Origin of the sequence: Streptosporangium minutum, from assembly GCF_002149035.1 — a bacterium.
Lineage (GTDB): Bacteria > Actinomycetota > Actinomycetes > Streptosporangiales > Streptosporangiaceae > Streptosporangium > Streptosporangium minutum.
This window is the reverse complement of the sequence record NZ_NGFP01000039.1, coordinates 1-47105: the sequence shown is the minus strand read 5'-3', so window position 1 is coordinate 47105 and position 47105 is coordinate 1. Positions and strand designations below refer to the sequence as shown.

Sequence of the window (47105 nt, the reverse complement as noted above, 5' to 3'; positions counted from 1 at the left end):
CACCCGTACGGCCCGCCGCCCCCTCGCCGGGAAGGACACCGCCGCTCAGGAAGGACACGGCGACGGCTCCGACGAGGGAGAGCGCCGCCCCCGCGGCCCACCGCCACATCGCCGGCAGGTCACGGGTGGTCACCACCGGGTCGGGGGGCAGGCCGTAGACCTCGGGCTCGGCCAGCAGCAGGAAGAACGCCGCGGCCCCGCCCACGCCGTCGTCGGGGCTGTCGCCGTACAGCCGGGCCTCCGGCCTGCCCTCCCCGTGCAGCCGCTCCACCCGTTCCTCCGCGCGGGCCCGCAGCTCCTCCAGCGGCCCGAACTGGATGGAGTCGGTCGGGCAGGCCTTGGCGCAGGCCGGCTCCAGCCCGCCGAGCTGCCGGTCGTAGCACATCGTGCACTTGAACGCCCGGCCGTCGCGCTCCCTGCGGTCGATCACGCCGTAGGGGCAGGCCGGCACGCAGTAGCCGCAGCCGTTGCACACGTCCGCCTGCACCACCACCGTGCCGAACTCGGTGCGGAACAGCGCTCCGGTCGGGCAGACGTCCAGGCAGGCGGCGTGCGTGCAGTGCTTGCACACGTCCGACGACATCAGCCAGCCTTCGATGCCCCCGGACCCGTCGTCGCCGTCCCGGTCCTGATCGGCCGGGACCCGGCTCCGCTCCTCGATGAAGGCCACGTGGCGCCAGGTGCTCGCCCCCAGGCTCCCGGTGTTGTCGTAGGAGGTGGCCCGGAAGACGAAGCCGTCGTCGGGGATGTCGTTCCACTCCTTGCAGGCGACCTCGCACGCCTTGCAGCCGATGCAGACGCTCGTGTCGGTGAAGAAGCCGTACCTATGTGGTGCCACGTCCGTCACGGGAAGTCCTCGAATGATGAGTGTCCAAGTTTCTGCCCTGACCTGCGAAAACACTGAGGCTCTCTGAGCGGCTTGCCCGGGTCAGAGCCGGACAAACATCTCAACGACCGTCGTGACGGACTCGGCCACAAATCCCCCTGACAAATGCGAACGGCCCCAAGCCGGTGCTGGAACACCTGCTCAGGGCCTTGATCCCCCACCTGCAACACCAGGAGAGGACCCATGACCATTAGTAGCATCCCCGAGCCGGAGGATGTCTCCGCGCTCATCAGCGAGACTGAGGCATTCCTGGTCGCCCAGCAGCCTGTGACTTCGCCCACCGCCACCGCCCCGTCAGCGGCCGTGACCGGCGAGACCCGGCGCGTGCGCCAGCTCCGGGCCGAGGTGGCCGAGGCCAGGCTGCTAGCCGAGCTGCAGGACGACGACACCCCGCTGCAGTTGGACACCGTCCGCGTGCGCAAGCGCCGCCGGGCCGCCCACGAGGCCGCACGGCTTCACGAACTGGCCCAGGACCCGATGATGCGCGCCTGGCAGGCCTCCCGGATGCGCAAGCTCCTGGTGGCCGTGTCCCTGGTGTCGCTGACGCTCGCGCTGGCCTGGTCGACGGCCGGTGTCCAGGTGTTCGCCTCCGAGGGTGCTCCGGCCTGGTCGCCCTCGTGGGTGTTCGCCTGGCTGGTCGAGCCGTTCATGAGCATGGCCCTGCTGGTCGTCGTCGGCGCCCGTGCCTACATGGCCACCCACGGCCAGCCCATCGCGAGCAAGACGCTCACGCGGATCGAGTACCTGTTCCTGGGGCTCACGCTCGGTATGAACGCCTGGCGCCACCTCCCCGGCGTGGCCGCCGATTTCTCCCTGTCCGCTCTGGTCTTGCACACCCTCGGGCCCATCGTGGCCGTGGCCATCGTGACCGCTCTCCCGATCATCCTGGCCGCGTTCACGGCGCTGGATCACGGCCGGAGCACTGGCGCGGAGGCCTCCGACTACACTCCTCCGACGACTCGGCGGCCGTCGCCCTCCGCCCCTGCTGAGCAGCAGTGGGATAGGGGTTCGGACACCCGGACGTCTACCCCTCCGCGTGGCCGCTCCCTGGCCGATCACCGGACGGACCTGACGCTCCTGATCGCGAACGGCGATCTCCCGGCGAAGCCGTCAGCAGAGACCATCCGGAAGGCACTCGGCTGCAGCCGTGATACCGCCAAGGCCCTCCGCGACGAACGCTGAGCCTCCCCGAGATGACCCCGGCCCGCACGAGGGCCTGACGAAGCCACAGAGACAGTACGACCCCGGTCGGTGCGCCAACACCGGCCCGGGGTCTAGGGCCACCCCTGCACTACCAGGAGCGAACCTTGCCCAACCGTACCCCGGGATTCCGCCGGGCCGAGCTCCCAACCGATCACTTCACGACGGTCAGTAACAGGTGGGTCCGTGACAAGCGGCTGACCTGGAAGGCTCGCGGTGTCCTCGCCTGGCTGGCTTCCCACAAGGTGGGTTTCCGGATCTCGGAGAACACCCTCATCGCCGCTGCGCCGGACGGCCGTGACGCCGTACGCGGGGCCATCAGGGAGCTGGAGACGCACGGCTACCTCGTCCGGGAGCGTCAGCGCGCCAGCAGCGGGAAGCTCGGCCACGTCGACTACATCCTGTGCGACCCCTGGACGGCCGGAAATCAGCAGGTCAGCACCAACGACGGATTTTCCGTCACTGGTGGTACCGCCACCACCGCACCTCCGCCGGAAAACCCGTCACAGGTCACGACCAGCGGAAACGAGGTCAACGCCCAGGCCGCACCTACGACGGGAAACCCGTCAATGGCCGTGACCAGCGGAAACGACGCATCGTCGCAGGTCAGCACCAACGACGGATTTTCCACCCCTATAAGAAGAACAAACACCCAGAAGACCAAGAAGAAAATCAAGGACGAAAACCCGGCTGTTGATCTCGCCGTAGGCGCCGTTGCGGACCGTAACGCGCGCGACGCCGTCACGACGCCTCCGGCGAACCTGGAAGACCTTCCTCGGCTGGCTGGGGAAGTGCTCGGCAAGCTGCCGGACCACTACCGGACGGCTCCGGCCTGGCTGCGCTCCCGGCTGCTGACCAAGATCGAGGAAGCCCTTCACGCGGACAACGGCCCCGAGGCCGTGATCGTCTACACCGCCAAGTTCCTGGGCGACCCGAATTTCGGGGCCTACGAACGCCTGCGCCGGTTCGACGACGTGGTCCGCAAGCTCACCGCAGACGTCGCCGAGGGAGTCTCCTGTCCCTCCTGCGGCCTTGACGCTCATCACCCGTTCTGCACGGCCGGAGGTGCCTGATGACCGCAACCGAGATCGAGCGCCCGGCCCCGCATGTCCCGGATGTCGACGAGAGCCCCATGATCGACGCGGAGAGCGCGACAGGGCAGACCCTGGTCGGGAGGCCCGTTGATCTTCCCGAGGGCGCTGACGGCGATTCTGAGGCCGTCTACGCAACGATCACCGGCCGAGGGGATGTCCAGCGTCAGCCGATTCTCCCGGCGTGGGCTCGGTCGCGTCATGATCTGGCCGCTACGGCTCGCTGGTGGGCTGGCAACGTGGCCTACCGGATCGGGTACCACGCCTGGCACTCCCCGCTCTACGGCCTGCGGGTCATCCGCTGGACGCCGGTCGGCGGCGGGCGCCTGGTCGGCCGTACCTGGCGGTGGATGACCGACGCCGAGTCTCGGCCGCTGCGGCGGTCGATGGTCGTCGCCAAGGACTCGGACGCCTACCTCCGGCTGGTCAAGCAGCGAGACCGCACGGTCCGCCGTCGCATGATCGTTACGGCGTCTGGCCTGGCGGGTCTGAGTGGCGCCGGGGCCGCGTCGTGGACCCTGCTCCCCTGGTGGGCTCAGGCCATGCTCTACGGCGGCCTGACGGTCGGCCTGGCCCGCGCCGGCCGCCCTGCAGACAAGCCGCTCACCAACGTTGCCGTGACCGTGACCCGGTTCCACAGGCTGACGGCCGAGCGGGTTCGGGAGGCGCTGTGTGTCCTGGGCGTGACCGGCCTGAAGGACCCGAAGGCGATCACGTTCCCGACCGAGATCCACCGCGACGGCCCCGGCCAGCTCGCGCGGGTGAACCTGCCGCTCGGTGTGGAAGCCGTGTCGGTGGTCGAGAAGCGCGGCAAGCTCTCCAGCGCCCTGCGGCTCCCCGTTGACCAGGTGTGGCCGAGTGCCGGCCCGGACCACGCTGGCCAGCTTGACCTCTGGGTCGGCTACCAGCCCGCGAGCAAGATGCGCCCGCCGAAGTGGACCGTCCTCGCCGACGGCGCGCGTACGTCGGTGTTCGAGCCGGTTGCCTTCGGCGCCGACCAGCGCCAGCGCCCGGTGTCCTCGCCCCTGTTCTCGCGGAACTGGCTGATAGGAGGCATGCCGGGGTCGGGCAAGTCGTACGCCGCCCGCGCCCTGGCCCTGGTCGCGTCCCTGGACCCGACAGTGGAATTCAAGATCGCCGAGCACAAGGGCACGGCCGATTTCGCGGACTTCGAGCCGATCGCGTCGGAGTACTACTGCGGTGTCGACGACGAGGCGATTGCCGGAAGCGCCGGGATCATTGCGTGGGGCCTGGCCGAGGCCGAGCGGCGCGGCAAGCGGATCAAGAAGTACCGGGCCGAGGGACGTGCGCCCGAGGGCAAGGTGACGCCGGAACTGGCCACCGCTGGCGTCGGCCTTCACCCGGTCGTCATCCTGATCGACGAGGCGCACGAGCTGTTCCTGGCCGACAAGGACGCCGCCGTCGGCGCCGAGCGGCTGATCAAGCGTGGCCGGGCGCTGGGCCTGATCGTCATCCTGGCCACCCAGATCCCCGACAAGGACTCGCTGCCCCCGAACATCACCCGGTGCGTCAACATGCGCTGGTGCCTCGCGGTCCAGGAGCAGGTCGCCAACGACATGATCCTCGGCACCGGCTCCTACAAGCGCGGGATCACCGGTACCGCGTTCCGGCCGGAAATCGACGCCGGTTGGGGCATGGTCACCGGCCTGAAGGACCCCTCGGCCATCCGGTCCTACTACCCGTCCGAGTCCGAGACCAAGAAGATCCTGGCCCGCGCCGTAGAGCTCCGTGGCGGACACGTGCCGACTAGCGAGCAGGACCAGCCCCGGCTGGACATCCTGATCGACGTGGTCAGGGTGTGGCCGACCGGCCGGGCCGGCGTCCAGTGGCAGACGCTGGCCGAGATGCTCGCCGACCACCGGCCGGAGGCGTATGGGGACCTGTCGGCCGAGTCGGTCTCCGCGCTGGTGCGTGGTCTGGGAGTCCCGAGCGAGGACGTCAAGGCCGACGGGCGCGTCTTGAAGGGCTGCAAGCGGGCGGAGATCGACGCCGCCGTAGAACGCCGTGAGCTGACTGCCAGGTAGCGGCTGGCTCGGTGTCTCAGACCCCCCTCTGGGGCCGATTTCTGGGGCACCGAGCCCACCCAGCTACCCGCTACCTCGTGATGTTTTCGCAGGTTAGGGCGGTAGCGGGGCCTGGTAGCGGATCCGCTACCTCGATCAAGCCCGCTACCCCGAAAATCACCCCCGAAGGGAACCCTCATGAATGATCAACTGCTCGTCGCTGCGGTGGCCATCGGCGCTGTCTGGTTCGTCGGCCGGAGCGTCTTCCGGCACAACCTGACCCGGTGCCCGCGATGCAAGGGGACCAGGAAGATCCGCAGCTCGATCCTGTCCAGCCGGTACCGAACCTGTACGCGCTGCGGCGGCGCGGGTGAAATTCGGGCGTGGTTCGGCTCGAAGTAGGCCCGTACGTGCGAGAGCCCCTGTGCCAGCATCACGGCACAGGGGCTCTTGTCGTCTCGCCAGTCGAACGGCATCCGGATCACGACCCTGCCGGGGCGCCGATTTCGGGGTCGTGCTCGGGATGCCGGACGTGGAGGTTCTTCACGCAGCCAGGACAAGCCAGGCCGGACGCAGGATCGAAGGGGATTCTCCCGATAGCCGCGCTGACAGGCTTGACGTCCAGCCCGCAAATCGCCTCCGTCACCTCACGGTTGTCTCTGTTGCCTGGCACGGCGTGCCGGATCGCTCTGTTGGCCTTGAGGACCACGGGGAAGGCCTCGAAGCCAACCGTGTAGACAACGCGCTCGCCGCGCGCCCTCGAAGGGGTCGAGACCACCGTGAGGTCGGCCACGTGGATCGGCCAGCGTCGTTGCCCTGGAAACTCCTGTACGGGGTCGTCCATCTCGACCAGAGCGAAGGTAGACGCGCCTCGCTCGATGAGCCGGATCACGTACCCGAGGTTCCCGACGAGCCTTCGGGCCGACTGTGTGAAGGAGTGGCTGAAGAACAAGGAGTCGACGACCACTCGGCACCCAGGGGAGATGTCAGCGCTCACGCCGGTACGTCGTCTTCGGGCGGCTCGTACTCCCACGACCACGCTTTAATCCGGTTTTTCACAGCACGGATTCGTAGACGTGCTAGGTCATCGTCGACCAGGACCTGTTCACAGCCCTCGGCAATGGCCTTCTCGGTCAACAGGCCGGTGTAGCGCGCTTGCCACCCGACGTCGGTGTGCGCGACCTCGTAGCCCAGGATTTTCGGCTCATCGCCAGTTCCAACTCCCATACCCAGCAGGCTATGACGCGGTATAGAGCGGTGTACAGCGGTAGACCGCTCCCCATACGTTTATGCAGCTCAAGACCGTTCTAGATTGATTCGCATGGCAGATGTGCAGGGGATCCCCGACTTCGACCCATCAGATATGGCGTACGTCTACGCCCAGATGGCCGACCACATCGCTCTGCGCATCGCCGCCGGTGACCTCCGCCCCGGCTCCCGCCTGCCCGGGGAACGCGCCCTGGCCGAGGAGTACGGTGTAGCGCTCGGCACCGTACGGCGTGCCGTCGAGGAACTGCGGGACCGGGGGCTCGTTGTGACCCTGCCAGCCAAGGGGACGTTCGTCGCGGTCGAGGACGAAAACGAGTCGGAACCGTCCGGACCGGTCTGAAAATACTTACTACTCACCCCTATGGCGGGGGGCTGGCTGGCAAACCATCTCTACGCGGATTTGCCTAGGTCAGAGCCCTGTGCAGTGATCCGAGGTGGCCGTTGTGCAAGGCTGACCCGAGTTAGGATCTCGGTCCGCGTTTGCAGTAGTTCCGCCCCAACTGTGGGGAGGTCGTTTTCCGCATTTGCATGGTTGACGGATTCGGCAACATAGTAAGTATCTTTTCGTATGAGCCGATAAGGGGCCTCCTGCCTCGGCTGCACGTCAGCGATATGGCGGCCAGGCGTGTGGTGCGCTCGCCCTCGTCCAATCGGGTGTCGAGGAACGTGATCAACCAGGCGATGCCAGTCACTGTCCACCCTTAATTGGGCCCTCGGCGGCCTGCCCGCAGGTCTCACCAGAGCACTCCCGCTCGGCGGCCTGGTACAGGCGGTGCTGCAGGTGTTTGGTAAAAGCGGCCATGACGGAGGCGTGTAGCCACAGCGGCGGTTCTTCGGGAAGACCATGGCGATGCCGACGGGGCCAGGAGACCAGTGGCCCCAGATGGGCCATTGCGTAGGAGCAATCCTTCACCCGGGTTGAACTATTCCTCACTGGGTGTGTCGTTTCTTTAGCGGTACGTCGCGAAATGTCGGCGGCCTGCCGTACGGTCAGCCTTTGTTCACCCTCGTCAGGGACAAGGGTGACCGCGAAAACGCATCAGAAGGTGGGGCGCTTCGGCACTCAGCCTTCTTCCAAAACAAGCGGAAGGGCGAGTACGTGGTCGAACACATCGTTAAGCGGCTGGTAGAGGCCGTTAGCGAGGACCGGCCGGACGCCGGGGTCGGCGTGGAAACGGTCTATCGCCCGGCGGCCGGGGACAAGGTCATGCCTCCCTCGTTTCCGGGGAACAACGGGCCCTACCTGATGGAGACACGGTGGGTGGACGGTGAGGCGAAGAAGGTTGTGGTCCTGGATCAGGTGCCCTCGCAGGCCAACCGGGTCGAGGAGGCGTTACTCGCGGCCCGGGACGCCGGCCGCATCCAGCTTCCGCTGTTCGAGCTGATGGCTGAGACGAGCCGTGGAACGCTCCGTCTCACCTCGTTGGAGTTCCCACACCGCTACGCGGATGCCTACTTGCGCGACAGCATGGTGGACGGGGTGCGCTTCGACCGCAGCGAGGTCGGACAGCACCTGCGGCAGGTCAGCGCATTGGACGTTTGCCCTCTGTATGAGCGCGACCCGGGCTCGCTGCTGTTCGGTGCCTGGGACTCGCACCGGAAAGGCCGCTGGCCGAAGTTCGCCCGGATCTACTCCTCCTCGATCGTGGGCATCGACCCGCAGGAGGGGCAGCGCAAGGCAACGCGGGTAGACCCGCTCAACCTCACCGGAGCGATCGACGACAAGGCCAAGGCGGAAGCTGACTGGCAGTACGTGCAGGTCGGGGAGAAGAAGGAGAAGAAACAGGGCCAGCGACTGAGCGAAATCGGGCACGGCAACATCGCGCCTGGAGAAGCCCACGGCGGGGTTTCGATCATCGAGGCTCGCCGGTCGGGCTGGATCTCCCTGGCGGCGATCGAGCGGCTGCGGTTCGGTGATGCCTCAGCGGAAGCCGCCCAGCTGGCGAGGGCCACGCTGGTCGCTCTGGCACTGGCCGGGGATCGCCTGACCTTCGGCCGCCCGTCGGTCTGGCTGCGCTCAGGCTGCGACCTCGTTCGATCGGGCGAGATCTTGGCGTTCGAACAGGACGGGGGCGTCCGGGAGGAGTTCGCCCTGTCCGCGAGCGAGGCCATCGAGGTCTTCCACGAGCTGCGGGACCGCGCAGCAGCGGCCGGGGTGGTGATGGCCACGGATGCCATTCGGCTGGAGCCGATGCCGTCCCTGGCCAAGGCGATCGATGTCTCCACGACACAGGCCGCAGCGGAGGAGTAACCCCTAATGCCGTTGGCAATCACGGTCCGCCTGCGGGCGGGCCGCTACGAGGCGGCAGGGACGCGGCCGTCGCAGGCGGAATGGCCCCCTCATCCCGCGCGGCTGTTCTGCGCCCTGGTGGCGTCCGCCATGGATGACAACGATTGGGCGACGCTGCGCTGGCTGGAGGCGGCGGGCGTCCCCGAGGTGTGGGCCTGCGAAGCAGCCGACCAGGAGGCCGTCGAAGGCTATGTGGTGACCAACACGATCGAGCAGAAGGGCGGCAGCCAGTCCTGGCCCGGACGGACTAACGGGTCACGATCTCGGGTCTCGGCCATTCCCCAGGTTCCGGCGTTCACGATCGTGTGGGCGCACGCCACCCCCGACGGCGACACCCTGGTGTGCCTGCGCAGGCTCGCCCGGCGCGTGCCGTACGTGGGTCGCGCGACCTCGACGGCGTCCCTCAGCGTGGAAGCCGAGATCGACGAGCCGGGGCCGGAGTGGGCGCGCTACGTGCCCTCCCGTATCGGAGAGCATGCGCTCGCCGAGCTGCGGATCCCCTACCCGGGCTACACCGACCAGCTCCAGCATTCCTATGCCGACGGTCAGCGCGCATGGGCCGTGGCCCGCAGTGTCCCCTACACCGTCGCCGGCCGTACGGCGGAGCCCGCGGTGGTGGAAGGACCCTTCTCCGACCTGCTCGTTTTCCGCTTCGCGCCCCGCGTGGTACAGCCGGCCGGAGACTCGCTCCTGACGATGACCGCGAGGCTGCGCCAGGCGGTCATCCAGCGGATCGGCGACGACGTCCCGGCGGAGGTGTCCGGCCACGGGGCCGAGGATCGGCCGCACCTGGGCTATCTCGCTCTGCTCAACACCGGGCACGACAACGCGGACGGCAATGTGCTCGGTGTGGCGCTCGCCGTGCCTCGCCAGATGGATCCCGGCAGCCTTGACCGGCTTTTGGAACGGACCGTCGATGACCCGATCCGCCGGTTGACGATCCGCCGGGACCAGGCGATCCCCGTGGAGCACGACCCGTATCTGACCACTCCGCTACGGCTGACCCCCGAGTGGTGGATGGCGGCTCCCCAAGGGAGTCGCGGCTGGGTGACCGCCGCGCCGCTGATGCTCGACCGCTACCCCTCCCGGAAGCAGGACGCTCGTGATCTGGTCTTTCGGAGCCTGGCCACCGCCGGATACCCCGAACCGGATGAAGTTGAGATCTCCCCGGCGGCATTGACCCGGGGGGCCGTGCACCGGCCGCGCAAAGGCACGATCCCCGAAGGCCGGCCGGTCCGTCCGATGGTGCATGTGCGAGTGAGGTTCGCTCAGCCGGTTGTTGGCCCCGTGCTGGCGGGGTCGATGCGCTATCTCGGGCTGGGATTGTTCGTACCGGACAGGAGCAGCCGATGAGCCAGTTGACCGCAGCGGACTTCTCCGAATTCCTACAAGAAACTCACGGCCGAAAGCCGTTCCCCTGGCAGCAGCACCTGGTTGAGCGCGTGCTGACCGAGGGGCGTTGGCCGGATGTCCTGGACGTCCCGACCGGTCTGGGCAAGACCACGATGATCGATATCGCGGTCTTCGTGGCCGCGGCAGGCGTTGAGTGCGCGCGCCGTCGGCTGTTCTTCGTGGTGGATCGCCGCCTGGTCGTCGACGAGGCGTACGAGCACGCCATTGCGTTGGCCGGGGCGCTCGCCGAGCCGAAGGGGCCGATCAGCGCCCATGTCGCGCAGGTACTGCGTCAGAAGAACGATGACGGGCCGGCGCTGCAGGTCACCCGGATGCGCGGTGGCGTCACGTGGTCGTGGCGGTGGCTGGAGCGTCCCGACCGGTACGCGGTGGTGGTCGGCACCGTCGATCAGATCGGCAGCCGCCTGCTGTTTCGCGGCTACCAGGTCGGCCAGCATCTGCGTCCCATCGACGCCGCACTGACCGGCACCGACAGCCTGATCGTGATCGACGAGGCGCACCTGGCTGAGCCGCTGGTCAAAACGCTCCGAGCTGCCTTCATCGCGGACGACCCGCAGATCGTGGTGGGGCCACAGCCGACGCTTATCACCATGTCGGCGACCACGCCTGCGGCCGAGGGGCAGCAGGTGCACCGAGCCGACACCGACGACCAACACGAGATCGCCCGCCAGCGGCTGGCCGCTCCCCGCCGCCTCCATCTCCTCCAGCCGGAGGTGACCAAGAAGAACGCCGGCGCCGTGATGGCCATGACGATGGCCGCCTGGGCGAAGGCTCTGGTTGGTGACGCCCAGTCGGGGCACGTCGTCGCCGTCATCTGCAACACGGTCGGCCGGGCGCGTGCCGTACACACCCTCCTGCAGGGCGGCGACGCTGATGTGGAGCTGCTGATCGGCCGCAGCAGGCCGATCGACCGGGAATACCTGCTCAGGCGCTGCTACCCCCGGATGAAGGTGGGCCGCACCCGCGCCGCCGGGAAGCCGTTGATCGTATGTGCGACCCAGACGGTGGAGGTCGGCGCCAACATCGACGCTGATCATCTGGTGACCGAGTCGGCGTCGCTGGCGGCGCTGATCCAGCGGCTGGGGCGGCTCAACCGGCTCGGCAAGCTCACCCGAGCTGATGCGGTGGTGGTCCATGACGCGAGCGTCGGGCCAGACGATCCGGTGTACGGCCCGGCCCGTCAGGCTACCTGGCAGTGGCTCAGCACGCTGACCGCACCGCTTGAGTCGAACCAGTTGGGCGATGGAATCGACGTCTCGCCGCTGGCCCTCCGCAGGCTCTTGGAGCCCCTGGATTCGACTGTGCGGCAGGGCATGCGCGAGCCGCTGCCCTATATGCCCGTGCTGTTCGACCAGGTGCTGGACGCCTGGGTGCGGACATCGCCTATCCCGTACCCCGACCCGCCGGTCGCCCCCTACCTGCATGGGATCGATCGGGGGAGTCCCGACGTCGCGGTGGTCTGGCGATCGGGGCTGGTGGAAGGGGAGCCGCAGGCGTGGCCGTCGACGGTCATGGAGATGCCGCCGTCCACCGAAGAGGCCGTCGAGGTCTCCTTGCACGCGGTGCGGCAGTGGCTGGCCGAGGAGGAGAGCAGCGACCCGCTGGGCGATGTGGAAGGCGCGCCGCAGGATGAGGATCCGCCGCCGAGCCGGTTTTGGCGGCTGAACCAGGTGGTGTGCTACCGGGGCAAGGATGATGTCACGCTGATCAGCCCTGCCGAGATCCGGCCAGGTGATCTGATTGTGGTGCCCTGTGAGCAGGGCGGTTGCGACGAGTACGGCTGGAATCCCACGTCCACTTCCCCTGTGCTTGATGTGGCCGATCTCGCCTATCGCGGTGGCCGCCCCGCTGTACGGCTCGGCCCGGCAATCGTTGACGCCGCTCGCCGTGAGTCTCCCGCTATCGGGCAAGCGCTGCGGGACCTGATCGACCAGACGCGCGCCGACCTGGCCGACGACACCCCACCCGCCGCCGGCGTCTACCGAAAAGAGCTCCAGCGCATCATCGACCTGCTGCCTGCGGAGGACCTGGAGAATCCGTTACCGCTGGCCCGTAACCTACGTGCTCTGACCCGCTGCACGGTCACCTTCACGGACAAGGCGCCTTATGTGGCGCTGCTGACCACCAAGGGCGGGGCATGGGTCGGGGACGCTGATGCTTGGGGCTCGTCCGTAGCCGGTTCCGGCAAGAAGATGACCCTGCATGTCCATGAGCGCGCCGTCGCCGACCGGGCCGAGGAGTTCGCTCTCAATCTCGGCTTGGGGCCGGTGCTGGTCAACAGTGTGCGGGTCGCGGCGCTCTGGCATGACGAAGGCAAGCGGGATGCCCGCTTTCAGGCGATGCTGCATGGCCGTCCCCCTCGCGTCCTGCGCAGCGGAACCCGCCGGGAACTGCTGGCCAAGTCCGGGCTCGATCCCGCCGACCGAGCCGCCTACCGGCGGGCCAAGCTCATTTCGGGGTATCCCGACGGGATGCGGCACGAGGCTCTGTCGGCCCGCATCGCCCACCTCCACCTGGAGGCCGGATCCCACGATGTCGATCCCGACCTCGTGATCCACCTGGTCGCGGCCCACCACGGCCGCAGCCGCCCCCTGCTGCCGCCCATCACCGATCCCGCTCCAGAAACCGTCCACATCGACGAGTTGTCGGTCACCCTCGACACCGGCGAAACCCTCGACTGGGACGCGCCCCGCAGGTTCGCCGAACTCAACCAGCGATACGGCCGCTGGGGGCTTGCCCTGCTGGAGTCCGTCGTGCGACTGGCCGACATCTGGTGCTCCGAGCGTGAAGAGGAGGGCACACCGTGAACACCGTCGACCTGCCGGCCTTGGACGGCCGTGACCCGCTGGGATTCCTCGCCACCCTGGGCCTGCTACGGGTCCTGGGAGAACAGGTCCGGCTCAGCTTCTCCGACACCACCGGCTGCGCTCAGATTCACGGCGACTTCCACGACACCGACGAGATCGCAGGCGCGCTGCGAGACATCGTCGAGGCCACCGACGATGACGCGGCACTTCCCGCGCTGGGACCGAAGTTCCCGCTCCGCCCGGCTCCCCCGAGCCGAGCGCATGGGGCGGACAAGGCCGACGAGAGCGACCCCATGCGTGTGCTCCGTCCGGCGTACGGCGAGCATCTCTATGCCCGGGTGGAGCCGCTGGGAAGCGCGGCCGTCGAGTGGCTGTCCTTCCTGGTGACAGATCTGGCCGTGGATCGCGCCGGCCGTGCCGCGCTCACGCCGTACATGGCCCCAGCCGGCAAGCAGACTGTCTGGACCTTCTTCCGTAAGTCCCTGGAGGTGGTGCGAGCAGAACCATCCCGGCTGGCCGAAGCCTTGACCGGGTGGCGCCGGGTGGACGGCTTCACCGGCGAGTACCTCGACCACCGAGTCCTGCGTAGCGCCGCTGACCACCCATCGGGAAAGTCCATTCCCGCCGGGGTTCCCGGTGCCACCTGGCTGGCCACCCAGGCGCTGCCCCTGCTCCGTGTCACCGGAGACGGCCAGAACGCTTCCGCGACGCTGTGGCACCGCCACAACCGGCGCGCGGTCATGATCTGGCCTCTGTGGAGACCCGCCCTCGATGCCCATGCCGTTCAAACGTTGCTCGACCACCCACTCCTGCGGCCCACCCCCTCGCGGCAGGGGCGGCCCGTCACCGTCGAGCGCAAGCGTCTTCTCCCGCTCGGTGTCTTCGACGTCTACGGGGCAGAACGGCAGTCCATCGAAGGCGGCAAGAGTGCCGGTGTCCTTGTCCCGATCCGCATCGCTGATCAGCCAGACTGATCCTTGGTCCGGCTCTTTTGGTTCAAACGCTCCTTGACAACATCACAATGGCTGTCTCCCGTAGGTTTCTGATGCGCAGGTTCGGAACCTCAAGTGCACATGCTTTCCCAGGGGGGTTCCGAACCTCAACAAGGTCATTCGGTGGACAAATCAGTCGGCTCAAGCGTGTTTTACTTATCGCTCTAAGTAGTAATTGCAGGTTGCGGAGCGCTTCACTCCGGCTTCAAGGCCGGACCTCATTGCGGCCTCTCTCAAGCGGCAGTGACCGTCATCCCGGCGCGCTTCACTCCGGCTCCAAGGCCGGACCTCATTGCGGCTGAGTGGCCGTGATGGCCGGCGTGGGGATGTTCGCTGGCTTCACTTCGGCTTCAATGCCGGACCTCATTGCGGCAGCATGTCCCCGGACCACTGCGGCCCGGACGAAGGTGCTTCACTCCGGCTTCAAGGCCGGACCTCATTGTGGCCGCGAGGTCATGGAGCTGTGCCTGCACACGGCCGAGGCTTCACTCCGGCTCCAAGGCCGGACCTCATTGCGGCGCTAACAACGCGGCACTGACGGCGCTGCCGGAGGTGCTTCACTCCGGCTCCAAGGCCGGACCTCATTGCGGCCACCCGGCCTGCTCGAACTCGGCGCCGAACCGCAGGCTTCACTCCGGCTTCAAGGACGGACCTCATTGCGGCGGTGATCGCAAGACGTGGGTCACCCAACCGGCCCGGCCGGCTTCACTCCGGCTCCAAGGCCGGACCTCATTGCGGCTAAGGCTAATCGGTGTCATCTCCGCGGGCCCAGCGCTCCCAGGGCTTCACCTCGGTTCCACTGCCGAGCTTCATTGCGGCAGCGCGTCAGCCGCGCGCTCTCCCAGCTCGATGTAGCTTCACCTCGGCTCTACTGCCGAGCTTCATTGCGGCGATCAGATTGTCTGCTGGTCGGAGCAGGAACGAACCGCTTCACCTTGGCTCCAAGGCAGGACCTCATTGCGGGGTGGGTGCGACGGCGGTGATGCTGGCTCGGCCTACCGCTTCACTCCGGCTCCAAGGCCGGACCTTATTGCGGCCCGGCCCGGGGCGCCGAGTCGCCGCGAGCGCGAGCGCGCTCCATCCCGGCTCCACTGCCGAGCTTCATTGCGGCCAGTCCTGGCTAGCCGAAGCGGCTAGGTTGGGGTAGCTTCACCTCGGCTCCACTGCCGAGCTTCATTGCGGCTTGGCCAGCACCGAGATCAGGCCGCCGACCCGAACCGCTTCACTCCGGCTCCAAGGCCGGACCTCATTGCGGCGCCTTGCCGGTGCTGGTGTCTCCCCACAGCTCGAACGCTTCACTCCGGCTCCAAGGCCGGATCTCATTGCGGCCGGTGGCTGCACCTCGTCCCGGCCGTCGCGCTGGGCTTCACTCCGGCTCCAAGGCCGGACCTCATTGCGGCTACCTGGGAATGCACTGGGCCCACCGCCGAGAGCCCGGGCTTCACTCCGGTTCCAAGGCCGGACTTCATTGCGGCAATCTCCCGATAGAGGCACGCACCGCAGAACAGCGCGCTTCACCTCGGCTCCACTGCCGAGCTTCATTGCGGCGCGTTCATCGTCGGCGAGCAGGCGCTACGCATCCCGGCTTCACCTCGGCTCCACCGCCGAGCTTCATTGCGGTCAGTTCCGCCCCTACCCCGGCACTCCCGAGTGGGGGCGCTTCACCGCGGCTCCGCCGCCGAGCCTCATTGCGGCAACTACGTTCAAGCTTTCGCCGATTTCATCGCCGAGCTTCATCTCGGCTCCACCGCCGAGCCTCATTGCGGCCCGAAGCACTTCCCAGACCACCCAGCACGTCAGCCTTCACCTCGGCTCCAACGCCGAGCCTCATTGCGGCGGAGCACCAGACCCGGACATGATGGCCCTGGCCGACTTCACCTCGGCTCCAACGCCGAGCCTCATTGCGGCGCGTGGTACATGCGAAGTCGCAACGCCGCCGCCGCGCTTCACCTCGGCTCCAACGCCGAGCCTCATTGCGGCGGCTCGGACGACTACCCGACCGCGTGGGAGATCAGCTTCACCTCGGCTCCAACGCCGAGCCTCATTGCGGCCTGTCCAATGGGAGCCTGCTGCCGTTCGCCGTGCACGCTTCACCTCAGCTCCAACGCTGAGCCTCATTGCGGCGACGCTGACGAGCCGGTGACCGCGTCCCTGGGTGCGCTTCACCTCGGCTCCAACACCGAGCCTCATTGCGGCTGATTCGGCAGGGAGCCGAGGGCATCGCGGGCGCTGATGCTTCATCTCGGCTCCAGCGCCGAGCTTCGTTGCGGCGTGTCCCTGGCTCAGGGGGCGCCGAAGAACATTCAGGGGCTCCATCCTGGTTTCATCGCCGGGCTTCATTGCGGCTGCTCCTCCCACACCCGGTCCACGTACCCCTGCTCCGCTCCATCCCGGCTCCAGCGCCGGGCTTCATTGCGGCGTCGGGTGGGCGCTCGCCGGTGTCGGCCTGGCCGTGGCTTCACTCCGCCTCCAAGGCCGGACCTCATTGCGGCTACACCAACAACTACGTGCCGAAGGCGTGGGCGGTGGCTTCACTCTGGCTCCAGCACCGGACCTCATTGCGGCGCGCGCAGCCACTCCCCGTAAGTGAGGCCGCAGCCTGGCTCCATCCCGGTTCCAGCGCCGGGCTTCATTGCGGCCCGCACGCCGAACGACGAGCCCTGGCCGGCGCCTAGCTCCATCCCGGCTCCATCGCCGGACTTCATTGCGGCGACTCCGAGGGTTGGGGATCCGACGAGACGACCCAGCTCCATCTCGGCTCCATCGCCGGGCTTCATTGCGGCGCCCGAACGGCCGACCAGGTGATCCGCGCACTGGGTCGCTTCACTCCGGCTCCAGCGCCGGACCTCATTGCGGCCAGGAGACCGAAGCTCACCAGTTGGCCTACCCGGTGAGCTTTACTCCGGCTCTAACGCCGGACCTCATTGCGGCCTGCCGCTATACGACAAGACCCGCCAGTTCCGCGTGCTTCACTCCGGTTCCATCGCCGGGCTTCATTGCGGCGGTCTGGAGTGGGCGCAAAACGTCGCCACCGTCGGCGCTCCATCCCGGCTCCAGCGCCGGGCTTCATTGCGGCACCGCTGCCGGCGTCGTGATCGCCCTGATCCTCGGGCTCCATCCCGGCTCCATCGCCGAGCCTCATTGCGGCCCCACCTACAGCCAAGCCGTTCGGGTGGCCGGCACTGCCTTCATCTCGGCTCCACCGCCGAGCCTCATTGCGGTCACCACCAGCTCTTGCCGTACACCTCGGAAGCGAGCTTCATCTCGGCTCCACTGCCGAGCCTCATTGCGGCTTCGAGGAGGAGGCCAAGTCGCCGCAGTTGGGCGGGCTCCATCTCGGCTCCACCGCCGAGCCTCATTGCGGCGACATCACGGTGGCCCTGCTCGTCGATCACCTGCTCGCCTCACCTCGGCTCCACTGCCGAGCCTCATTGCGGCGTCGTTGAACGGCCTGGCGAGGAGCCTGAGCTGCTGCGCTTCACCTCGGCTCCAACGCCGAGCCTCATTGCGGCGACTGGGGCGGCTCCGCCTCGATCGCGTGGATCGAGCTTCACCTCGGCTCCAACGCCGAGCCTCATTGCGGCGCTGTCCTGCTGGAGATCCCCGCCCCGGAGCGGGTGCTTCACCTCGGCTCCAGCGCCGGACCTCATTGCAGCGCCGCCTGGGTAACGATCATCTCGGGTTGGCGTGAGCCGCTTCACTCCGGCTCCAGCACCGGACCTCATTGCGGCTCTTGGGACGAGGCCACCGCGATGATTCAGCAGCAGCTCCAGCCCGGTTTCATCGCCGGGCCTCATTGTGGGGCGTTGACGTTGGTCAGCTCCTGCTGCATAGCCGCAGCTTCATCCCGGTTTCATCGCCGGGCCTCATTGTGGGGCGTTGACGTTGGTCAGCTCCTGCTGCATAGCCGCAGCTTCATCCCGGTTTCACTGCCGGGCCTCATTACGGGGGCGGCACGTTGACGTTCGCCCGGGTCAAGATGCTGTTTCACTCCGGCTTTGCCGCCGGACCTCATTGCGGCAACCCCGGTGCCCCCGACTGGGACAGGTGCCTCAAGCCTTCTATCCCGGCCTCACGGCTGGGCCTCATTGTGGGTTGTAGGCGCACACGACCTCGACCACCAGGCGCTGCACGTAAGGGAACGGCTGGTACTTCAGGCCACTGTGTCGGTCTATGGGCCTCTACCTACCCGAATGACCGGGTGGGGGTCTCCCTGGCAGGGCCGTTTAACGGTGGGGGGGTCGATCATTGTCAAGAGGACTGGCCGGATCGGGCCGAGCCGCCACTAGGGCACGGGGCACGAGGCCGCCAAGCCGACGGGAGCATGCCGCAGGGCTGACCACAAGGCAGGGCCACCGCCGGACGACGTCGATACGGCATGTCCTGTGTTCCCTGTCGACCACGCCGACCGTTGGTAGGGGCGTGGTTCATCCGAAGTAGTTGGGCGCCGATTCCTCATTCTGTCTCCATAATCAGTATTATGGAGACATGATGGCCGCTGTTGATCTCCGTGCTGGCACCGTCGACCGTCCCCACTCCGGGGTCCGCCGGTGGCTCACCGACGCCGAGCGCGCCCACCTGTCCGAGCCGCAGGCCGCCCGGCTGTCGCTGGCCCGGTCTATCGGTGAGGACTCGCCAGCAGCCGGACCGGTCGAGACGTGGCTGAACACCATCGACTCCAACAACACCCGCGCCGCCTACGCCACCGACGTCCGCGCGTTCATCGAGTGGCTGAGGGAGCGCCACGGCATCACCGCCGACGACGCCCCGGTCAACCTGCTCGCCGTGACCATGGACGTGGTCGCCGCCTACGCCGACGCCATGCGCGAGATGACCGGCCGCTACGGCAAACCCCTGTCGGCCACGACCCGCGCCCGCCGCCTGTCGTCGCTGTCGGCGCTCTACAAGCACCTCGCCGCCCGCGCCGTGGTCCCGGCCAATCCTGTCCGCGAGCTGGAGCGCCCGAAGGTCAGCCACGACGGCAAGACCCCGGCACGGGACACGAGCGAGATGGGCCGCCTGATCCAGGCCGCCGAGAACAGCCCGCGAGACCTCGCCTTGGTGCTGCTGCTGTACGTCTCGGCCTTCCGGGTCACCGAGGTCTGCCGAGCCCGTGCCGAGCACCTGATCCGTGAGGGCGGCCGGACCCTGCTCGTCGTCCCGACCAAGGGCGGTAAGAGCCGGACCGAGCCGCTCGACCCCGCCGTGGTCGAAGTGCTGGAGTTGGCCATGGACGGGCGCACCACCGGCTCGCTGCTGCTGTCTGACAACGGCCAGACCCTCGCCCGGCACCATGTCCCGCCGATTCTCCGGCGCCTGGCCAAGGCCGCCGGGCTCGACAACCCCGACGCGGTCCGCCCGCACGTCATGCGCACCTCGGCAGCAACGGCTTGGCTGGAATCTGGGCAGCCCCTTCAGCGGGTCCAGCACAAGCTGAAGCACGCCTCATCCACGACCACCGAGCGCTACCACCGCCGTTCTCGCGGAGTCGCCGAAGACGCCGCGCTCTCGGCCGCCCTGGTCGCCGAACTTCCCCTTGGCGACGTCCTGGCCCACCTGCGTAGCGAGCACGCGAGCCCGGCCGCAGAGGGGACAACCCGGTGACTGGTCTGTAGGCCGGTTACCTGACTGACGGCCCCGAAGCCGAAGAGCGCTCGTTCCCTGCTGCTGGGGCGGGCGCTCTCGTCGCGACCGGGGCTAAGCGCGCTTCCAACGCCACTGACCGTTGGCGTACCGGGAGCACGTGTACCTGCGGTTGGTGGCCTTGGCGTAGCCGTACTTACCGCGTGCGGCTGCCGGGCAGTAGGCGCCCGGCGTGATGCACTTCCACGAGTTACCGGATCGCCGGTACTGGCACGCGGCGGACACTGAAACGGCAGGGGCCTGGACGACCGTCGCCGACGCGGGCAGGGCCTACGGCGGCCGGTGCGATCAGGGCGCTGCTGACTAGGGCGGCCGACACGAGCAAGTTCTTGAGCAAGGGGGATCTCCAGGGGGGATGCGTGCTCTCTGTAGGATTCGCCAGCAGCGCGGCCGGTCTGCCGGGGGGATGCCAGTAGGCCGGATCCGGCCACTGCCCCAGGCCGCCAGGCACACGACCGCACCCAGGCCCCGGTAAACGTATAGTTGCCGCCTACGGGTAGTCGGTAGGCCGCGGTAACCCTCCCTGCACGTGAACGGGCCGGTGTCGACGTGGTTCCGAGTACGAGGGATGGCATGATGCCGTCCTGCTGGAGCTCAGCCCAAGCGTGCGCCGATTTTCTGGCCAGGATCCGGTTGCGTCATGCGGATGGTCTGCGGTCAGGATCCGGTGCTGGCCATGGTCCCGGTCCTCATGGAGGTCTGGTAGACGGAGCGCATCAAGTATGCGCCGATTTTTCGGGCTAAAGACTCCTAACAAAAGTAGTGGGCTGGACCTGGTCAGCGGTCGGTGTCGTGTACGAGGCCGCCGGGCGGCGGGACGGGGTCAGCCGTGCCATCGCACGCGATAAACCCGGCGACAGTCGGTGGTCATCCCGCGATAATGGTCGATGTGGAGGAGGTCGAGGTCGTCGTCGCGCATCACGAGCGCGCAACCCTGCGCGTCGGAGACGTGTTCCTGAAGATCGACGCTGATCAGACGCGCGCCGACGTCGAGGTCGAGGCGATGGCCATGGCGCCGATCCCGACTCCGGAGGTCCTGTGGCGGAAGCCACCCGTGCTCGCGCTCGCCGCCCTCCCGGGGACGGCACTCGGCCGTCTCGGTGAGCGGTCGACCGCGTCGCCGGCGGCGTGGGCCGCGGCGGGTGCCGCCGCACGGAAGCTGCACGACGCGCCGCTGCCGCCATGGCCCGGTCGGAGCCTTGATGAGCTCGCATCGGATCTCGACGGCGAATGCGAGTGGCTCGTCACGAACGGCGTCCTCCCCGCCGACCTGGTCACGCGCAACCGCCGGGTCGCCGAGGCTGCGCTCCGGCCGTGGACACCGGTGTTCACCCACGGCGACCTGCAAATCAGCCACGTGTTCGTCGACGGTGACGAGATCACCGGCGTGGTCGACTGGTCCGAGGCGGGCCAGGGCGATGCCCTGTACGACCTCGCCGTCTTGACGCTCGGACACGAGGAGCACCTTGGCGACGTCGTCGCCGGCTACGGCACCGACGTTGATCTCGACGTGATCCGCGCGTGGTGGTCGCTGCGAAGCATGCTGGCGGTCCGCTGGCTTGTCGAGCACGGCTTCGACCCGTCCTCGTCAGGCTGCGAGGTCGACGTGCTGAGATCCCGGCTGTGAGGCTGCACGAGCCCGACGGCTACGAGTAGTCCTAAGGGCTCCTGACAAGGTGTGTCGCGGAGTCGTCGCCGGCAGATGATGGCGCAGCCCAGGGTGAGGAAGGCTTCGTGGATGTCGTCGCGGATCTCCCAGCGGATGCGCAGGCGGCGAGACCGGTGCAGCAACGCGAACGCGGCTTCGGCGACCCAGCGGTAGATGCCGAGGCTGGAGCCGTGCTCGGTGCCGCGGCGGGCGATGACCGGGGTGATTGCCAGCGCGCGGACCTGGCGGCGGTACTTGTCGTGGTCGTAGCCGCGGTCGGCATACACCCGTTCCGGACGCTGGCGCGGGCGCCCACGCTTGCCCCGGATCGGCGGCACGGCCTGCAGCAGCGGGATCAGGTGGGTCACGTCGTTGCGGTTGCCGCCGGTCACGGTGGCAGCCAGCGGGATACCGTGCGCTTCGACGATGACGTGGTGCTTGCTGCTGGTCCGGCCTCGGTCGACCGGCGACGGACCGGTCTTGGCCCCGCCCTTCATCGCCCGCACGTGCAAGCCGTCGGCCGCGGCCCGAGAGAAGTCCAGCAGGTCCGCGGCCCGCAGCTCGGCCAGCAGCACCTCGTGCAGCCGCTGCCGGACTCCGGCGTCGTTCCAGTCCCGCAGCCTGCGCCAGCACGTCATGCCCGAGCCGAATCCCAGCTTCTGGGGCAGGAACTCCCAACGGCTCCCGGTGTGTAGCACGAACAAGATGCCGCACAGCACCTTGCGGTTATCCGAACGCGGGCGCCCTGGGCGCTTCAAGTTGCGCTTGATTTGAGGCAACAGCGGCGCGATCCGCTCCCATAGCCCGTCCTCAACCTCCCGCGGTCGGCGCACGGTCGTCTTCTTCTCTGCTGTCTCACACCTCCGGCGGCCCATCAACGAAAGCTGATACACCCGCATTCCAGCAGGTCAGATACCCCACTTTTGTTAGGAGTCCTTACGACCTCGTGCATGATTGCGATGAAGGCGTGGTTCGCTGAGGCGACACTTTTTTGATCATGCTTTCTGTCCTCGGAGCCGGGTGGATGCAGTCTGCTGATCGGATAGAAGCGCAGCCACGGCGCGGATGGTTTCGGGCAGGTGGTCGCGGCGGCCGTGGTGGCGCGCCAAGGCCCTCCAGTTTTAGGTGGGCGATGCCGTGCTCGACGGGAATGCGCCGGGAGGAGTGCGCGTGCCGGGCTGCATCGTGATGGGCCATCAGCCATTGGACGTGTTCCAGGTTCCTGCCGCGCCGTTTGCGAGGTGAGGTGAGGATCTGACCTGCGGTCTGGCTGTTCAGACCCTGATAGCCGGCGTCAGCGAGGATCTGCAGGCCGTGGGTGTCGGCCAGCAGGTCAACCAGTCCGGACCGGCGAGCTTGGGTGATGTCGGCGACCGATCCGGGACGGGTTTCGCCGCAAAACAGCAGCTCCCCTTGGAGGTTGGTGAGGACCATCGTCTTCATCGTGTTCATCCGGCTTTTGCCGGAGACGAAGCGATCTCGTTCGGGGGTGCCGGCGGCTGGGCGGCGGACGCGGATCTCCGTGGCGTCCAAGATCGCTTCTTGACCGCTGTCTCCCAGGTAGGCGATCACATCGGCCGAAGTTCGTAAGCGTTGGCCCGTGGTGATGCTGCACCCTCGGTCAGCCGGTAAGGGGCGGATCTGGTGGATGGCGCGGGTGATGGTGGAGCGGGTGATGGTGGAGCGGTCGACGCCGAACCGGCAGCCCAGCACGTCATGGGTGACGCCGTGGCGCAGGTGCACCAGCGTGGCCAGCAGTCGATCGACGAACATCAGCTTGTGTTCAGCGCCGGCACCGAGGTTGCGTCGTCGTAGGCGACCGGCGAGCGCGGCTTGGTGCCGGGCCTGCCACAACGGTCCGATCTCGGCTACCAACTGCGCGATCACTTCGACCGACAGACCCGTAATCCGCCGGTTCTTCAAGATGATCGCGCGTGCGAGTGTTCTCACCACATCTGGCCCAACGAGCCGAGAGCCCAGAAGCCACGGCTAATCATGCACGAGGTCGTTAGACAGATCCATTTCTTCTTCCGCGTCCGCTCACCGGATCAACTGCTGGCCACCGTCGTCCCGTGGACCAGCCCCTGACTCCCGGTCGGTTACAAGCGGAACTTCTGGAATACCGCTTAGCACGATTGTCAGCCTCAGATGGTTCACCATAATGCGCATCTCCGCGCCTACATGCCACAGGGCCTGGGTGAGCGAGTTGCATTCGGCCAATTGGATGCCTGAGCCTCTCGATGCCCGCGGTTGTTCGCGGAACGTCCTTGTCCGGCGCGCGCCCCTTGGCCTTGTGCCGTGTCTCATGATGTAGGCGCATCTCGCGATCAAGGAATTCCGAGGCTTACAACATCACGAGCTCAACCTCAGGAGAAATTTTTGCCAGCTTAGATGTTGCTATCTGGCTTGGACGCGTAAAGGATAGAATGGCTTACGTTACGCTACCAGCTCGCGACGGTCTGCTATCGGAGCTCGATCGAGGGAGAAAATATGAGGACATTTTTGGAGACAGTGGCAGTTCACTTCATTGGAAGTGTTAACTGGACAGTTTTCCATATGACCAGGGGGCGTATCGTGCTGTATAGGTTCGGCAGCTTGCCCAGCCTTTCCCTTACGATGATCGAGCACCGGACAACAAAGTTACGCACCTTCTCAGTTCGCTATTTAAGCGATGGCGGCGATTACATTGCACTGGTAAGTGGCGTCGAAAAACGCCCAAAATGGGTAAATGAATTACTCAATATGAAATATGGCGGGATTGTAACTGTCGAAATTTGTGAGCAAACTTTTGATGTTGTCGCATCGGAAATAAATGAGGAATATCGTGACGGACTTCTAGGTCGCCTTTGTGAAAATCTCCCTCTAGGTGAACGCTACGAGATTAGAAGCAGGCGCTATGCGCCACTGGTTCGCCTGAAGAGGATTGCTTCTTATTGATTTAGGCAGAAATGTCCGCAGGTGCGGTATGATTCGACACCTGCGGACATATTTATTTCCTTATATAAGACGCCTTTCCTCTCCTCGGTTGATAGTTAGAGAAGGAAAGTTTTTCCGGATGAGCTAGCTGGTGTCTAGTTTTATTCGCACCACCAGCTATTTGCTCCACTTGTGGCGACTTCGGCATTAGGGGCCCAGACGCCATTAACTTGCGTTATTATATAAGTTCTGGTCCGGTAGTAGTGAGGACCGTTAAGATCCTGCCTGCAGTTGTAGGAGGTACTGGACTTCGAGCCGCTTCCTACGTTGCATCCCCACTTCACTGGACCGTTGGCGACAACGGTCCAAATCCCGTTTATCTTCAGTTCGAGGTCGGTTTCCGTGCGGCAGTCGTCCGGCTTTTTCGGTGTACACCAATTTATGTAGCCCTCAGCGCGGATCGGAGCTTTATTGTACACGAGCGTGAAAGGAGGTTCTGCTATGACAGTGCAGCCAATTATGTCGGCTGCTTTGGCCTGTCCTTTTTCGTCCGTGGTCGTTCCGGAGTACACCGAGCCAGGGCCTGCAGTGACCTCAGGCTGGCCAGGTAGAGGCGGTGAATCATCGGATTGATTACTGCTTACCGACGGGGAAGGAATGGGGGCGGCGATGGCCGGCGATGCTGCGCCGAGCAGCAACATCGCCAACGAAATAGTGATGGCGGATTTTTTTCCGATTTTCACTTTGATCTCCTTGTGTAGAAATTGAATTTAGCTAGGAGTTGTGCGTTGTTCGAATAACTCTCCTTTTCGGAGTGCGTCACCCTGGGGCCCTACATGAATCTCAACATGGGGGATCTTGAATGTCAATGCGGCCGTATTTGTTTACTGAGGGCGATGCTTTGAACCCAAAGTGTCGCGAAAGAAGCGTATGGAGTACATAATCGGACCCTTAGTAACGCTGAGTTCTAGACAGTTTGCGCGCGCGGCGGTCGACTAGCTGATAGTCCTCACCCCTGTTCGCTCGGTAGTAATTTGTGAATATGACTGCAAGTTATATTATGTTGTCCGCTAATGACTCTAGCCTTGAGCTTAAGGGCGCCCATACGGGTGGACCATCCCTAATTGCTGGGGCTGAAATGGTGATGGCGTAGACCCTGACGTGCTTTGATTACCGGATATATCGACGTCGTGAGATACGCACAAGGCGAAGGGCTATCCGCTGAGCGAAGAGCTTTTTGCGAGCGACTGTGGAGCGGCTCGTCCGCGCTAGGGCACGTATTTGGTTGCGATCAAAGGACGGCCCGGGTGAGGTTTTTGATTCAGATCATTGCGGCGCGAAGGTGGAGGTCGGCGAGGTAGTTCTCAGGGGTCTTGTCGTAGCGGGTGGCGATGCCTCGCCAGGTCTTCAACTTGTTGATCAGGCGCTCGACGGTATTCCGCTCGTTGTAGAAGTCGGTGTCGTGGCTGACAGGCTGGCCGCCTTTGCCGTCCTTGTTCTTGCGGTTGGCGGCCTGGTCCCTCTTCCGCAGGATGACCGCCTTGATGCGGCGTTTCCGTAGGTAGGTGTGGTTGCCGCGGGAGGAGTGGGCCTTGTCGGCGGCGCCCGCGTCAGGGGCGGGTGCGGGGACGGCCAACCGGCCCGCGGACCCGTATTTTCTTGAGCACGGGGATGAACCGCGGGCTGTCCGCGCTCTGCCCCGCGGTCACGACGAACGCCGGTGGACGGCATTTCCGGTCGGCGGCGAGGTGGATCTTGCTGGTCTGCCCGCTCCTCGATCGTCCGAGCAGGGCAGCTTTCAGCCGGAGCTTGCGGCGGCGCCGGATGCGTTGCCGTTCTTCCCTTCCCGTCTTTGCGGGCCGCCCCCTTTTGCCAAGTCTTCTCCTGCTCAGCAGTCTTCTCCAAGGCGGCGATGACGTCCTGGCCGAGATGTGTCCAGGCGGCGTTGTGGTGGTCCCGGGCGGTGGTGGAGTCCACACCGGCCGGGGGCAAGTCCACCTCGCCGCGTTGTGCGGCTTCCGCGATCAGGCCTCCGCAGGGCTTCGAAGACGCCGGCGTCCCTGCACTGCCGGAAGCAGTTGCGGACAGTCGACCAGGCGCCGAACTCCTTGGGCATCTTCCGCTACTGCCCGCCCGTCCTGAACCGCCAGATCACGCCCTCAAACTGCTGCCGTAGCCGCTCGGGGTACGGGCCGTACCTGCCGATCGGCAGGTACGGCTCAATGAACTCCCACTCCTCGTCTGTCGGTTGGACCCGCGTCATACAAGACGACCTACCGAATCAGGCCCCGCCCCAAGGGCAAATCCCGCAGATCGATCACAACTCGATACGCATCCTAGTAGAGAGGCTCATTGAGGGGATCTCTATGATTTTGGCCCGACAGGGGTTGGGGACTTGTAAGACGTAGGTGGAGATTCCCCGTTTGCGGCGGCATTAGCAGCCTGCAATATTTCGGGTTGTATTGAGTAGGAACGCCCATTAGATAATACTGCTGATATATCTTTAACTGGGAGTCGACTGACTGGAATGAAGAACCATTTATTTGGTTGGGATGGGTGGGCGTATGTGCGTTGCCGGTGAGATCCGGATGCGTCGGAAAGATAGAGCTCGCGTACTTCGCCCCTAACCCCACCGTAGAGGAAGACTTTCTTGTCATCCATAACTTCCATTGCCATATTAATAGGGTGAGCTTTTGGTAACTCAATGCCGCAGGCGGGAGTCCCTTGGCGACTAGATGAATCGACGGCGATGCAGAAATCCCCATTACCGTCATGGAAGGCAACTAACGACCAACGAGTACCGTCGACTGTGGTGGACCCAAGAGTCTTAGTCTCGGTAAGGCTGGCTGGCCGCTTGCCAACTTTCTCCCGGATATCTTTAGGTACAGGCTCAGATCTAGGCGTGACGGTTTCGGATGCTTTCTTGGAACTGTCTGCTGGAGCAACAGGCTCGGCCTGCGTACACCCTGAGAGAGCCATTACTGCAATCAATAATGAGCCAGCATGACGAAGCGATTTAATGTTTCCTCCGTAGTAAAATATGGAACCCCCGTAGTCTCCTGTTTGGGGTCTACGGGGGAGAAGAATTGCTAATTCCAGTACAGCCAAACATCGGACCAGACTAGGCGTGGAGAATCAAACTCCTGAATAAGTCCCGCGAATTGGCCGCTAAAATTCTTCCAGGGACTGCATGTTCCTGACTTGGGGCCATAGTAGACAGGGCTCGCCCAGGCAAATGTTCCTGGCCTGTTCAGATAGAGTCGATAACCATAGTCTTGATCGTTGTTTTGCGCATTGAAGCACATTTGTGCGTTCGAAGTTGCATTCTTCGAGGGAGTGTGGTCCCCATTGTCTGGACTGACTGTCTGAATGTAATGAGGGCCCGATGATCCGCCTAGCAGCCCCTTCTTCCCAGTGTCGTTGGGGTGAGGCTCTGAGTCCGGAACGGGCGGGTCGGTCGGAGTGTCGCCGATGTCAACCTTAGGGTCGACAGGCACCAACCCTCCTTCCTGGGACCAAGGGTGAGGAATCGGATCGTTGGAGGTGGTCGCAGATGCAGGAGTTTGGATTGCAGTACTCAGCAACGCTACAGCGAATGCCGATAGTGCGAGGGCTGATCTGCTGATACCCGTCACGTTTCTCCTTGGTTGGTCTAGTGATCAACAAGGGAGACAGTAACTCGACAAGTAGGATAATGCAAGATATCTAGAAAAGCGGGAATTTGGGTCAAGTCGGTTCCTACATTAGGGGATTTCGGGCTGTAAAATTCTCGCACCGTGTGCAACGCTAAAACTCCGCAGAGTGATACAACGTCTATCTGAATACTGCTAACTCTGCTAGATAGTTAAGTAAAAATTAATATTTAAAACATATGGTTGGTTATGGAAGGAGGCTGAGGCGGCTTGGACGGACAAGTGGGGGTGCGTAGGCGCAGTTTGGTGCCGACCTGCTGCTGGGATATGGGTGCCGGGCCTGCACCAAGCTCGGCGTCAAGCATCCTGACCGACTCCAGCTGGTCGTGGGCGAGCATGTGGGCCTCGTCGATGACTAAGCGGCATTCCAGAAGTTCCGCTTGTAACCGGCCGGGAGCCAGGGGCTGGTCCACGGGGCGGCGGTGGCCGGCAACTGCTCCGGTGAACGGGCGGGAAGAAGGAATGGATCTGTCTGAGACGGCCGGGCCAGGTGACGGCGGTGTTGGCGATGAACGCCTTGAGCGCGGCCCAGATCCGCTCGACCAGGTTGTCGTGCGGGCTGTAGCGCGCTCCGTACAGCACCTCCACCCGCGGGTGTGTCTCCAAGTAGCACGCGACGGTCCGAGCGTGGTGGATGCTGTCGTTGTCGCAGATCACCACGGTCTTCGGCGCGGCCGGAAAGGCGGCGGCCACCTCATCCAGCAGGCGCAGGAAGGGCCGCGCACCGGCGGCCCAGCCGATACACCCATCGCCCCATGGTCAGCTCCACGGCGCCGAACACGGTGACCTGCCGGTTCTTGCCCGGCGTGACGACGGCCGGACGATCGGCGCGCACCGTTCACCCTGATCGGATGTGCGGCAGCAAGTGCACATGGGTCTCATCGGCGGCCCAGACCACCGCCCCGCGCGGCAGGGCACGCAACCGCTCGGCGATAGCGGCCACCGCCCGCCACCGGTCCGGATCGCCCTGGGCCACCAGCTTGGGACGCCGCCAGACGGACACCAGCCGTACCCGCCGGTACAACGTGCGCCTGCTTAACCGGGGCCGGTTCAGGTAGCGCCACAGCCGCGCGAGGGTCCACGGCCCCGGCCGGGCCAGCAGCTTGGGATCCGGCCCATCAGGCGCTCGCCGCTCACGCGGGGGCGGCCGGGGCGGGGACGGTCGGCCAGTCCCGCCAGGCCGTGGCGGTTGAACCGGTCGATCCATCGGCGCACCGTGCCGGCGTCATAGCCGAGCAGGTCGGCGATCTGCGCCGCCGGCAGGCCGTGCAGCGACAGCAGGACCATCACCGCGCGTATCGCCTGCCGCCAGTGACCTCGCAGCTGGGCGTGTAATTGCTCGATCGAGGTGGCGGGGGCATTGGCGAACAGGATGGGCGGACGCATACTGACCACGACCTCGCCGGTGGGTGGACGTTGTGGCAACCTTGATCCAACCCCCGGCGAGGCCCGTGTCATGTCCTCATGCCCCCGGCGATCTCACGCCTGGTTACGTGCAGAACTTCTGGATAGGCGCTTAGGTATCCTCGGCAGGCCCAGGCGCCGGGCGTACGGGATTCTCTGCCCCGCACGTGGTACACCGCTTGTCCCCCGTGCTTGACCCTAGGTCGTACTCCTTCACGATCTCAGGATGGTCGCAGGGCGGATTTCCCTGCTCGGCCCAACGCAGCCTCATGAGGTCGGCGTCGTTCATCTGGACCATGGGGGCCTGCTCTCGCTGGAGGACGCGTCCTAGCTGTAGTACCCGTGGGCGTGGCTAATTACCTCCGCGCGCCGACGGTTTGGCGCCATGCAGGTCCGTGGATGCTCTGGGAGGTGTCTCGGATGGGGCCGCAAATAATTGCCCGATTTTTTGACATGCGGAAACGTGGTCGGTGGCCGGGAAAGTCCGTTGCGGGCCAATGGTCTGGGACAAGCACTCGCGCCAGCTCTACAAGCAGAGCGTTGGCGTGGTTCTCCTCTGGGTCATCCGGGCAGTGTTCATAGCCGATGCCGATTTTCTACCCGGCGGTGTTGAGGGGGCTGTGAGTGGATGTCGACGAGGGCCAGGTGGACGCGCTCGTATTTTCCGCGATTTTCTGACCTGCGGTTTTGCGGCTCACAGAGGATTCCCATGCGGCCGGTGGATTTTTGCCGGCCGACTGTCGGGCCGTTACTGCCGGGGTAGCAGGTCGTCCACTCGCCCGAGCTGGAACGCCGCGTTGTGCTGTGGGCGGGCAGATCCTGCGTGGGGACGAGGGGCGGACGGCAGTTGCCTCGACTCGCGCAGGTCCTCGGCCCACTCCTTGACCTGAGCGACGGTCGGGATGCGCTGGAGCCTGTGGACGTATGACCCAGGCACGCTTTCCCTCCGGATCTTCAACCAGTCGTAGTCGCACAGGGCCCGCACATGCTCCCCGATTTCCGCGCGGGTCCAGCCGCTGTGCCGCTCCAGCTGCGCCGTGGGCACCTCGACCTCCGGGTGCCCCTCGCCGAGCCGGGCCAACAGCAGCCAGAGCTGGACCGCACCGGGCGGTACGAAACCCTCGATCAAGGCCGTGGGGACGACCGGGTATTCGTCGTCGGGGAACAAGACCTCCGAGTACGGCGCGGCCCGGAAGGCTGGTGTGTCGCGGGTCATTCTGGCTCCTCTCGGCCACGCGCTGTGGTCATGACTCCTTAGCTGGCCATCCGCTCGCGGTACATGGCGAGACGGTTCGCGGCGTTGGTCGGGTCCGAGCAGTCGATCACGCCAGGGACCTGGTCAGCGTCCGGGAAGTCGGCCTCGTGCCCCTCGTCGTCGTCCTTCGGCTCCTCCTCGTCGTCCTCGTCCACCCACTCGTCCAGGATCTTGACGATGAAGTCGGCCAGATAGTCGGTGCCGTACGTCGCCAGCGTGTCGTCCACGATCTTGACCGTTGCCTCTTCGCCGAGGCACGCGACAGCTACGCGGATATCACGCCAGATCGACTGGTAGATCTCATCGTTGTCGTTGACCCACTCACGAGCTGCATCTCCGAGAACGGCAGTCAGCCACTTGCGAGCGACACGAGCCGTGGCCGAAAGGATCGCCTGCTTCTCGTCGTGTTCCTCGGCGACCTTGACCATGACCGGCGTACGGATCAGGCGGTACTCGTTCTTCCCAAGGGGATCCGGCCGACGCGACTCCAGAAGACCGGCCTCCTTGAGCTCGTTCAGGTAAACCCGGATCTGACGCTGCTGCACGCCCATGTACTTGGCCAGCGCGCTCTGAGAGGACCAGGCCCATTCGTGGGTCCGGCCGATCCTGTCGAGCATGAGCCACAGCCGGAGGGCTCCGGACGAAATCGGGCTGGCCGTCATGGAGAGGAAGATCTTGGCGTGAGCCTCACGGCTGACGACGTTCCGGCCGCGGTAGCTGTCGTCCTCGAACTCGACCTTGATCAGCTCGTACTTGTTACCGTCCTTGGTCCTGGTGACCTTGATCAGACCGAGCTTCTTCAACTCTGAAACCGCCCGGCCGATCGTCGCAACGCTGAGGCTGGAGAGCTTGGCGATTTCCTCGTTTGTCAGAACCGGCCAGAACTTCTTGGTCCACCGACCGTAGAGAACTGCCAGGACACGAATGCCATTGTGTGAAATCCGGTCCGACCAGATGGACGTTTCAGGGAGCTCGCCGAAGTACGTTTCGGGGCTCTGACCTGCTATTCTAGCCATAGATGAAGCCTCATCCTTCGTCTCGCCGGCCCGGAGTGTTTGCCGCACTCGCGGGCCTTTTCTTTTTAATTCCGTGAGCCGCTGTTTCGCGACCATGATCCAACGGTAGCAGGAGCCCAATTCTGGGAGTTAATGCCGCTAGGGCCGAGGACGTCGCCGAGCCCGAGAAAAAGGCATTCGAGTTGTGGTTTTTGTAGGATCCGCACAACAAATCCCAACTCACCAGGATCGAAAGTTTGTACGCCGAGAAACTGCAGGTCAGGCACACATGGCTCACAGAGCGCCGCTGGGACAGCTCACAGAGCACCGCTGAAATAGCTCAGGGAGCACCGCTCCTATAGAGGGAAGGTTTAGAGGGAGAAGGGTCTAGAGACGCAACGCGCTCCGCGCGCTGCGGGGAGGGACCAAACCCGAAGGCCGAGGAATGAGGCCGTAGGATGTGGGGAGTTAGGAGCAGGGAGCAGGAAATCAGGAGGATGGATATCCTCGGCTACCGGTACGGCCTCCGGCCGATTTATCAACGGGATAGCCAGAATCCCCCGCCGCGTCCTCGACCTCCGGCCACATTAGCCTCCACGCAGCCCTGGGAGCCATTCTCCGGCCCCATTAATGTCGTCCTGGACGAAGATCCGTCAGGCGGCTACAGGGCAGCCCGGCGACGTTTTGGCAGCTTCAGAGAAACTCGCCTCCCACGATGCCGTAACGGTCTCAGCCTATCCCTATCACGCCCCGACGGGCCTGGCGCCCACATCCCAACTCGGCGAAAGTTGCGAAACGGACTAGTTGGGACCCAACTGTGAAAATCGGACGCAGGCCGGAAGCCTCGAATTCATGAAAGAGAGTACGAGGCAGAAGCGGGCCGAAACCGTAAAGGCAGAGGTGGAGGCCGCCATCGCGTGGCGGGTGGCCGAAGCGGTGAATAACCCTCCTGGGTGTGCGATTTTCGCGCTCTCACAGATCGGGGCGGTGCGCCTTTCCGGGACACCTGTCGTTGCCCTCGCCGGTGCCGAGAATGATCAGGCGACCGTATGAGCGAGGACGAGCGCAAGCGGGAGGCGTGGCTGGAGCGCCACGCAGCACTCGCCCCCCGGCTTTCCCCGGAGCAATGGGCGGCGGCCAATGCCTGCCTCGGCATCCGCGTAAGCGGAAGTCGTGAGCACGCCCGCCCAAGGCGGCAGGCCGCCTGAGACCGGTGTCTTATCCCACCGGCGAGCCGTGGACCCATACCGGCTCGATCAGGTCCGGGTTGAACTTCGGGGATGGCACCATCTTGTCGCTGTTCTTGCTCTTCATGAGCGGGATCGGGTGGATGATCACCGCCTTCAGGTACTTTCCGAGAAACGCCTGCTTCTCATCCAGCGTGGCATCGTCCCAGCCCTTCCTGACCGCGTCGGCGAAGTCGGCGTCGGCAACAACCTGGGTTTGGGTGGCCCGACTCGCCATCAACTCCCCCCTCTCGGCCTCCAGATCATCAGACATGGCGAAGTACCGGTCGGACAGCAGCTTTTTCGCCTTCCACCGCTCGTACAGGTCCTTCATCAACTCGTCGATGTCGGCGAGCCGGGCTCGTACGGCAAGGTCCTCGGGCGTGTCGCCCGGCTCCTCGACCACTCCGCCGCTCATCTGCTGGTCGTGGACCCTAAAGATCAAGTCGCGGATCAGTTCGTCAACGGGCGGGCCTGTCCGGCGGTTGCCCGGACATTCGCCACGCTCCATGCCGGAGCAGTAGTAGAAGAAATTCTCCTTGTACCGCTTCGAGGGGCGGATGGCGTTGCCTGCCATCTTCAGATGACCCTCGCAGGCACCACACCGGGCGAATCCGGTCAGCAGGTGCTTCCGGGCGCTGGCCCCTCCGGGGAGCCCGGTCGGCTTCGCGTGCTTGCCGATCTTTTTGATCAGCCTGTCCCACTCATCCCGGGTAATGATCGGCTCCCACTGCCCGAGCACTTCCGTGCCGTCCGGCCTGGTGACGATCTCCATCTCGCTGACGTACGTGCCCCTGTCGTTGAGCCACTGATTCACCCGTCCCCGATAGCCACAGAGGCGTGGATTTCGCAGCATCAGGAGCAGGTTGGTCCACACCCACTTGTTGCCGCGAGTCGTCCTGATCCCGCGCTCGTCCCAGTCCGCCACGATGCCGCCGACACGGACGCCCGCCAATATCTTCCGCACGGCCTCACGGACCAGCTCCGCCTCGACGGGGTGAACGGTCGTCCTGTCCTCGTTCCAGCCGAACGGACGCCACGGGCCCTTCGAGATGCCCTTTTCGGCCAACTCCCGGTGCATCCGCTTCACCCGTCGAGCCGTGTCGGCAGATGACTTGGACGCCATGGCTACCATGACGCGCGCCATCGCTACGCCGGAGTCCGTGTTGAGGTCGAGCGAGCCGGTCACACCCTCGAAGCGCTTGCCCCAGTACTGGGCGATCTCGATCGCGTCTTCGAGGTCACGCGGGTCACGTGCCAGGCGGTCGATGTCATAGACCACGACCGCGTCGATCGCACCACGGCGGAGATCGGCCAGCATCTGCTGCCATACCGGGCGGATCACCCGCCAGACGATGTACGGGATCCCATCCTCACCCCGGACCACTCGCCGCCGCTTCTTGTAGGCGCTGGTGTCGTTCTCCTCGTACACCTGCGTGTAGGACGCACCCCGACGCAGCGCGTGGGCGGTTGCGTCTTCAAGTTGACGGGCCACTCCTCGACCCAATTCCTCGCGGTCGTCGGAGATACGGACATAAAGGCCAACGCGCAGGCCAGACAAGGTGCGAGCACCCTCGGGGAACAGGTCGTCGCTGTCGCTCATGCCCGTCAGTATATCGAGCCTATAGGTACACCATGCTAGTGTCGGTGAAGAACCCCATCCGCTCAGTCATGGCGGTACTCCTCGACCAGGTCGATCAGGGCCTTCCCCCTGGGGCGCCTGCCGGCTCGCAGATCACAGGTCACGGCCTTGCCCTCCTGGATGTAGACGTTCGGGTCGAGCACCAGGGGCATCAGGTCGTTGGTGACGTCGCCGGCGACGAGGCCCCCGCTGCCCCACGCCCAGTGGTACGGCAGGCCGACCTGGTGGATCAGCCGGCCCTCGACGCGGAGCGGGCGGACGCGCTCGGTCACCAGGACGCGGGCCTCGATCGCGGTGCGCGTCGTCACGATCGTCGCCCAGCCCCCGTTGACCACCCCGACCTCGGCGGCGAGCTGCGGGGAGATCTCGCAGAACAGCTCGGGCTGCAGCTCGGCGAGGTAGGACAGCGGCCGGCTCATGGCGCCCGCCGTGTGGTGCTCGGTGAGCCGGTAGGTGGTGAGCACGTACGGGAAGCGCGGCGACTCCGGCGGGTTGTAGGGGGCCACGGGGCTCCGGTAGACCTTGCGCGCGGGGTTGGCCCGCTGGCCGTACAGCGTGTTGCGCACCGGCGACTCGTGCGGCTCGTAGTGCGCCGGCAGCGGCCCGTCGGCCAGCCCGGCGGGGGCGAACAGCCAGCCCTTGCCGTCGGCCTGCATGATGAACGGGTCGGTCCCGGCCAGCGCCGCCTCGGCTCTGGCGCCCTCGGGCGGCAGGTAGTCCGGCGGCTTGTCCTTCTCGAAGTCCGGCACGTCGTCCCCGGTCCACTCCCCCTTCTCCGCGTCCCACCAGATGTAGGCCTTGCGCTCGCTCCACGGGCGGCCCTCGGGGTCGGCGGAGGCCCGGTTGTAGAGGATGCGGCGGTTGGCCGGCCACGCCCAGCCCCATTCGAGCGCGACCCGGTTCTGCTCGCGCCCCGGCTTGCGCCGGGCCGCCTGGTTGACCTCGTCGGCGTAGACCCCGCAGTAGATCCAGCAGCCGCACCGGGTGGAGCCGTCGGGCTTGAGCTCGGTGTAGGCCGACAGCGCCCGCCCGTCGGGGCCGGTGCCGTTGATCTCGCGCAGCACCGCCTCCGCCGAGGGGTCCCGGTGCTCGCCTTCCTCCGGGTAGTCCCAGGTCAGCTCGCGCAGCGGCCGGTCGATCTCGTCGTCGGACAGCCGCTGCCTGATGCGCTTGCCCAGGTGATAGTAGAACGACAGGTCGCTACGGCAGTCGCCCGGCGGGTCGAGCGCCTTCTCCCGCCACTGCAGCAGCCGCTGGGTGTTGGTGAAGGTCCCCTCCTTCTCCACGTGGCTCGCGGCGGGCAGGAAGAACACCTCGGTGGCGATGTCCTCGGTGCGCATCTCCCCGGTCTCCAGCTCGGGGCCGTCCTTCCAGAACGTGGCCGTCTCCACCAGCGTCAGGTCGCGCACCACCAGCCAGTCGAGGTTGGCCAGCCCGAGGCGCTGCGCCTTGCCTCCGGAGGAGCCGACCGCGGGGTTCTCCCCCACCACGAAGTAGCCCTTCACGGCGCCCTCGATCTGCGCCATCACGGTCGTGTAGTGGCCGTGGTCGCCGGTGAGCCGCGGCAGGTGGCCGAAGCAGAAGTCGTTCTCCTCGGTGGCCGCCTCGCCCCACCACGCCTTGAGCAGGCTCACCATGTAGGAGCGCTTCCTGCCCCAGAACCCGGTGTCGGCTCCGGCCTGGGCGAGGTAGTCGTCCAGGCCCTCGTGCCGGTGGGCGTGGGGCATCGGCAGGTATCCCGGCAGGATGTTGAACAGCGTCGGGATGTCGGTGGAGCCCTGGATGCTGGCGTGGCCGCGCAGCGCCATGATGCCCCCGCCGGGGCGGCCCATGTTGCCGAGCAGCAGCTGCAGGATCGCGGCCGTGCGGATGTACTGCACGCCCACCGAGTGCTGGGTCCAGCCGACCGCGTAGGCCCAGGCGGTGGTGCGCTCCCGGCCGGAGTTCGCGGTGATCGCGTCGGCGAGCTCGGCGAAGTCCTCACGGGAGATGCCGCACAGCTCGGCCACCAGGTCCGGGGTGTAGCGGGCGAAGTGCCGCTTGAGGATCCGGTAGACGCAGCGCGGGTGGGTCAGCGTCGGGTCGGTGGGCGGCCTGCCGAGCATCGCGGCGCCGCCCGAGCCGTACTGGTCGGACCCCGCGGCCTCGGCGTGTTTCTCCCCGCCCTCCAACTGCTCGCCGCGCAGCCCGGCGGCGGCCTCCTCCCGGGCGCCCTCGTAGGCCCAGCTCGACGGGTCGTACTTGCGGTGCTCGGCGTCGAAGCCGGAGAACAGCCCGTCCAGGTCCTCGGTGTCCCGGAAGCGCTTGGAGATGATCGTCGAGGCGTTGGTGTAGGCCAGGACGTACTCGCGGAAGTCGAGCTCGTTGACGAGCACGTGGTTGATCAGCGCGCCGAGCAGGACGATGTCGCTCCCGGCCCGGATCGGCACGTGCTTGTCGGCGAGCGCGCTGGTCCGCGTGTAGCGCGGGTCGACGTGGAAGACCTTCGCTCCCCGCGCCCTGGCCTCGACCACCCACTGGAACCCCACCGGATGGCACTCGGCCATGTTGGAGCCCTGGATGACGATGCAGTCGGACTCCGCCAGGTCCTGCTGGAAGTCCGTCGCGCCGCCACGCCCGAAGCTGGCCCCCAGACCGGGGACGGTGGAGGAGTGTCAAATACGCGCCTGGTTCTCCACCTGGATCGCGCCGAGGGCGGTGTACAGCTTCTTCATCAGGTAGTTCTCTTCGTTGTCGAGCGTCGCCCCGCCCAGTCCGGCGATGCCCATGGTGCGCCGTACGACCTTGCCGTCCTCCTCCTGCTGCCAGGTCTCCCGCCGGGTCCGGACCACCCGGTCGGCGATCATGTCCATCGCGGTCTCGAGGTCCAGCGGCTCCCACTCGGTGCCGTGCGGCCGCCGGTACAGCACGCGCGTCTGCCGGCCGGGATGGGTGACGAGCTGCTTGCTCGCCGATCCCTTGGGGCAGAGCCGTCCGCGTGAGATCGGCGAGTCGGGGTCGCCCTCGATCTGGGTGACCTCGCCGTCCTTGACGTAGACGAGCTGGCCGCATCCGACCGCGCAGTAGGGGCAGATCGATCTCGCGACCGTGTCGGCCTCCTCGGTGCGGGGCCGCAGCGCGTCGGTCCGTGCCGACCGGGCGGCGTCGCTCCTGGCGTCCTCTCCCCTGAGCTGGCGGATCACCGGCCAGCGGGAGAGCCATCCCCCGTGTGCCATGTCGGGTGTCCTGCCCCCGATGCCTCCGGTCTAATCACCCCCCGGCGAGACGGACTACCGATCCTCTCCTGTCGAAGGCCAGGTCACGGCCGGTACGGCTGGACCCGGCGGCGGTTGCGCCGGTGGTGCGGCGACGCGTCGCTCTCCCCGGCCCGGCGGACCCGCCGTCCTCCGGCGGCCTGACCGTAGCGGCGGCTAACCGGAATAAACCTCCGCTTAGTTGGAGTTGCCGTGGGCATGGCTGAAGACAACATCCGTGGCGTCGCGCGCGGCACCTCCGACGTTCCCCTGTCGATCCTCGAACTGGCCACGGTCGGCTCGGGCGTGACCGCCACCGAGACCCTGCGGGCGGGCACCGAGCTGGCCAGGCGGGCGGAGAAGCTGGGCTACCACCGGATCTGGGTCGCCGAACACCACGGGATGCCCTCCGTGGCCAGCTCCTCCCCCGCCGTGCTGATCGCCCACCTGGCCGCGGCGACCACGACCATCCGGCTGGGGTCCGGCGGCGTGATGCTGCCCAACCACGCCCCGTTGATCGTCGCCGAGCAGTTCGGCACCCTGCACGCGCTGCACCCCGGCCGCATCGATCTCGGGCTCGGCCGGGCGCCGGGCACCGACCCCGCCACGGCACGGGCGCTGCGCCGCCACGGCCTGGACGCCGACGACTTCCCCGAGCAGCTCGCCGAGCTGACCGCCTTCCTGGATGACGCGTTCCCGGCGGGTCATCCGCTTGAGCGGGTCGTCGCCGTCCCGCGGTCGCCCGAGGCGGGCCGTCCGCCGATCTGGCTCCTCGGCTCCAGCGGCTTCAGCGCCCAGCTCGCCGGCCTGCTCGGCCTGCCGTTCGCGTTCGCCCATCACTTCAGCGCGGCCAACACCGTCCCCGCCCTGGACCTCTACCGCTCCTCCTTCCAGCCCTCGGCCGTGCTGGACCGGCCGTACGCGATGATCGGCGTCTCCGCCGTCGCCGCGGAGACGCCGGAGCAGGCCCTCCGCATGGCCCGTTCGGGCGGGCTGTCCATGCTGCGCCTGCGCCGCGGGGCTCCGCAGCCCGTCCCCACGCCCGAGGAGGCAGAGACCTACCCGTACAGCCCGGTTGAGAAGGACTTCCTGGACGACTACCTGTCCAAGGTGGTGTACGGAGACGCCGCCCAGGTGCGTACGGGCCTTGAGGAGCTCCGCAAGCGCACCGAGGCCGACGAGCTGATGATCACCACGCTGGTCCACAGTCCCACGGCCCGGATCCGCTCCTACGAGCTGATCGCCCAGGCCTACGAGCTGCGGCGGAGCCTCTGACGGGACGCGGGCCGCACACGAGGGCCCGACCCCGTCCGGCGGGGCGCCGGGTGGAGCGGGCGGACGAGGGCCGGCCCGCGGCCGGCGGGGCGGGCGCACGACGGCATGAGCGTGCCGGTGGACGGATCGCGGGACGTCCGGACGCCGGCCGCCCCTCAGGGGCGCCCGTCCGATCGCGGCTCCGGCGGCGGTGAGGGTGGCGGCTCCGGCGGGAGCCCGTCGCCCTCGGCGGGACCGAGAAGCCCGTGCTCCTCGGACGGCTCGACCAGCTCGACGAACTGCCGCACGACGGGGCTGTCGAGGAACGCGGTGAAGGCGCCGAGCAGCTCCTCGCCCAGCGGGCGGAGCACCTCCACCACCGCTTCCGCGGCGGCCTGCGTCTGCGCGCCGAACAGGACGCCGACGTCGTGCAGGAACTCCTCGGAGACCCGTGGCAGGGGCGGCGCCGGCAACGCGAGCTGCGGCTTCGGCGGGGCCTTCTCCGGTGGTGCCCAGCGCATGGAGTCCTCGCTCATGGCGAGCCACTCGTCGACGGCTCCGTCGATGGCGTCGAGCACGTGGTCGGGATCGCTTGGCATAGCGGCTCCCCCAGTGGCTGAGGTTCGATAAGACGACGGTACCTCTCCGGGCTCCGGCAGGTGACGTCAGGTGAGGCCGTACCGAGCGCGGACCTGGGCGGCGCTCGGTACGGCACGGGCATCGGCCGGGATCAGCCCTGTGAAGGGCCGCCGCCCGCGCGGCGGATGGGCATCCAGGTGGGCGTGGGAGCGGTGGTCAGGAAGTCGGCGACCAGCCCGGTGCACAGCTCCGGCTTCTCGTGGAGGAGGAGGTGGGACGCGTCGGGGATGACGGCCAGCCGGGCGTCGGGGAGTCCCCGATACAGCTCCAGCGTGTGCTCCAACGTCACGATGTCGTCATCGGCGACCATGACCAGCGCCGGGCAGGTCACGGCACGGAGTTCAGCCGGCGCCAGGCCGCGTTCCTCGGCCACCGCCCGCACGATCTTGGCCACCACGACCGGGAGATGGTCGGCGCCGTCGGGCGACACCTCCGCGTAGGCCGCGACCAGGGGCGGGGGCAGCGCTCCCTCGGCGGAGGGCCGAATGATCATTCCTTGCGTGTCGAAGGCGCCGCTGATCAGGACGAGCCGGTCGAGCAGGTCGGGGCGGCGCACGGCCACCCACAGCGCCACGATCGCACCGGCGCTGTAGCCGACCAGCCGGACCGGCCCGTCGACGACCTTGTCCAGGAACGCGATGGTGTCCTGCGCCATCACCTCGACCGTGATCGGCCCCGGCACGTCGGCGGTGCGGCCGTGGCCGCGGCGGTCGGGCAGCAGCAGCCGGAAGCGGTCGGCCAGCGCGCCGAGGTTGCCGTCGAAGTCCCTGCTGTCGGAGAAACCGCCGTGGAGCAGCACCAGCGGCTCTCCTTCGCCGCGCTCGTCGTACCACATACGCGCGCCGTTCACATCCGCGTAGTCCGCCATCGTGTCGCCGTCCTCTCGTTCCGGACCGGTGATCGCCACCGGTCACCCGGGTAATACGGAGCGGCGGCCGGAAACTCATCGCTCGTCCGGAAGATCTTTCAGGACGTCGCCTCGGCCTCCAGGGCGTCCGGCAGGCCGAACAGCGGGAACAGCCGGTCGGCGTCGAGGTAGGTCGTCATCTCGACGATCAGCCCGCCCGAGACCGTGAGGACGACGAGCGCGAACGGCTCCAGCCTGCCGCCCGGCCCGGCCGGCCGGTACTGCGCGAACGCGGGCGAGCCGTTGGCCGTGGCCGGCACCAGGCGCGCGCCCGCGCAGGGCCGCCCGGCCGCGAGCAGCAGCCGGCGGATCTCGGCCCGTCCACGCAGCCACCACAGGAACGGCGGCATGGACGTGACGGCGTCCTCGTGCAGCAGCGCCACCATGGCCTCGACGTCGTAGCGCTCGAAGGCGTCGCAGTACCTGGCGAGGAGACGCCGCTGCGCCTGGTCCATCGGCTGGTACGGCTCGCCCGGGTCCGCGGAGGCGGCTCTCAGCGTCGCACGGGCGCGTTGCAGCGCGCTGGTGACGGACGCGACAGTGGTGTCCAGCAGCCGGGCGACCTCGTCGGCCTTGCAGCACAGCACGTCGCGCAGGATCAGCACCGCCCGCTGGCGGGGCGGCAGGCGCTGCAGCGCGGCGACGAACGCCAGGCGGATCGTGTCGCGCTGCGCGGCCAGCTCCGCCGGGTCGCCGCCGAAGGGCAGCACGCGGCCATCTGGGACCGGCTGGACGAAAGCGCTCTCCGGGAGTGGCGCGCCGAGGTCGGGACCGGCCTGCACGGACGGGCCGAGGTCGATCGCCCGAGCCCGGCGCCGCGCGCCCCGCAGCATGTCGAGGCAGACGTTGGTGGCGATGGCGTAGAGCCACGACCGCAGCGGCGCACGGCCCTCGTCGAACCGGTCGAGACTCCGCCAGGCGCGCACCAGGGTCTCCTGCACGGCGTCCTCCGCCTCGAACGGCGAGCCGAGCATCCGGTAGCAGTAGCCGGTCAGGGGGATCCGGTGCCGCTCCAGCAGATCCGCTCCCCCGGGCTCAGGCATGCCCGCACTTTCGGGGACGGTCTGGAAGCCCTCCTCGCCCGCAGGCGCGGGCACCCCGCCGTCGGCCTTCACGTGACCACCCACGCAGGGGAGGCTATCGGCCACCCCTGACTCAGAGCCAGCTCCGCGCCGCCGCCTCCACGCCCGCCTGGAACCTGGTGGTCACGCCGAGCCGCTCCACGACCGCGGCGATCTTCCTGGTCGCGGTGCGGGTGCTGACGCCCAGGTGCCTGCCGATGGCTTCGTCCTTGAGTCCCGAGTTCAGCAGCCGCAGCACCAGCAGGTCCTCCTCGGCGGGCCTGTCATCCGCCGGCGGGGAGTCGCCGGTGAGCGGCTGGCCGCGCTCCCAGTAGACGTCGAACAGCTCGATGAGCGCGTCCAGCAGCCGCGAGGGGTGCAGCAGCGCGATGTTGTCGTAGACGCCGTCCACCAAGGGCAGCAACCCGACCCTCCGGTCGGCGATGCGCAGCTTGTACGGCAGGCGCGGCAGGAACCTGGAGCGCTCGCCCTCCTCGGCCAGGCGCAGCAGGGTCTCCATGCGGCCCGGCCTGGTGAGCGAGCCGGGGCAGTACACCACCCTGATGTCCACGCCGCGGGCCAGCAGTTCCCTGGTCTCCTCCAGCTCCGACTCGTTGGTGTCGCTGGAGGAGTCGGGGCGGCCCAGGTACGGCGGGCTGTCGAAGCAGAGCAGCTCGGTGGTGACCGAGCGGGCCAGTTCGGTCATCTGCCGCTTCACGGCGTCCTCGCCGGAGAGGATCTCCACCACGCCCGCGGGCTCGGCCCACATCCGGCCCGAGTGGTAGAGCTGGACGAAGTCGCCCACCGTGGTGCGCACCCTGGCCAGGTTCGTCTCCGCCTCCAGGCGGCGCCTGTCCACCAGCCAGCCGAGCGCCGCCTCGGGCGAGACCGGCTCGTAGCCGCCAGGACCGGTCCTGCGCAGCAGGCCCGCCTCGGCCAGCCGGCGCAGCGCGAGCCGTACCCGCGAGGAGGTGACCCCGAGGGCGGCGGCGAGCTCGGCGGTGCGCCGGCCCGGCTGCCTCAGCAGCAACCGGTACACCCGCTCCTCGAACTCCGCGACCCCCACCCCGCCGAGAACCCGCTGCTCCTCCACGTACCACCTGACCGAATCGTGTCCCTTTTGGCCATATGGCCGAAAATGTCATAACCATATCTCGACAAGGGATCCTCGCAGGCCGTTGACTGCTTCCCGGCCCCTCCGGCGATCTTGGCCGGGCGGGTGGCAGCCTCATCCCCCCAAGAGGAGCAATGTCCCGCAACCCCCGCGTCTACAGCGCCATGGCGCTCGCCGCCGCGCTGGCGGTCACCTCCGTCGCGGCGCCGGCGCTCGCCGAACCCGCCGCGGCAGGCGCCCCCTCCCGCTACATCGTCACCCTCGCAGGCCAGCCGCTCGCCACCTACGGCGGCGGCGTGGACGGCCTCGCCGCCACCAAGCCGGGCAGGGGCAAGAAGGTCGACACGGCCAGCGCCGGCGCCAAGCGCTACCGCGAGCACCTGACCAAGCGCCAGGACGAGGCCGCCCGCAGCGTCGGCGCGACCGCGCAGCGGCACAACTCCGTCGCCTCCAACAGCTTCGTCGCCGACCTCACCCCCGCTCAGGCCCTCAGACTGCACCGCACCGGCGGCGTCGTGTCCGTCGTCCAGGACACCCTGCGCAAGGCCCTGGACGACCGGAACTCCAGCGACTTCCTCGGCCTGTCAGGTGACAAGGGCATATGGGCCTCGCTCGGCGGCGCCCCCAACGCGGGCAAGGGCATCGTGGTCGGCGTCATCGACACCGGCGTCTGGCCGGAGAACCCCTCCTTCGCCGGCCCCGCGCTCGGGACCGAGGCGCCCACCGCCGCCGACCCCTACCGGCCCTACCGCCAGGGCACGGCCACGGTCATGAAGAAGGCCGACGGCTCCACCTTCACCGGCCTGTGCGAGACCGGCACGGAGTTCACCGCCGATCTGTGCAATCAGAAGCTGGTGAGTGCCAGGTACTTCGGCAAGGCCTGGCTGAACGCCAACGACCCCGCCGCCACCGGCGAGTACGCCTCTCCGCGTGACCGGGGCGGGCACGGCTCCCACACCGCGAGCACCGCCGCGGGCAACCACGCCGTCCCCGCCACCGCCAACGGCATCGACTTCGGCCGGATCTCCGGCGTCGCCCCCGCAGCGGCCGTCTCCGTCTACAAGGCGCTGTGGGAGGGCGCGGACGGAAGCACCGGCTACACCTCCGACATCGTCGAGGCCATCGACCAGGCCGTCGCCGACGGCGTCGACGTGATCAACTACTCGGTCGGCGGCGAGCGCGAGTCCTCCACCGACGACCCGGTCCAGCTGGCCTTCCTGGCCGCCGCGGACGCCGGCATCTTCGTCGCCACCGCGGGCGGCAACTCCGGCCCCGAGGCCTCCACCCTGGACAACACCGCCCCGTGGACCACCACCGTCGCCGCGAGCACCGTCGCGCCCTACCTGGCCCAGGTGCGGCTGGGCGACGGCAGCACCTTCCGCGGCGCCAGCACCACCGTCAGCGCGCCGTTCGGGCCCAAGCCGCTGGCCACCTCGGTGTCGGTGAAGAACGCCGCCGCCTCCGACTCCGACGCCGAGGTCTGCGCGGAGGGTTCGCTGGACCCGGCCAAGGCCACCGGGAAGATCATCTACTGCGTGCGCGGCGTCATCCAGCGTGTGGACAAGTCCGCCGAGGTCAAGCGCGCCGGCGGCGTGGGCATGGTGCTGGGCAACCCCAGCGACCAGGACACCGGCGCCGACGTGCACGCCGTACCGACCGTGCACATCAACACCCCCGACACCGAGAAGGTCCTCGCCTACGCCGCCACCCCCGGCGCGACGGTGACGCTGCTCCCCTCCTCCTCCACCGAGGGCGTCGAATACCCGCAGGTCGCCAGCTTCTCCTCGCGCGGCCCCTCCCTCAGCAACAACGGCGACCTGATCAAGCCCGACATCGCCGCCCCCGGCGTGTCGATCCTCGCCGCCGTCGCGCCCCCCGGGAACCAGGGCAAGGACTTCGACTTCTACTCCGGCACCTCGATGGCCACCCCGCACATCGCCGGTCTGGCCGCCCTGTACCTGGGCACGGACCCGCTCCTGTCGCCCGCCGCCATCAAGTCGGCGATGATGACCACCGCCTACGACACCAAGACGCCCGACCTCTTCGCGCAGGGCTCAGGTCACGTCGACCCCGCCCGCATGCTGAAGCCCGGCCTGGTCTACGACGCCACGGCCCAGGACTGGTACGGGTACCTGGAGGGGCTGGGCGTCAAGACCGGCACCGGCGCCGCACCCGTCGCCACCAGCGACCTGAACTACCCCAGCATCGCGGTCGGCACCCTGTTCGGCTCAAGGACCCTCACCCGCAAGGTCACGGCGCTGACCCCCGGCGTCTACCACGCGGACCTCGACCTGCCGGGCATCAAGACCAAGGTCAAGCCCTCCACACTGGTCTTCAAGAAGGCGGGCGAGACCAAGGAGTTCACCGTCACCATGGAGATGACGCGCCAGACCGGCGGCAGCGCCATCGCCGGCTCGCTGACCTGGAAGAGCAGGGACACCGCCGTCCGCAGCCCCGTGATGGTCACCCCGCTGAGCGCCAAGGCGCCCGCCGAGGTCAAGGGCGAGGGCCCGGCGGGCTCGCTCACCTTCGACGTGACCCCCAGCGTGTCGAAGTTCCCCGTCAAGGCCTACGGGCCCGTCTCCGCCGACCCGGTGCCCGGCACCGTGAGTCCCAGTGACATCTGGGGCAAGGAAGTCTCCGTCGTCGTGCCCGAAGGCGCCAAGGCCGTCTCCTTCAAGCTCATTCCCGGTGACCCCGAGACGGAGGTGGCCGCCATCCTGGGCTACACCGAGGGCGGCGCGATGCAGGGCCTGGCCTGGATCAGCTCGTGGGAGGACTACCGCGCGGTCCTGGCCAACCCCAGGCCCGGCAAGTACACCCTGTTCATGCTCACCTTGGGGAGCGCCGAGACGCCGTTCAGCACGCAGATCAACATCGTGGACGCCGGCTCCGGCTCCGGCGCGCTCAAGGTGACGCCCGACAAGCCGAAGGTCACGCCGGGAACGGCGTTCCCGCTGACGGCCACCTGGTCCGGCCAGCCGGACCGGACGGCGACCGGCTACATCGAGTACCCCAACGGGGCCGGCACGATCGTGACGATCAACTGACCCGGACCGACCCGGACTGATCCGGACTGATCCGGACTGATCCGGCGCGGGCCGTTCCCTCCGGGGAGCGGCCCGCGTCGCGTGTGTCCCTGTTGACCTGGAGCCGACTCCAGGGGCGAGGATGGAGGGCATGCAGACACGCACCATCGGCAACGTGACAGTCAGCGCCATCGGCCTGGGCGCGATGCCCATGTCCGTGGCCGGGCACATGCCGGACGAGGACCAGTCGATCAGGACGATCCACGCCGCGCTCGACGCCGGCGTCACCCTCATCGACACCGCCGACGCCTACACCCCTACCAGCGCCGAGGTGGGGCACAACGAGCGCCTGGTGGCCAAGGCGCTGGACCTGTGGGGCGGCGACCGCGACGCCGTGCTGGTGGCCACCAAGGGCGGCCACACCCGCGTCGGAGACGACGGCTGGGACGTCAACGGCAGCCGCGCGTACATCAAGGCCGCGTGTGAGCGCTCACTCAAGGCGCTCGGCGTGGAGGCCATCGGGCTCTACCAGCACCACAGGCCCGACCCCGCGGTGCCGTACGAGGAGAGCGTCGAGGCCCTGCGCGAGCTGCTCGACGAGGGGAAGATCCGCATGGCGGGCATCTCCAACGCCGACTCCGGGCAGATCAGGCTGGCCGACGACATCCTCGGCGGGCGGCTGGCCGGCGTGCAGAACGAGTACTCGCCGCGCTTCAGGACCAGCGAGCCGGAGATCGACGTGTGCGAGGAGCTGGGAGTGGCCTTCCTGCCGTGGTCCCCGCTCGGCGGGATGGGCGCGGCCTCCTCCCTCGGCGGCGAGCACGCGGCGTTCGGACGGGTCGCGGCGGACCACGGGGTCTCGCCGCAGCGCGTGTGCCTGGCCTGGGAGCTGGCGCGCAGCCCCGTGGTGATCCCCATCCCCGGCGCCAGCAGGCCCGAGAGCGTCCTGGACTCGGTGGCCGCGGCGGACCTGACCCTCACCGAGGAGGAGCTCGCCCTGCTGAGCCGCCGTGATCGAGGTCTCCGAGACGCGCCCGCCAGGTGACCTCGGTCGTCTTCGAGCCCGCCCTCGCGGTCCGCCGGTCCGCCTGAACGCGCGGCGGCCCCGGGCCAGGCCTCCGGCGGCCGTCGGCGCACACTGGAGGACATGGACCACAACGCCGAGCTCCGGGAGTTCCTGCGCGCCCGCCGCGCGCGCCTGAGCCCGCAGCAGGCGGGCGTGCCCGCCACCGGCGGCACCCGCCGGGTGCCCGGTCTGCGCCGGGAGGAGCTCGCCCGTCTCGCCGGTGTCAGCGTGGACTACTACACCCGCCTGGAGCAGGGCCGTCATCTCAACGTCTCGGAGAGCGTCCTGGACGCCGTCGCCCGCGCCCTGCGGCTGGACGGGGTGGAGCGGGCCTACCTCTTCGAGCTCAGCCGGTCCAAGCCCCGGCCCACCCGGCGGGTGCCGCCGGTGGCGGGCACGCCCGCCTGCT

The 47105-nt window shown here is 67.2% G+C and carries 31 protein-coding genes and 3 pseudogenes; 17 read left to right on the top strand and 17 right to left on the bottom strand.

Annotation, left to right across the window (positions count from 1 at the left end; genetic code table 11):
* Positions 1–847: 4Fe-4S dicluster domain-containing protein (locus CA984_RS11525; protein WP_423229298.1), on the bottom strand; the 847-nt coding region annotated here is incomplete at its 3' end.
* 222 nt (positions 848–1069) lie between these two features.
* Here CA984_RS11525 and CA984_RS11520 point away from each other — a divergent pair.
* The 4 genes from CA984_RS11520 (at position 1070) to CA984_RS45460 (ending at position 5603) form a co-directional block, all read left to right on the top strand.
* Positions 1070–2068 (top strand): hypothetical protein, encoded by a 999-nt coding sequence (locus tag CA984_RS11520; protein ID WP_086571113.1) that lies wholly within the window; start codon positions 1070–1072, stop codon positions 2066–2068.
* A 125-nt stretch (positions 2069–2193) separates the two neighbouring features.
* Positions 2194–3159, top strand: a complete 966-nt coding sequence (locus tag CA984_RS11515; RefSeq protein ID WP_086571111.1) for a hypothetical protein — start codon at positions 2194–2196, stop codon at positions 3157–3159.
* Positions 3159–5222 carry a P-loop NTPase family protein gene (locus tag CA984_RS11510; RefSeq protein WP_133061633.1) on the top strand — a complete coding sequence of 688 codons (2064 nt, stop codon included), beginning with the start codon at positions 3159–3161 and terminating at the stop codon, positions 5220–5222. Before CA984_RS11515 ends, CA984_RS11510 begins: the two co-directional genes overlap by 1 nt.
* 177 nt (positions 5223–5399) lie before the next feature.
* Positions 5400–5603: a hypothetical protein gene (locus tag CA984_RS45460; protein WP_133061632.1), complete on the top strand. Its 204-nt coding sequence runs from the start codon at positions 5400–5402 to the stop codon at positions 5601–5603.
* Positions 5604–5682: 79 nt separating this feature from the next.
* Here the strand turns inward: CA984_RS45460 and CA984_RS11500 are convergent, their stop codons facing one another.
* Positions 5683–6198 (bottom strand): hypothetical protein, encoded by a 516-nt coding sequence (locus CA984_RS11500; protein WP_133061631.1) that lies wholly within the window; start codon positions 6196–6198, stop codon positions 5683–5685.
* Complete coding sequence (locus CA984_RS45455; protein WP_133061630.1) at positions 6195–6428, bottom strand: hypothetical protein; 234 nt, start codon at positions 6426–6428, stop codon at positions 6195–6197. The genes CA984_RS11500 and CA984_RS45455 overlap by 4 nt, the downstream gene beginning before the upstream one ends.
* 94 nt (positions 6429–6522) lie before the next feature.
* On the opposite strand from CA984_RS45455, the gene CA984_RS11495 reads away from it, so the two are divergent.
* The 5 genes from CA984_RS11495 to CA984_RS47810 all read left to right on the top strand — a co-directional run bounded on the left by CA984_RS11495 (position 6523) and on the right by CA984_RS47810 (position 13954).
* On the top strand, positions 6523–6810 hold the full coding sequence (locus tag CA984_RS11495; RefSeq protein ID WP_086571101.1) for a winged helix-turn-helix domain-containing protein: 288 nt from the start codon (positions 6523–6525) through the stop codon (positions 6808–6810).
* 657 nt (positions 6811–7467) lie between these two features.
* Positions 7468–8721 (top strand): type I-G CRISPR-associated RAMP protein Csb1/Cas7g, encoded by a 1254-nt coding sequence (cas7g, locus tag CA984_RS11490; protein ID WP_242675885.1) that lies wholly within the window; start codon positions 7468–7470, stop codon positions 8719–8721.
* A gap of 6 nt (positions 8722–8727) precedes the next feature.
* A complete protein-coding gene (csb2, locus tag CA984_RS11485; RefSeq protein WP_086571097.1) occupies positions 8728–10113 on the top strand; it encodes a type I-G CRISPR-associated protein Csb2 in 1386 nt (461 codons plus the stop codon).
* Entirely contained in the window at positions 10110–12980 is a 2871-nt protein-coding gene (gene cas3g, locus CA984_RS11480; protein ID WP_086571095.1) for a type I-G CRISPR-associated helicase/endonuclease Cas3g, read from the top strand. Before csb2 ends, cas3g begins: the two co-directional genes overlap by 4 nt.
* A complete protein-coding gene (locus CA984_RS47810; protein ID WP_086571093.1) occupies positions 12977–13954 on the top strand; it encodes a type I-G CRISPR-associated protein, Cas3-extension family in 978 nt (325 codons plus the stop codon). Before cas3g ends, CA984_RS47810 begins: the two co-directional genes overlap by 4 nt.
* A gap of 3239 nt (positions 13955–17193) precedes the next feature.
* On the opposite strand, the gene CA984_RS49240 is transcribed toward CA984_RS47810, so the two are convergent.
* Positions 17194–17367, bottom strand: a complete 174-nt coding sequence (locus CA984_RS49240; protein ID WP_423229297.1) for a hypothetical protein — start codon at positions 17365–17367, stop codon at positions 17194–17196.
* A gap of 1093 nt (positions 17368–18460) precedes the next feature.
* Between CA984_RS49240 and CA984_RS11470 the strand changes: the two genes are divergently transcribed.
* Together CA984_RS11470 and CA984_RS11465 are read left to right on the top strand one after the other, a co-directional pair.
* Positions 18461–19576 (top strand): tyrosine-type recombinase/integrase, encoded by a 1116-nt coding sequence (locus CA984_RS11470; RefSeq protein WP_086571091.1) that lies wholly within the window; start codon positions 18461–18463, stop codon positions 19574–19576.
* Between the two features lie 928 nt (positions 19577–20504).
* Positions 20505–21242 carry a phosphotransferase family protein gene (locus CA984_RS11465; protein ID WP_086571121.1) on the top strand — a complete coding sequence of 246 codons (738 nt, stop codon included), beginning with the start codon at positions 20505–20507 and terminating at the stop codon, positions 21240–21242.
* A gap of 65 nt (positions 21243–21307) precedes the next feature.
* On the opposite strand, the pseudogene CA984_RS11460 reads toward CA984_RS11465, so the two are convergent.
* Together CA984_RS11460 and CA984_RS11455 are read right to left on the bottom strand one after the other, a co-directional pair.
* Positions 21308–22138: pseudogene (locus tag CA984_RS11460) on the bottom strand (IS5 family transposase); the annotation flags it as partial.
* A 61-nt stretch (positions 22139–22199) separates the two neighbouring features.
* Complete coding sequence (locus CA984_RS11455; protein WP_207620819.1) at positions 22200–23213, bottom strand: transposase family protein; 1014 nt, start codon at positions 23211–23213, stop codon at positions 22200–22202.
* A gap of 606 nt (positions 23214–23819) precedes the next feature.
* Here CA984_RS11455 and CA984_RS11450 point away from each other — a divergent pair.
* On the top strand, positions 23820–24200 hold the full coding sequence (locus CA984_RS11450; RefSeq protein ID WP_165781206.1) for a nitroreductase/quinone reductase family protein: 381 nt from the start codon (positions 23820–23822) through the stop codon (positions 24198–24200).
* 140 nt (positions 24201–24340) lie between these two features.
* Here CA984_RS11450 and CA984_RS45450 read toward each other — a convergent pair whose 3' ends face one another.
* From CA984_RS45450 to CA984_RS11415, 5 genes and pseudogenes are all read right to left on the bottom strand, one after another.
* Positions 24341–24922: a hypothetical protein gene (locus tag CA984_RS45450; RefSeq protein WP_133061629.1), complete on the bottom strand. Its 582-nt coding sequence runs from the start codon at positions 24920–24922 to the stop codon at positions 24341–24343.
* Between the two features lie 578 nt (positions 24923–25500).
* Positions 25501–26442 (bottom strand): annotated as a pseudogene (locus CA984_RS11445) (IS5 family transposase).
* 1784 nt (positions 26443–28226) lie between these two features.
* Positions 28227–29257, bottom strand: a pseudogene (locus CA984_RS49020) (IS630 family transposase).
* A gap of 766 nt (positions 29258–30023) precedes the next feature.
* A complete protein-coding gene (locus CA984_RS11420) occupies positions 30024–30491 on the bottom strand; it encodes a hypothetical protein (RefSeq protein ID WP_086571079.1) in 468 nt (155 codons plus the stop codon).
* A 38-nt stretch (positions 30492–30529) separates the two neighbouring features.
* On the bottom strand, positions 30530–31642 hold the full coding sequence (locus CA984_RS11415; RefSeq protein ID WP_108724560.1) for a helix-turn-helix domain-containing protein: 1113 nt from the start codon (positions 31640–31642) through the stop codon (positions 30530–30532).
* 735 nt (positions 31643–32377) lie between these two features.
* Here CA984_RS11415 and CA984_RS45445 point away from each other — a divergent pair.
* A complete protein-coding gene (locus CA984_RS45445) occupies positions 32378–32578 on the top strand; it encodes a hypothetical protein (protein ID WP_133061627.1) in 201 nt (66 codons plus the stop codon).
* 165 nt (positions 32579–32743) lie between these two features.
* On the opposite strand, the gene CA984_RS11410 is transcribed toward CA984_RS45445, so the two are convergent.
* Both CA984_RS11410 and fdh read right to left on the bottom strand, forming a co-directional pair.
* Positions 32744–34354, bottom strand: a complete 1611-nt coding sequence (locus CA984_RS11410) for a recombinase family protein (RefSeq protein ID WP_086571074.1) — start codon at positions 34352–34354, stop codon at positions 32744–32746.
* A 62-nt stretch (positions 34355–34416) separates the two neighbouring features.
* Entirely contained in the window at positions 34417–37608 is a 3192-nt protein-coding gene (gene fdh, locus CA984_RS11405; RefSeq protein WP_242675884.1) for a formate dehydrogenase, read from the bottom strand.
* Positions 37609–37845: 237 nt separating this feature from the next.
* On the opposite strand from fdh, the gene CA984_RS11395 reads away from it, so the two are divergent.
* Complete coding sequence (locus CA984_RS11395; protein ID WP_086571119.1) at positions 37846–38901, top strand: LLM class flavin-dependent oxidoreductase; 1056 nt, start codon at positions 37846–37848, stop codon at positions 38899–38901.
* Positions 38902–39056: 155 nt separating this feature from the next.
* Here the strand turns inward: CA984_RS11395 and CA984_RS11390 are convergent, their stop codons facing one another.
* The 4 genes from CA984_RS11390 to CA984_RS11375 all read right to left on the bottom strand — a co-directional run bounded on the left by CA984_RS11390 (position 39057) and on the right by CA984_RS11375 (position 42580).
* Positions 39057–39479: a hypothetical protein gene (locus tag CA984_RS11390; protein WP_086571067.1), complete on the bottom strand. Its 423-nt coding sequence runs from the start codon at positions 39477–39479 to the stop codon at positions 39057–39059.
* A 131-nt stretch (positions 39480–39610) separates the two neighbouring features.
* Positions 39611–40426 carry an alpha/beta fold hydrolase gene (locus tag CA984_RS11385; protein WP_242675883.1) on the bottom strand — a complete coding sequence of 272 codons (816 nt, stop codon included), beginning with the start codon at positions 40424–40426 and terminating at the stop codon, positions 39611–39613.
* 59 nt (positions 40427–40485) lie between these two features.
* On the bottom strand, positions 40486–41553 hold the full coding sequence (locus tag CA984_RS11380) for a sigma-70 family RNA polymerase sigma factor (RefSeq protein ID WP_278248999.1): 1068 nt from the start codon (positions 41551–41553) through the stop codon (positions 40486–40488).
* 28 nt (positions 41554–41581) lie between these two features.
* Positions 41582–42580 (bottom strand): helix-turn-helix domain-containing protein, encoded by a 999-nt coding sequence (locus CA984_RS11375; RefSeq protein WP_086571064.1) that lies wholly within the window; start codon positions 42578–42580, stop codon positions 41582–41584.
* Positions 42581–42735: 155 nt separating this feature from the next.
* Between CA984_RS11375 and CA984_RS11370 the strand changes: the two genes are divergently transcribed.
* The 3 genes from CA984_RS11370 to CA984_RS11360 form a co-directional block, all read left to right on the top strand.
* The gene (locus CA984_RS11370; RefSeq protein ID WP_086571062.1) at positions 42736–45651 is read left to right on the top strand and encodes a S8 family serine peptidase; all 2916 of its coding nucleotides are present in this window, start codon (positions 42736–42738) and stop codon (positions 45649–45651) included.
* 130 nt (positions 45652–45781) lie between these two features.
* The gene (locus tag CA984_RS11365; protein ID WP_086571115.1) at positions 45782–46675 is read left to right on the top strand and encodes an aldo/keto reductase; all 894 of its coding nucleotides are present in this window, start codon (positions 45782–45784) and stop codon (positions 46673–46675) included.
* Positions 46676–46777: 102 nt separating this feature from the next.
* Positions 46778–47105: helix-turn-helix domain-containing protein (locus CA984_RS11360; RefSeq protein ID WP_133061626.1), on the top strand; the 328-nt coding region annotated here is incomplete at its 3' end.

What these genes read in the sequence shown, in the direction of transcription:
- CA984_RS11365 (WP_086571115.1), top strand. Translation starts at nt 45,782, where the DNA reads ATGCAGACACGCACCATCGGCAACGTGACAGTCAGCGCCATCGGCCTG.
- CA984_RS11450 (WP_165781206.1), top strand. Translation starts at nt 23,820, where the DNA reads ATGACCAGGGGGCGTATCGTGCTGTATAGGTTCGGCAGCTTGCCCAGC.
- CA984_RS11470 (WP_086571091.1), top strand. Translation starts at nt 18,461, where the DNA reads ATGATGGCCGCTGTTGATCTCCGTGCTGGCACCGTCGACCGTCCCCAC.
- CA984_RS45455 (WP_133061630.1), bottom strand. Translation starts at nt 6,428, where the DNA reads ATGGGAGTTGGAACTGGCGATGAGCCGAAAATCCTGGGCTACGAGGTC.
- CA984_RS11390 (WP_086571067.1), bottom strand. Translation starts at nt 39,479, where the DNA reads ATGCCAAGCGATCCCGACCACGTGCTCGACGCCATCGACGGAGCCGTC.
- CA984_RS45460 (WP_133061632.1), top strand. Translation starts at nt 5,400, where the DNA reads ATGAATGATCAACTGCTCGTCGCTGCGGTGGCCATCGGCGCTGTCTGG.
- cas3g (WP_086571095.1), top strand. Translation starts at nt 10,110, where the DNA reads ATGAGCCAGTTGACCGCAGCGGACTTCTCCGAATTCCTACAAGAAACT.
- CA984_RS11395 (WP_086571119.1), top strand. Translation starts at nt 37,846, where the DNA reads ATGGCTGAAGACAACATCCGTGGCGTCGCGCGCGGCACCTCCGACGTT.
- CA984_RS11520 (WP_086571113.1), top strand. Translation starts at nt 1,070, where the DNA reads ATGACCATTAGTAGCATCCCCGAGCCGGAGGATGTCTCCGCGCTCATC.
- csb2 (WP_086571097.1), top strand. Translation starts at nt 8,728, where the DNA reads ATGCCGTTGGCAATCACGGTCCGCCTGCGGGCGGGCCGCTACGAGGCG.
- CA984_RS45445 (WP_133061627.1), top strand. Translation starts at nt 32,378, where the DNA reads ATGAAAGAGAGTACGAGGCAGAAGCGGGCCGAAACCGTAAAGGCAGAG.
- CA984_RS11370 (WP_086571062.1), top strand. Translation starts at nt 42,736, where the DNA reads ATGTCCCGCAACCCCCGCGTCTACAGCGCCATGGCGCTCGCCGCCGCG.
- CA984_RS11510 (WP_133061633.1), top strand. Translation starts at nt 3,159, where the DNA reads ATGACCGCAACCGAGATCGAGCGCCCGGCCCCGCATGTCCCGGATGTC.
- CA984_RS11420 (WP_086571079.1), bottom strand. Translation starts at nt 30,491, where the DNA reads ATGACCCGCGACACACCAGCCTTCCGGGCCGCGCCGTACTCGGAGGTC.
- CA984_RS11410 (WP_086571074.1), bottom strand. Translation starts at nt 34,354, where the DNA reads ATGAGCGACAGCGACGACCTGTTCCCCGAGGGTGCTCGCACCTTGTCT.
- CA984_RS11495 (WP_086571101.1), top strand. Translation starts at nt 6,523, where the DNA reads ATGGCAGATGTGCAGGGGATCCCCGACTTCGACCCATCAGATATGGCG.
- CA984_RS11415 (WP_108724560.1), bottom strand. Translation starts at nt 31,642, where the DNA reads ATGGTCGCGAAACAGCGGCTCACGGAATTAAAAAGAAAAGGCCCGCGA.